The sequence below is a fragment of the Mycobacterium sp. IDUB_21 genome (assembly GCF_055419425.1).
Genome location: NZ_JBVAXQ010000005.1, coordinates 1 through 57,671, shown reverse-complemented (window position 1 = coordinate 57,671; position 57,671 = coordinate 1). Strand labels below are relative to the sequence as shown.

The following is a 57,671-nucleotide window of genomic DNA, read 5'->3' as shown; positions in this document are numbered from 1 at the left end:
GGTCCACCACCCGCAGATAACCGTCGGTGTCTTCTTCGAGGATGTCGCCGGTGTGCAGCCAGCCGTCGGCGTCGATCGCTTCGGCGGTCTTGGCCGGTTCCTTGCGGTAGCCCCGCATCACCAGCGGCCCCCGCACCAAGAACTCACCGTCGTCCGCCACGCGACTTTCCAGCCCGGGCAACAACTTTCCGACAGTACCCAGCCGGGCATCACGCGGGTGGGCGGTCGATGCGACACAGCTGAGTTCCGACATGCCCCAGACCTCGCAGATCGGAATCCCGATCCCGGCGAAGAATCCCAGCGTCTCCTTGGGAATCGGAGCCGCGCCCGACACCGCCCACCGCAGCTCGTCCAGTCCCAACTTGGCCCGCAGCTTGGACAGCACCAGGTCATCGGCCTGCGCCCATTCCGCGGCCACGTCGTCGGGAACCGGCTCAGCGCCGATCAGCGCCGCGGAGCGCTTCGCGCCGACCGTCAGCGCCCACTGCAGCGCGCCGCGACGGTCCGAGTCCGGCTCGGCGTCGACGGCGAATTCGATTGCCGCCTTGAGCTTCTCCCAGACCCGCGGCACGGCCGCCCAGATGGTGGGCCGCACGTCCGGCAGCGCCGCGGCGATGGTCTTCACGTCGGGAACGACGGTGACCTGCACGCCGAAGATCTCCTGGTTGTAGAGCGCCATCGCCCGGTCGGCGATGTGTGCCGACGGCAGGTATGAGGTGACGCGGTCGCCGTAGCGGACGCCCAGCACGTCGTCGAGAGTCTGGGCCTCGAACAGCAGGTTGGTGTGGGTCATCTCCACCCCTTTGGGAGCACCGGTGGTGCCCGAGGTGTAGATCAGGGTTGCGACGTCGTCGGGTTGCGCTGCGCGCCAAGTGGATTCGAAGTCGAAGTCGTGGAGTCCCGCGGCCAGCAGGTCGTCGATCGACAAGGTGCCGCCCGGATACCCGTCGATGCACACGATGTGTTCGACGGGGGCTCCGCTGGCCCGAATGGTCTCGACGTAGGTTTCCTCGCAGATCACCACCTTGGTGCCGGCATTGCCGAACAGGTAGCCGAGCTGCTCTGGGGGCAGTGTGTTGTACACCGAGAACGACGTGGCGCCGGCGTGTTGAGCGCCGACCTCCAGGGGGTAGAACTCGATCCGGTTGGCCATCATCAGCGACACCGTGTCGCCGCGCCGCACCCCGAGCCCGGCCAGTCCGGCCGCCACCTGTCGCACTTGCGCCGCGTAGTCGCGCCAGGTCAGCGTCTGAGTGCCGCCGACCGTGCGCAACGCCACCGCGTCGGGATCGATAGCGGCCGTGCGCTGAAACGCCTCGCACAACGTGCGCACCGGCTGGTTCCCCGCCATCTCGTCCTCCCCATCCCCGCCGCCTCAGCGACGACTGACCCGTTCTAGATAAGCCATCGCCGCAGCCTGCGACTCGGGATCGTGCAGGGCGGTGACCAGCGCGTCGGCGTCGTTCCAGCTGCGCGCAGTCACCACCATGCCCTCGGTCACCGCGTTGACCTGATGCTTGGTGCCGGCGAGGGTAAGTGCTGATTTGCTGACCAACTGGCCGACCAGCCCGTCGACCTCGGCGTCCAGGCCCGCCTCGGGCACCACCCGGTTGAGGAACCCGGCCGCCTTCGCCTCGAGGGCGCCGAACGGTCGGCAGGTCATCACCAGCTCCTTGGTGAGTGCCGGCCCGATCTCGCGGACCAGCCGCGGGATACCACCCCAGGCCAGCGGGATACCCAGGGCGACCTCCGGAATCGAAAACCGGGTGTCCTCAGCGGCCACCCGCAGGTCGCAGGCCGCAGCCAGCACCACCCCGCCGCCCACGCAATGGCCGTGCAGGCGCACCACCGTCACCGCCCGCATCGCCTCGATCGCCTCGGCCATCCGCCGTCCGGCGTCGGCGGCCTCGCGCATCGCTGCTGCGCCGTCGGCGGCTGTCGCGAACGCTGCCAGGTCCGCGCCGGCGGAGAAGGCCCGGCCGCTGCCGGCGACCACGACGACTTTCACAGCGGGCCGGGCATCGAACCAGCGGGCCGCCGACACCAGCTCCTGCAGTGTCGTAGTGCTCAGTGGGTTGAGTTTGTCCGGGCGGTTCAGCGTGATCGAGCCGCGTGCCCCGTCGGCCACCACGGTGAGGGTGGTCGCCTGCAGCGTTTCCATGCCGTCGACGGTAGCGGCGCCGGCACCACGGCGACGCGGGTTTGCCCGTGCAGGTCCGATCGGCCCTAATCGCTTACGGTTGAGCCCATGCCGATAGCCGTCACCGAGTTCAGCCTGGTCGAACAGACAGCGTTCCTCACCGCCTACGCCCGTGCCCTCGACAACCGCGCACCCACCCCGATCCTCGGCGACGAGTCCTCCGACCGGGTCGTCGGCCTGATCGACTACGACTTCGCCGGCTTCCGCATCCCAGCCAGCGTGGTGCGCCAAACCGCGCTGCGCGCCAAAATGCTCGACGACCGGGTCCGTAAGTACGTCGCCGCGAACCCAGACGCCGTCGTGGTTGACCTCGGGACCGGGCTGAACGAGCCGCTGGCACGGGTGCAGCCGCCGGCGAGCGTGGACTGGTACAGCATCGACCTGCCACGTGTGGTCGCACTGCGCGACAAGCTGCTGCCGGCTCAGCGCTGCGAGCACGTCATCGCGGCCGATCTGACGTCCCCGGACTGGACGGCCGGCATCCCGGTGGGCCGGCCCACCATGGTGCTCGCCGACGGCCTGTTCGCCTTTCTCACCGAAGCGCAGGTCGTCGCCTTGTTCACGCACGTTATCGACTACTTCGGGACCGGCGAGCTGGTGTTCAACGACTACGGCCGGGTCGGTCCGCTCAGCTCGCTGTCGATGAAGCTGGCTCCGCGGGGGATGTTCAGCGTGCTGCGCCACGTCTGGGCCAACCCCGGCTTCACCGATCCGCACACCCCGGAGCGGTGGGAGCCACGGTTGCGCCTGGTCGAACAGGCCTGCCTGGCGCATGCCGCCGAGGTGGACTCGTTCCCCGCCGCGGCGCGCAGACTCACCCGGGTTGCCGGCCGGTTCAAATCGGTGGCCGGCAAAGCCCGGGTGCTGCGCTACAAGTTCTGAGCTGTCGTGTTACGCGCCGTCGCAGACGGCGCCGAGGAAGTTACACGGGTCGAAGTCAATGCCGCTGAACGGATCATTCGGGATCAGGTAGTCCGGCACTTGGGCTTCAAGCAGTCCGGCGTGGGGCAGGCTGTTCCACAAAAAGGACGGGTCGGAGTCGCCGAACTGGATGTAGTCGGCGGAACCGCCGCCAGCAGTCACCACGATGTTCGTGTAGTCGGGGGTCGAGAAGACCCAGTAGCTCGCGTCGTGCGGTCCGACGTTGCTGATTGTCGTGCTGGTCATGTCTCCGAACACGGTCTTGTACACCGTCGCCCCGGCCAGGTCGCCGAACCAGCCCAGATCAAGCCCACTGGCCTCCGCGTTGGGCACAAAGTCGCCGTATTGGTACACGTAGCTGGCGGCCATCGGAGTCCAGGTGTCGCTGACCTTGACGTCATAGCTTCCGGCGTTGACTGATTCGCCGTTCCCTTGGTCGACCTGGATGTTGTAAGCCTGAGCGTCGTTCTTCCACTGGGTGAAGAACGGGCGGACTCCGCCATACTGCCAATCCGCCACGTTTTCCGCGGTCAGGGGGTCCATCACCATGCAGACCGCACCGTCACAGGTCTCATACGGACCGCCCCCCCAGCCGGGAAAGACCCCGCTGTCGCCGTCAGCGGCATGAGCGGCCCCCATCGGCAGTACGGCTGCGGCGAACGCTGCAGCGGCGCCCACCCCAAGCAGGGTCAGAAGACGACGCGATCCCAAGATGACTGCCTCCGTATTACTTGTTGCACATGCGTACCTGTGAACCCTCTGGTGCACACACGTTACGTCAGGGTTGCAGGATTGACATCCTAAAGTTACTGAAACCTTTGGTAAAGCTTTAGCTTTCGCGATCAACCCCATGACTCTATGTGACGCCGCCCACCGGCCCGGCACCGCGCCCGGAAGAAGTCGTCAGGGTCGACGTCCAGTGCCGCCGGCATACCAATCCGCCGAACAGGGCGGCGGTTACTCCCCCGAGCAGCGATAAGACGCGGTTTCGCACAGTCATCACTGAAGTTCCCCGTCCCCCCGAACCACACACGCTGTGTGGGAAGTTTCAGACGTTACACCAGTGATGCCATGTTGTTATCGGGAACGGATCTAACCGTTATGTGGAGGTTTAGCTGCTGGACAGCCGAAGCCCAGCAGCCTCGTCAGCCCGTGCCATCCAACGGCGGCGGGTGAATACCGCAGCTGCAGGCGTCGATGGACGGGCAGGTGCAACGCATGCCCCACTCGATCACCGCACGGGCGCGGGACAAGGATTCCAGCTGGGCGTCGATCTCGGCGAGCTTGGCCTGCGCCAGCGCGCGGCTCGCCGGACGACCGGGCAGGTCGTCGGCGAACAACAGCAGGATCTCATCCAGGGCGAAACCCGCTGATTTGCACAGGCCGATGATCTCGAGGCGGGCCAGTACCGCATCGTCGTACCGGCGCTGGCCTCCGACTCGGCCCGGGGGCGTCACCAGTCCGATCCGCTCGTAGTAGCGCAGCGTGGTGGCGGTGACACCGCTGCGGCGGGCCACTCCCCCGATCGTCAACCGGCCGGACAACGGACCCCCTGACACTTGACTTAAAGCCAACTCTAAGTTGTTCACTGGCGCTATGCACGCACAACGACTCGACCAGTTGCACGACGCCCGCTACGCGCTGCTGCGGTCCTACCGTCGGGACGGCACGCCGGTGGACACCCCGGTGTGGTTCGCGCTAGACGGCGACACGGTGCTGTTCCGGACCAAGATCGGGCCGAAGACCCGGCGACTCGCGCTGCGTCCGGATGTCGAGCTGGCTGCCTGCGACTACCGAGGACGGCGCCGTCCCGGCGCGCCGACGCTCCCCGGCCGCGCCACGATTCTGTCCGGCGCCGAGTCCGAGGCCGCGAACCGCACGCTGCACGCCCGCTACGGCTGGCAGTGGAACGTCGTGCCGATGATCAAGATTCCGGGCGTGCCCAATGTGCACCGTGATCTGAGCATCCCCGCCAAGTTGCGGCGCACCCGAACCCGCACACTGTGGCCGGACAGTGTCATCGTGCGGGTGGAGATCTAACCGCCCAGACACCCCGGTCCGAGCAACGCCTTCAAGTCCCCCATCAACGCCGAGGACGGCGTCACCCGTAGCGACGGGTCCAGCTCCAGCACCGTGATCCGCTCGCCGCTGATCAGCCGTAGCTGCACCTGCGCCGTGCCCGGATGGCGAGTCAGCACCTGCTTGAGTGCGCTGACCTTGTCATGAGTGCACTGCCGGGTGGGCAGACTGACCGCCAACGGCCGATCCGCGGCGCTGCCGGAGAAGTCGGGCACCACCAGCTCATTGGCGATCAGCGAGATCCGGTCGTCGCGGATGGCGACTTTCGCGTTGACCAGCACGACCGCGTCATCAACGACCTCGGCCCCGTAGGCGGAGTAGGTGTGCGGGAAGAACATCACCTCGATGCCTCCGGTGAGATCCTCCAATTGCGCTGATGCCCAGGGCATCCCGTTCTTGTTCACCCGGCGGTTCACCGATGCCAGGATGCCGCCGACCCGCACCTGGGTGTCGTTGGCGATGTCGCCCTCCAAGATCGCGGGAATCTGGGTGTCCACCTGGACAGCCAGCAGATGCGCGATCCCGTTGAGTGGATGCCCGGAGACGTACAGCCCGAGCATCTCCCGCTCCAGGGCCAGTTTGTGCTTGTCGACCCACTCTTCGTCGGGTACCCGGATCCCGAAAACCGCGTCGGCTCCGGAACTCTCGCCGTCCCCGCCGCCGAACAGGTCGAACTGTCCGATCGCCTGGGCCTTCTTGGTGCCCAATACCGAGTCGACGGCATCGGTGTGCACCAGGAACAGTCCCTTGCGAGGATGGCCCAACGAGTCGAAGGCACCGGCCTTGATCAGCGATTCGGTGACCTTCTTGTTGCAGGCCGCGATATCGATCTTGTTGAGGTAGTCGGAGAAATCGGTGAACCGGCCCTTGTGCGTCCGGGTGCCGATCAGCGACCCGACCACATTCGCGCCGACGTTGCGCACCGCGCCCAGCCCGTAGCGGATGTCGCGTCCCACCGAGGCGAAGTTCAGTTCGGATTCGTTGACGTCCGGTGGCAGCACGGTGATGCCCAGTCGGCGGCAGTCGGCCAGATAGATGGCGGCCTTGTCCTTGTCGTCACCGACCGAAGTCAGCAGGCCGGCCATGTATTCGGCCGGATAGTTGGCTTTCAGGTAGGCGGTCCAGTACGAAACCAGGCCGTAGCCGGCCGCGTGTGACTTGTTGAAGGCGTAGCCCGCGAACGGAAGGATGGTGTCCCACAGCGCCTTCACGGCACGCTCGGAGAACCCGTTGGCCGTCATCCCCTCGTAGAAGCCCTTGTATTCGGCTTCCAACACTTCGAGTTTCTTCTTGCCCATGGCTTTACGCAGCGCATCGGCCTTGCCCATCGTGTAGGAGGCCACCTTCTGCGCGATGAACATGATCTGCTCTTGGTAGACGATCAGACCGTGGGTCTCGGACAAGATGTCCTGCAGCGGTTCCTCGAGCTCGGGGTGGATGGGTTTGATGGGCTGACGATTGTTCTTGCGGTCGGCGTAGTCGTTGTGGGCGTTCATGCCCATCGGTCCGGGCCGGTACAGCGCCAGCACCGCGACGATGTCGTTGAACTCGGTGGGCTGCATGCGCCGCAGCAGGTCACGCATGGGGCCGCCGTCGAGCTGGAACACCCCGAGGGTGTCGCCGCGGCCCAGCAGCTCATAGGTGGCCGGATCGTCCATCGGCAGCGAATCGAGGTCCAGGTCGATACCCCGGTTGGCCTTGATGTTCTCCAGGCAGTCGCCGATGATCGTCAGGTTGCGCAGGCCCAGGAAGTCCATCTTCAGCAGGCCGATTTCTTCGCATGACGGGTAGTCCCAGCCGGTGATGATGGCGCCGTCCTGGGGGCGCTTCCACAGCGGGATCGCGTCGATCAGCGGCTCGGAGCTCATGATCACCGCGCAGGCGTGCACGCCGGCGTTGCGGACCAGACCTTCCAGTCCGCGGGCCGTCTCGTAGATGGTGCGCACGTCGGGGTCGGTGTCGATGAGCCCGCGGACCTCGGCGGCCTCTTTGTACCGCTCGTGGTTCGGGTCGGTGATGCCCGACAGTGGGATGTCCTTGGCCATGATCGGCGGCGGCAGCGCCTTGGTGATCCGGTCGGCGATCGCATACCCCGGCTGACCGTAGTGCACCCGTGCCGAATCCTTCAGCGCCGCTTTGGTTTTAATCGTTCCGAAGGTGATCACCTGGGCGACCCGGTCGCTGCCCCAGCGCTCGGCGGCATAGCGCACCATCTCACCGCGGCGGCGGTCGTCGAAGTCGATGTCGATGTCGGGTGCCGACGGCCGCTCCGGGTTGAGGAAGCGTTCGAACAGCAGGCCGTGCGGGATCGGGTCGATGTTGGTGATGCCCAGCGCGTAGGCGACCAGTGATCCGGCCGCCGAGCCACGGCCCGGGCCCACCCGGATGTTGATCGACCGGGCGTAGTTGATCAGGTCCGCGACGATCAGGAAGTAGGACGGGAATCCCTTGCCGCAGATGACATCGATCTCGAAGGCGGCACGATCGGTGTATTCCTGTGGGACCCCGCCCGGCTGGCGCCACTGCAGCCCGGCCTGCACCTCATGCCGCAGCCAGGACCCCTGGTCGTGGCCGTCCGGAACCGGGAAAACCGGCATCCGGTCGCGCGGCGCCCAGACGTCGGCGTAGGACTGCACCCGCTCGGCGATCAGCAGGGTGGAGTCACAGGCCTCAGGCAGTTGGTCGTCCCAGAGCGCGCGCATCTCGGCGGCCGACTTCAGGTAATAGCCGTCCCCGTCGAACTTGAACCGGGTGGGGTCCGACAGCGTCTTGCCGGTCTGAATGCACAGCAGTGCCTCGTGGTTCTGCGAGGCGTCGCGGGTGACGTAATGGCAGTCATTGGTGGCCAGCGCCGGGATGCTGAGCTTGCGGCCGACGTCCAGCAGCCCGTCACGCACCCGGCGCTCGATGGACAGACCGTGGTCCATCAGTTCCAGGAAGTAGTTCTGCGCACCGAAGATCTCCCGCCATTTCGCGGCCGAATCCAGCGCCTCGCGCTCCTGGCCCAACCGCAGCCGGGTCTGCACCTCCCCCGACGGGCACCCGGTGGTGGCGATGATCCCCTCGGCGTGCTCGGCGATGATCTCGGCGTCCATCCGCGACCATTTGCCGAGCTGGCCCTCGAAGGAGGCCAGCGAGGACAGCTTGAACAGGTTGCGCAGCCCGGTGGCGTTCTCGGCGACCATGGTCAGGTGGGTGTAGGACCCGCTGCCGGAGACGTCGTCGCTCTTCTGGCCGGGATCACCCCAGTGGACCCGGCGGGTGTCGAAACGAGAGCCGGGGGCGACATAGGCTTCCACACCGATGATCGGCTTGATCCCGGCTTTGGTCGCGCCGTTGTAGAACTCGCTGGCGCCGAACATGTTTCCGTGGTCGGTCATGCCGATCGCGGGCATGCCCAGCCGCTGCGCCTCGGCCAGCATGGGGGCGATCTTCGCCGCGCCATCGAGCATCGAGTACTCGGTGTGGTTATGCAGGTGTACGAACGAAGATCCCATAGGACCGCCAGTCTATGACCGGCCACCGACCGATCCGGGCGTGTCGGCGGGTGTGTCTTAACCGACGCCGTTTTCCCGGGACAGCGGCCGCCGCCGTGCACTACGTTGAGGTTCGTCTGAAGCGGAGGAGACAGATACATGAGCGTGTACCGGGTGATCGACATCATCGGAACCAGCCCGTCGTCCTGGGAGAACGCCGCGGCCGAGGCGGTGCACCGGGCCAAGCAGACCATCGACGACATCCGCGTCGCCCAGGTCGTCGAGCAGGATCTCACCCTCGATGACAAGGGCGGGATCATCTACCGCACCAAGCTGCGGATCTCCTTCAAGATCCGGCCGCCGAAGTCGTCTTCCGACGACTGACCGACGCCGGTTCCGCCATGCCGCGAAGCTTCGACGAGCTGTTTGCGGAGGCCGTCGCCGCGCCGGTCGACGGCTGGGAGTTCTCCTGGCTGGACGGCCGGGCCACCGAACAGCGCCCGTCGTGGGGCTACCAGCGTCAGCTGGCCCGCCGACTGTCCGGCGTCTCGGCGGCCGTCGACCTCAACACCGGGGGCGGAGAGGTGCTGGCGGGCCTGGAGAAGTTGGCGCGGTTCGATAGATTCCCGCCTGCCATGGCCGCCACCGAGTCGTGGCCGCCGAACGCCGCACGCGCCACCGAGCTTCTCCATCCCCGTGGCGTGGTGGTGGTGACCGTGCCGGACCGGCCGCCGCTGCCGTTCGGCGACGAAGCGTTTGATCTGGTCAGCAGCCGGCATTCGTTGGCGACGTGGTGGGACGAGATCGCCCGGGTGTTGCGGCCCGGCGGTCACTACTTCGCCCAGCAGATCGGGCCGGCGACGATGCTCGAGTTGACCGAGTTCTTTCTCGGGCCGATGCCGGGCAAGGGCGCCCAGTACGAGCCGGAAGCGGTACGCGCCGACGCAACGGCCGCCGGCATGGAGATAGTCGATCTGCGCCTCGAGCGGCTACGTGCCGAGTTCTTCGACGTCGGCGCCGTCATCTATTTCCTGCGCAAGGTGATCTGGACCGTGCCCGACTTCGTTGTCGACGAGCACCGCGACCGGCTCCGGGAGATGCACGAACTCATCGAGGCGCAAGGCCCGTTCGTCGCGCACGCCACCCGGGTGCTGGTCGAGGCCCGCAAGCCCTGAATCAGCGGTGCAGAACGTCCAGCGCGTGCTGCAGATCGGCCGGGTATTCGCTGGTGATCTCGATGTGCCGCCCGTCGCCGGGGTGGGCGAAGGCCAGTGAGCGGGCGTGCAGCCACTGGCGTTCCAGTCCGAGCTTGTCCGCCAGCGTCGGGTCGGCGCCGTAGGTGAGGTCACCGCAGCAGGGATGCCGCAGGGCGGCGAAGTGCACCCGGATCTGGTGGGTGCGGCCGGTCTCCAGGTGCACATCGAGCAGGCTGGCGGCGACGAACGCCTCCACCGTGTCGTAGTGGGTGATGCTGTGCCGACCGTCGGCGGTGACCGCGAATTTCCAGTCGCGGCCATGGTGCCGTCCGATCGGCGCGTCGATGGTGCCGCTGGACGGATCCGGATGGCCCTGCACCAGCGCGTGGTAGCGCTTGTCGACGGTGCGCGCCTTGAAGGCGCGTTTGAGCGCGGTGTAGGCGCGCTCGGAGATCGCCACCACCATCACTCCGGACGTGCCCACATCGAGACGGTGCACGATGCCCTGACGTTCCGGCACCCCGGACGTGGTGATGCGGTAACCGGCCGCGGCCAGCCCGCCGAGCACGGTGGGCCCACTCCAGCCCACCGACGCGTGGGCGGCCACCCCGGCCGGCTTGTCGACGGCGACGATGTCGTCATCGGAGTACAGGATCGTCATGCCCTCGACCTCGGCCGGGGTGTTCTCCAGCGGGGCCGGCGCCTCAGGCAGCCGCACCTGCAACCATGCGCCGGCCGCCAACCGATCGGATTTGCCGGCGGTCGCCCCGTCCAGTTCGACGTCGCCGTTTTCGGCCAGGGTCGCCGCAGCAGTCCGGGACAGACCCAGCAGGCGGGCCAGCCCGGCGTCGACGCGCATGCCGGCCAGCCCCTCCGGCACGGGCATGGACCGTTCGGTCACGACCGCATCAGGTGTGGTCACCTGGACGGCGGCGACCCACCGTGTCGAAGTCGAAGCCGAACACCGACAGCGCGACCAGCAGGATCGCACCGCCCACCACCGCGGGATCTGCGACGTTGAACACCGGCCACCAACCGATCGAGAAGAAGTCGACGACGTGGCCCTGCAGATGTCCGGGCGCCCGGAAGAACCGGTCCACCAGATTGCCCAGTGCCCCGCCGAGGATCATGCCCAGCCCGACCGCCCACCACGGCGACACCAGGCGGCGCGACATCCAGATGATGCCGAGCACCACCGAGCTGGCGATCAGCGTCAGCACCCAGGTGTAGCTGGTGGCCATCGAGAAGGCGGCACCGGAGTTGCGCACCAGGGTCCAGGTGACGGTGTCGCCGATGATCGATACGGGCTGGCCGGGGGTCAGCATCTTCACCGCGAGCACCTTGGTGACGACGTCGACCATCAGCACGACCGCGGCCACCGACAGCAGCAAACCCAGCCGCCGGCGCGGCGCGACCGGCTCCGGTTCCGGGTCCGTTACCGGCTCGGTCGAGTCGGTTGTCTCCTCAGTCACGCCTCCATCATCCCTTAGCGCACGTGCGGCATGATCGCGGCATGGTGTCCCAGCGGCTCACGGTGATCACCACCGGCGGAACAATCGCCGCCAGCACCGACGACGGCGGGGTACGCCGGCCCACCCGGGACGGTGCGGACCTGGTCGCCGGGCTCGACGCCGGCACCGCCGACGTCACGGTGGTCGACCTGATGTCGCGGGACAGCTCAGAGCTGACCCCGCAGGACTGGGACCGGATCCTGGCCGCGGTCCGCGCTGCCGTGGCCGGCGGCGCGGACGGCGTGGTCGTCACCCACGGCACCGACACCTGCGAAGAGACCGCGCTGTGGCTGGAACTGGGCTACACCGGCGACGCCCCGGTCGTGCTGACGGGAGCGCAGCGCAGCGCGGATGCTCCCGACGCCGACGGGCCGGGCAATCTGCGCGACGCCCTGAGGCTGGCCGCGGATCCGGCCGCCCGCGGGCTGGGGATGCTGGTGTGTTTCGCCGGGCAGGTGCTCGCGCCCCTGGGTCTGCACAAGACGACCACGACCGATCTGACCGGCTTCAGCGGTCCACGGTTGGGCACGGTGGCCGCCGGGCAGGTGCGACTGACCGACGGCAAGGTCCGCCCCCACCTCCATGTGACGGGGGGACCCCGGGTGGACGTCGTCGCGCTCTACGCCGGCGCGGACTCGGTGGCCCTGGACGCCTGCGTGGCCGCCGGCGCGCGCGGAGTGGTGCTGGAGGCGTTGGGTTCCGGCAACGCCGGGGCGGCGGTGATCGAGGGGGTCCGCCGGCACTGCCGGGACGGCCTGGCGGTCGCGGTGTCCAGCCGGGTGCCGGATGCGCGGGTCGGCGCATACTACGGGCCGGGTCGTGCCCTGGTCGACGCCGGTGCCGTCATGGTGCCGCGGTTACGGCCCCCGCAGGCCCGGGTGCTGCTGATGGCGACGCTGGGCGCGGGACTGCCGGTCGGTGACATCTTCGAGCGGTGGGGTTGACGGCGTGCCGTGGTGACCGGTCCTCAGGCGGGTTCGTCCGGGGTGGCGGTGTAGTCCGGCCAGTCCAGGCTCTCGACCGGATCGGCGCGAGCGATCGCGGGCTCATCGGCCGGAAAGGTCCGCACCGGGCCCGGGCCCGAACTGCGCGTCTCGAACCGCACCGTCATCACCCCGTGGCCGGCCCCCTGCACCCAGCCGTGCCCGAGCTCGCGGTGGGTGACGTCGTCGCCGACCCGCCACTGCGCCGTGGCCGGCGGTGAAATTGGTTCCGGCACAGTCGTTTCGGGTGTGCCTGATGCGGCGAATTCCGGGAAGGCCAGCTCCGGGAACAGGGACTCCTGGCGGACATCGGTCAGCCCGGAAAACCCCACCCCGAGCAGCCGGATCGGGCCGATCTCCTGCGGGTCGAGCAGCAGCCGGCCGGCCGCCGATGTCAGGGCTGCGGCATCGGTGGTCGCATAGGGCAGGGTGGCCGATCGGGTCAGCACGCTCATGTCGGCCTTCTTGAGTTTCACCGTCACCGTGCGGGCGCCGCGCCCGTCGCGCAGCAGCCTGCGGTAGGCGTGTTCGCCGATCGGGCCGACCTCGGCCCGCAGTTGCTCCAGCGTGGTGAGGTCGGTGGCGAAAGTGGATTCGGCGCTGATCTGTTTGGCCTCGGCGCGTTCGGCGACCGGACGGTCATCGATACCGCGGGCCAACCGGTGCAGTGCGGGACCGATCGTGGCGCCCAGGATATCGGCGACCTCGGCATCGGTCAGCGCGGCGAACTGCCCGATGGTGCTGATACCCAGCCGGTGCAGCTTCTCCTCGGCGACCGGGCCGATCCCCCACAGCCGGCGCACCGTCAGCCCATCGAGAAGCAGCCGTTCGTCGGCGCGGCTGACCACCCGCACCCCGTCGGGCTTGGCCAGATCGGAGGCGATCTTGGCGATCTGCTTGCCCGAGCCCGCCCCCACCGAGGCCACCAGTCCGGTCTCCTCGCGCACCCGGCGCCGCAACTGCTCACAGAACCGTTCCACGTCCGCGCCGCTCGCCCCGGCAAGCTCAGCCGGTTCGCCGAACGCCTCATCGAAGGACAACTGCTCGACCACCGGAATCACGGCGCGCACGGTCTCGAAGACCCGGCGGCTGGCCACCCCGTACACCGCGCCGCGCGGCGGTAACACCACCGCCGCGGCACCCACCAGCCGGCGCGCCTGGTGCATCGGCATCGCCGAGCGAGCCCCGAAAACTCTCGCCTCGTAGCTGGCGCCGGCCACCACGCCGCGGCCACCCAACCCGCCGACCAGCACCGGCCGTCGGCGCAGCGTCGGGCGGGTCAGCTGCTCGACGGACGCGAAGAACGCATCCATGTCCAGGTGCAGGACCCAGCGCGACTCCACAGTCGCGATGCTAGAACGCAACCCCCAAATCCGTTGCGGGGTGGCCTACCGTCATATGCATGGCAATGAATTTGGTGCATCGATTGTGCTGTAGATCACAGTACTGGGCTCGCGGCGTCGAGCGGAAACTGCTGCCGTGGGCGCTGGCCGACATCGACCTCGGGGATGACACCTTGGAGATCGGCCCGGGCTACGGCGCCAACATGCGGTGCCTGGTGGATATGACGCCCCGGTTGACCGCGGTGGAGATCGACCCGCCGATGACCGAGCGGTTGCAGGCGAAGTACGGCTCGCAAGCCCACATCATCAACGGTGACGGCACCGACACCGGTCTGGCTGCCGACGCGTTCAGCTCGGTGGTGTGTTTCACCATGCTGCATCACGTGCCGACGCCACCGCTGCAGGACCGGTTGTTCACCGAGGCGTTCCGGGTGCTGGCGCCCGGCGGGGTATTCGCCGGCAGTGACGGCGTGCACTCGACGACCTTCCGGCTGCTGCACCTGCGCGACACCTACAACCCTGTGCCGCCGGACACGCTGCCCGACCGGCTACGACAAGCCGGGTTCACCGATGTGCTGGTCGAGGTCCGCGACGGCAATCAGCGCTGGCGGGCCTCCAAACCGTAGCGATTGGGTGTCTCGGCCTCTGGAGCTATCTGGAACCGGAGGCATCATGATGCCTTCATGCGCACCACCCTGGCGTCGGAGGCCCATCCCCATGCCAGCCGCTGCGACACCATGGGATCAATAATTGATATTCATGACATGCTTTTCACAGAATTTGGCGACAGGTGGGTCGCGTGGGGCTACTGCGCTTCAAATTGACCTAATGAGACCCTCGAACTCGGTCAGCGGCAGGCCACCGCAGCAGCGAACCCCGTGCCACCGGGACACCCGCCGACGACGCCGTCGGGATGGTCGGCCGGGGATCAACCCAGTCCGGGACAAATGCGGTCTACACAGTGAATTTCACCCGCGGCGCGGCCCGGCCGATCCGTCGCAGGCACCCCGAAGGCGCACCCACCGGCGATCCGTGCGATGGTTGTGCGGGGTTTCGGAGAGGCCGGGGACTGGGCGACACAGGACCCGGTCAATCTGCTGATGAACCGATGGATCAGATATCACAATTTCACTTCTTTTTCAGCTTACGGCAGCGTAAGGTGCTCGTGGTATCAGAGTGAGACGGGTGGCAGACGGTTCTAACCGGGCTGTTGAATTTTGGGAGGGCATGATGATTGGTCGGCAAGTGACTCGAAGCTACGCCATAACGGTGATCACCGTTATGTGTGCGGGTTTGATCGCGTTGACACCGACACAGCTGCCCCGCCCGTCGCTGCCGAGGATCTCGGTATCGGCGGTGGATCTGACCAGCGCTGACGTTCCGGTCACCTTCGAATACATCTTTGATAACCAACTCCCCGAATTCATCCAGACGGTCCAGTCGACCTACCTTCAGGAGTTCGCCGATCTGTCGGATATCTGGCGTGATTGGTTCGCTTCCGGAGTCAGCTGGACCGACGGGGGCGCATCGATCGAGTCGCTGAACCAAGAGGTCTTGGACTGGGTCAACCACGTCAATGTGGTCGGGCTGAACTTCGTCGAAGATATGGACGTGACCTACACCGATACCGGCGACGCCATCTACGGCCCGAGCCTGTGCAACCTCATTTTCAACTTCGCTGAGGCCGGCAACAACTGGCTGGCTTCGCTGAACGGTAGCGCCATGGCAGGACTCGAAGGCGTCAGCCAGGGGATGGCGAACTTCTTCGACGGGCTGAGTCAGTACGCCCTGGATCTCTCCGCCGGATTCTGATCTCGGCCACAATCCAGGACACTCGCCTGGGCGTTGGGAGAATCTCCCAGCGCCCGGGGCGGAACCCCCTGCGGGATCAGTGAGCCGCCCCCGCGCCGAGGTCGACGTTCGCCGGGACAGCCACTCGAACTTCTCCACGGTAACGTCGAATTCGGCGCGCTAAGCCCTGGCGATCGTCACCTTCACACCATCGCCGATCTCGGCGGCGTCGGCGCCGGGGTCGCCGAATCCGAAACGGGTGGCCAGGATTTCACCGGCGATGAGTTGAGCATGGGTCTGCGCCCACTCAAGCCGCCCGGCGGGCACCGACATCACCACGCTGATCCGGTCGGAGACCTCCAGCCCGGAGTGCTTGCGTAATTCCTGCAGCTCGCGGATGCGGTCTTTGGCCCAACCCTCGGCTTCGAGTTCCTCGGTCACCGCGCCGTCGAGCACCACCAGTCCGGCGCCGTCGGGCAACGCCACCGTGAACTCCGGATCGGCGGCCACCAGTTTCGAGGTGTATTCGCCCTCGAGCAGCACCACCGGGCCCGCACGCAGGGTGCCGTCGGGATTGACGACGCCCTCCCCCGCCTTGACGGCTTTGATCGCGCCCTGCACGTCCTTGCCCAGCCGCGGGCCGGCGACCTTGGCGTTGACCGTCAGGTCGAACCGGCCGTAGCGGTCGATGTCCTCGGTCAGCTCGACCGCTTTGACATTGAGCTCGTCGGCGATCAGCTCGGCGAACGGCGCCAGTCGTTGCGGGTCGTCGACGGCCACCGTGAGTTTGGGCAGTGGTAACCGGACCCGCAGTTGGTGTGCTTTACGCAACGAGGATGCGGCCGAACACACTTCGCGCACCTGGTCCATCGCGGCGACCAGCGCGGCATCGGCGGGCAGCCCGCCGACCTCCGGCCAGTCGGTCAGGTGCACCGAACGGTCACCGGTGACGCCGCGCCAGATCACCTCGGTGGTCAGGGGCAGCAGCGGTGCGGCCAGCCGGCAGATCACCTCGAGCACGGTGTGCAAGGTATCGATGGCATCGGCATCTTCGTCCCAGAACCGCTGCCGGGATCGCCGCACATACCAGTTGGTCAGCGCCTCGGTGAACTGGCGCAGTTCCTCGCACGCCCCGGAGATATCGCAGCCGTCCAGTGCAGCGGTCAGAGTGTCTCGCAGCGAGGCCAGCTTCGCCAGGATGTAGCGGTCGAGCACGTGCGACGAATCGGTGCGCCACACCCCGGGTTTGGGCGCGTAGAGCGCCAGGAAGCTGTAGGCGTTGGAGAGCGGCAGCATCACCTGGCGCACCCCCTCGCGGATGCCCGGCTCGGTGACGATCAGGTTGCCGCCCCGCAGGATCGGCGAGGCCATCAGGAACCAGCGCATGGCATCGGAACCGTCGCGGTCGAAGACCTCGTTCACATCGGGATAATTGCGCAGCGACTTGCTCATCTTTTGCCCGTCGGAGCCCAGGACGATGCCGTGCGCCACACAGGTTTTGAACGCCGGACGGTCGAACAGCGCGGTAGCCAGCACATGCATCATGTAGAACCAGCCACGAGTCTGGCCGATGTACTCGACGATGAAGTCGCCCGGGTAATGGGTCTGAAACCAGTCGGCGTTCTCGAATGGGTAGTGCACCTGGGCATAGGGCATCGATCCGGAGTCGAACCACACGTCGAGCACGTCGGGAATGCGCCGCATCGTCGAACGGCCCGTCGGATCGTCGGGGTTGGGCCGGGTCAACTCGTCGATGTAGGGCCGATGCAGATTGTCCGGACGCACCCCGAAATCACGCTCCAACTCGTCGAGGCTGCCGTAGACATCGATCCGGGGGTATGCCGGGTCGTCGGAGCGCCAGACCGGAATCGGGGTACCCCAGTAGCGGTTTCGCGAGATCGACCAGTCGCGCGCGCCACGCAGCCAGTTACCGAAGATCCCGTCCTTTACATGCTCGGGGTACCAGGTGATCTCCTCGTTGAGTTCGACCATGCGGTCCCGGAACTTGGTCACCGCGACGAACCACGACGAGACCGCCTTGTAGATCAGCGGGTTGCGGCACCGCCAGCAGTGCGGGTAGGGGTGCTCGTAGGTTTCGTGACGTACCAGTACCGCACCGTTGGGTGCTGCCGGGCCCGTACCCGTCTTCAGGTCGGCGATGATCGCCTTGTTCGCGTCGAAGACGTGCTGCCCGGCGTAGTCGCCGACGCTGGAATCGAAGCGGCCCTTGGCGTCCACCGGGGTGACCGGGGTGATCCCGGCGGGGTCGGTGGTGTTCTTGTCCTCCTCGCCGTAGGCCGGTGCCAGGTGCACGATGCCGGTGCCGTCTTCGGTCGACACGAAGTCGGCGGCCAGCACCCGAAAGGCGCCCGGCGAGTCCATGAAGTACGCGAACGGCGGCAGATAGGCCAATCCGACCAGCTCTGAGCCCCGATAGCTGCCCAGAACCTGCGGTTCTTCCCCGAATTCGCGTGCATAGGCGCCCAGTCGAGCCTCGGCGAGCAGGAACCGGCGCTCCCCCACAACGACCTGCACGTAGGTCACCTCCGGGTTGACCGCGACCGCCAGGTTGGCGGGCAGCGTCCACGGCGTGGTGGTCCACACCAGCAGATGCGCGCCGTCCAATTCGCCGGCCGGCCCCGCACCCGCCGGCCCGGCGGCCAACCGGAACCCGACGGTCAGTGCCGGATCCTGGCGACTCTGGTAGACGTCGTCGTCCATCCGCAGTTCGTGGTTGGACAGCGGCGTCTCGTCGCGCCAGCAGTACGGCAGCACGCGATAGCCCTCGTAGGCCAGCCCCTTGTCCCACAACTGCTTGAACGCCCACAGCACCGACTCCATGAACGGCAGGTCCAGGGTCTTGTAGTCGTTGTCGAAATCGACCCAGCGGGCCTGCCGGGTGACGTAGGCCTGCCACTCCGCGGTGTAGCGCAGCACCGACTCCCGGCACGCTTCGTTGAACGCGGCGATACCCATCGCATCGATCTGCGACTTGTCGGAGATGCCGAGCTGGCGTTCCACCTCGAGTTCGGCGGGAAGTCCGTGGGTGTCCCAGCCGAACCGGCGCTCCACCTTGTAACCGCGCATGGTGCGATACCGCGGCACGATGTCCTTGACGTAACCGGTGAGCAGGTGCCCGTAGTGCGGCAGCCCGTTCGCGAACGGCGGGCCGTCGTAGAACACGTATTCTTCGGCGCCGTCGCGGCGGGCGATGCTGGCCCGGAAGGTGTCGTCGGCCGCCCAGTAATCGAGGACCTCGGCCTCGGCCGACGGGAAGTCGGGGGCACCGGCGGCCGGCTTCGGATAGCTGCGTTCGCTCATTGTGTGTCGTCTCCCAAGCGCCCGGCCCGGGGACGACGCCGCGCCGGTTGCGCGAGCGCCGCGGTACCACCCCGCTTGCCGCGCTGCCGGCGCGACCGCTCAACAGGGCTGTGACGGGCCGACCCGTTCGGTTCTAGTGAGGCCTGTCTTTGTGGGGCAGGACTGTTCTTCCGAAGGCTCCCCGGTGATGGCCGGATCATTGCCGTTGGCCGAAAGTCTAGAGCCTCGATGCAACGCCGTGTTGCCAGGCCCGCTGACTTCTACACTGTTCAGCGTGGCATTCAGCGCCTCATATGCCCGCGACGTGGTGCTGCCGCTGACGCAGGCGGCCTACACCGTGGTGTCAGGTGCTGCGCCGACCCTGCCGCCCGGATTCGCTCAGACCGCCCTGATCCAGGCTGATCCGGGCCACCTGTCCGCGCTGCCCGATCAGCACCCGGCAAAGGCAATGGCCAAGGACACCAGAATCTTTGGGCTGATGGGACACGACACCGCGTCGGGAACCGCATTCGTGGCCTTTCGCGGCAGCTCTGATGTGGCGGACTGGATCGCCGACTTCGACTTCGTGCCGGCGCCCTACGCGCCGGTCGCCGGATTCGGCGACGTGCACGCCGGGTTCCAGGACATCTACGGCTGCGTCCGCCACAGCGTCGTCGCGAACCTTCCCGCCGCGACCCGCGGCTGCGCGAACATCCTCATCACCGGGCACAGCCTCGGTGCGGCGTTGGCTGTTCTGGCGGCACCGGATATCGCCGGCGCCGCGCTCGCCGGGCCGCCACGGACCATCGAGCCCCGGCTGACCACGTTCGGCGGCCCTCGAGTCGGGCTACCCGACTTCGCCGCCGCGTTCGACGCTGCTATCGAATGCTGCTATCGGGTGGTCAACTTCCTCGACATCGTTCCTCTGGTGCCGCCGTCACCGTACGTTCACGTGGGCGCCGCGATCGCTGTCGACAGCGGTGGGGCCATCGACGTCGGCTGGCGGCACAGCTTGGCCGGCTATCACGCCGGGCTCTCGGCACTGATCGCGGCGCAACCATGAACAGCGGTTTGGCGCGCAGGGCGCCGGTCGGCGTCTGGCTCTAACGCGCCTCCAGACACTCCCAGCAGTCCGGCATCAGCCCGGTCTCGATGAAATCGGCCACCTCCGCTGCATGATCCGATTCCAGCCCGGTGTCGGCCGCGCGGTAGATGACCTGCTCCTCCTTGGAGTTGTGCACGGCAAGCTGATTGAGTAGCAGCCGGCAGATCGCCCTCATCCGCTCAGTGTCGCCGCCGGCCACCAGCCCGGCCAGCGCATCCATCGTGCGCCACATCTCGCCGTGCTCGGTCATCATCACCGCCACCGGCATCGCCATGCCGGTGTGCCGCATCGGCGGGAACAGGATCCGTTCCTCGAGGTAGATGTGCCGGCGTAGCCCTTCCAGAGCCGCGTTCAGTTCGTCAGGGGCGATCTGGCCGCGGGCGAGTCCGGCCAGGAACGCCTCGAGACCGGCGTCGACCTGCTGATGCTCACGCTCCAGCGCGGCCGACAAGACGACGTCGGAAGGACCGGGGTCGGAATTCTCGGCGGACACAGGCGATCTCCCCTCTCAACTCATACCGCGGCTTTCGCACAGACCCAGCCGTCGGGCATCCGGCCGGCTTCGATGAACTCAGCCAGTTCAGTGACCTGCTCCGGCGCCAGGCCAGTATCGGCAGCCGGGTAGATCACCGGCTCCTCAACCTTGTTGTGGTCGGCCAGCAGAGCCTGCAGCCGTTGGCAGGCTTGCCGCAACTTGTCGTGGCCGGCGCGATCGTCCGGGCCGGCGAGAAACTCGTCGAGGGTGTCCATCGTGCGCCAGATCTCGCCGTGGCCGCGGATCATCCCGAACACCGACATCATCTGGGCGCCCTTGCTGATCGGCGGGAACAGGAGCTGTTCCTCCAGGTAGATGTGGCGACGCAGTGCGGCCAGGGTTGCGCGGAGGGCGGCGGCGTCCACGCTGCCGGCGTCCAGCTTCTCCAGGAAGTCCCCGATTCCGGTGTCGACTTCCTGGTGCTCGCGTTCAAGTGCGGTCGAGAGGTTTTCGTCAGACATCATCTTCTGTGCTCCGCTCAGGCCAGCTGGGCGTCGACGCTGATCTCGGCGCCGGCGAACAGTCGCGACACCGGGCACAGTGCGGCGGCGGCACTGACGACCTGGGCGAAGTCGGCGGCGTCCAGGCCGGCCACCTTCGCGCGAACGGTCAGCTTCGACCCGGTGATGGTGGGCAGCCCGTCGACTTCGTCGAGGGTGACTGTCGAGGTGACGTCGAGCTGCTGGGGCGGGGTGTTGTTCTCACCGAGCTTCAGCGACAACGCCATCGCGAAACACGACGAGTGGGCGGCGGCGGCGAGTTCCTCCGGACTGGTCTTTCCGCAGGGCTGCTCGGTCCGGGCCGCCCAGGTCACCGGCAGCCCGTCGAGGGCACCGCTGCTGCCGCGACCCAAGGTGCCTGCTCCGGTTGCCAGCGGTCCTTCCCAGGCCGTTTGTACAGTCCGATCCGCAATGCTCATCCACCGCCTCCTCTACCGGTGCGGACACCGCCTGAACCTGGCCGAAACCCGCGAATATTTTCTACAACCATGACTTGTCTAAATCTAGTCCATGGTGCGGCGTGCTGACCAGGGTCGGACCGGGAGCAGCTCAGCGGTCGGCCACTTCCTCCGTGGCGGAATTGCGGCCAGCACATCGGTGGGCCGGAAATTGACGGTCGGCGCCCGAAGTCGGCGTCAAGGGCAACCGTCGGTCAGGTTAACGGCGGGATGAGCCCGCGCGCCACCACCGGGAAGACCCGCTGATAGTGGGGCCCGAGAACGCGCACCACCAGATCGAGGACCTTCATGTCCGGTCCGATCAGCACCCGAGCCCGATTCTTGCGCACACCATTGAGGACGATTTCCGCGGCCTTCTGCGGCGAGGTGGTCCAGGCCCGTTTGTCGAAATTCTTCACTAGGTCGATCTCGCCGATACCCTCGGCTGCGGTCATGTTGCTGATGAACGAGGTTTTGACACCGCCGGGGTACACCGTGGTCACTTTGACCGGGTGTCCTGCCAACGTCATCTCTTGGTGCAGCGCTTCAGTGAAGCCGCGAACGGCGAACTTCGCTGCACTGTAGGCGGCCTGATAGGGCACCGCGAACACCCCGAATGCGCTGGAAACATTGATCACGTGCCCGTCGCCGGAGGCGATCAGGTGCGGCAAGAACGCCTTGGTTCCGTTGACCACACCCCAAAAGTCGATATCCATCACCCGCTCAATCTCGGCGAACTGGCTGACATGGACGTCCCCGAAGAATGTGACACCGGCGTTGTTGTAGACCTGGTTGACCTTGCCGAAATGGTCGTTGACCCCTTCGGCGTAGGCGATGAACGCTTCCCGGTCGGCGACGTCGAGCTGGTCGGCCTTGACCGGGGCGCCGATGGCCTTGAGTTGGTGCTCGGTCTGCCCCAGTCCGTCGGTGTCGATGTCGCTGATGGCCACGCTTGCCCCCGAGCGTGCTAGCTCCACGGCAAGGGCCTGGCCTATTCCCGAACCGGCGCCGGTGACGACAGCTACTTTCCCCCCAAACCCCTTCACGCTACGGGCCACCGAGCTTCTTGTAGACCCTGCCCAAAATGGGCGCGACGATACTTCGCGGTAGGTATTGATTGCTGGCCGACATTATTTTCGCGGGAAAGCCAGGAACGACACGTACCTTGTTGCGCTCCAACCCATCCAATGACACCTTCGCCGCATACTCAGCGGTGACCCAGACGTAATCCGGCGTCAGTTTGCTGGCAGCCGCTTCGTCAACTGATTCCAGCATTCCGGTGCTCACCGGGCCCGGCGCCAGCAGTGTCACATGCACGCCGGAGCCGCGCAGCTCCCAATGCAACGACTCGCTGAACGTGTTGATGAATGCCTTGGTTGAGGCGTACGTGGCGTTGTTGGGGATCGGCGCATTGCCCGCGGCCGAGCCTGACATCAGGATGCCGCCAGCTGCACGCTCAATCATCCCGGGCAACACGGCCAGCACCAGATCGTGAACCCCGGCGGCATTGACTTGCAACAGGGCGCGTTCACCCGCGGGATCGAGTTCGGCAACTGGGCCCAGAGTGGCGACGCCGGCGTTGGCGCACAGGATCGAGATGTTCCGGCCGGCCAGTTCAGCGGCGAGTTTGCCACGGGCCACCGAGTCGGCAAGATCGATCGGTCGCACTTCGACATCCACCCGGTACCTATCGGCCAGCCCGGTGGCCAACTCGTCGAGGAGGTTTTCGCGACGCGCGGTGATGATCAGGCTATGTCCCCGTGCGGCCAACGCGGTGGCCAGGGCTTCGCCGATGCCTTGGGAGGCTCCGGTGACCACAGCACGGGCGTCGGGGCTGGGAGGAGGTATCGGCACTTGACGATTATACCCGTGCCCACCACGAATGGCCGCGGCGGGACATACGCGCATCGTGCTTGCTAGCAAACCCCAGCCGTCAGCGATACGTGCGGTGCAGATGAACCGGGTATGTCCGCAGCGGGCATAGGACGGTAGCGCCGTGTCGGCGTGCGGGTAGATGACAGGCTCGTACCCAAAGTGGCGCTGTCGGAGTTATCCCAGTAGCAACCGGGAGTCTCTACGTCGCTGCTACCGGTGCGGATACCGGCCAACACCAGTTGGGCCCGCGAGTAGTTTCTGCAATCAGGGCGTGACGGCATCTAATCGATCGTGCGGCGCGCTGACCGCAGCGGGGCCAGTGCAGCTCAGCGGTTGGTCTCTGCCTCCGGCGGCTGAATTGCGGCCGGCACCTCGGTCGGTCGATCCTCCACCGAGGCCGCGGGATTCCCGGATAACTCCGGGAACGCCGTGGCGAGCATGTCCTCGAACGTCCGGTTCTGCCCGTCGGCCGGCTCGGCGGCATGTGGCGCACGTGCCGGGTGCTCTCGCACATTCAGTGGCCACCAGAACCACCGGCCCAGTAGCGCAGCCACGGAAGGCATCATGAACGACCGCACCACCAAGGTGTCGAACAGCAGACCGAGCCCGATCGTGGTGCCCACCTGGCCTACCACCCGCAGATCACTGACCAGCATGGAAGCCATCGTGAAGGCAAACACCAGTCCGGCAGCGGTGACGACCTTGCCGGTGCCGCCCATGGCCCGGATGATGCCGGTCTTGAGCCCGGCACCCATCTCCTCTTTGAATCGGGAGACCAGCAGCAGGTTGTAGTCACAGCCCACCGCCAACAGGATGATCACCGACATCACCATCACCAGCCAGTGCAGGTTGATGCCGAAGATGTACTGCCACACCAATACCGAAAGCCCGACTGACGCCCCCAGCGAGGCCAGCACCGTCCCGACGATCACCAGCGAGGCGATGAAGCTGCGGGTAATCAGCAGCATGATAATAAAAATAATTGCCAGCGAAGTGATTCCGGCGATCAGCAGGTCGTAATCGGCAATGCCCTGCAGGTCGCTGAAGAGCGCCGCGGTGCCGGCCACATAGACCTTGGCCGTCGATAACGGCGTCCCCTTGAGAGATTCGGCGGCAGCCTTCTTGATCAGGTTCACCCGCGCCATGCCCTCCGGCGTGCCTGGATACCCGTCGTGAGTGATGAAGAAGCGCGCCGCGTGACCGTCCGGCGACAGGAACAGTTGGATCACCCGTTTGAAGTCGGGGTTGTCGAACGCCTCCCGAGGCAGATAGAACGAATCGTCGCTCTTCGCTGCGTCGAAGTCCTGGCCCATCGCGGCCGAATCCCCGCCGACTTCCTCAACCTGCGCCATCATCCCCGACATGGTGCTGTGCAACGTCAGCATCATGGTCTGCAGGCTACGCAGCGCGGCGATCTGCGCCGGCATCATCTCCAGCAGCTGTGGCGTGACCACGTCGACGCTGCTCATGACCGGCGCCAGCTCGTTGAGCTTTTCGGTGAGCTGGGTCGCGCCGTCCATCGATGCGTACGCCGACCGCAACGACAGACAGGTTGGTTCGCCGCGGCAGTCCTGCGTGTCGACGGACTCGCGCAACACCTTGGAATTCTGGTTGAAATCGGCCATGTGGCTGCGCATCTGCTGGGCCAGATCCATCGCTTCGTGCGAAACGCCAGTCGCCTCATGGGTGTTGGTGCCCAACTGCTGCATCAGGCCATACATCCGCTGCAGCGAAGCGATGGTGCCCTCGAGGTCGTCGGCCTGCTTGCGCATGTCGGCGACCCGGCTCTTCATGAAGTCCAGATTCTGCAGCTGACCGGCGCTTTGCATGCTGAGCAGGAACGGGATCGAGGTATGCCCCAGCGGGGTGCCCTCGGGCCGAGTCACCCCCTGGACCATGGCGACGCCCTCGACAGCGAAGACACTCTTGGCCACCTTGTTGAGCACCAGGAAATCCGCCGAGTTTCGCATATCGCGATCGGATTCGAGCAGCAGAACTTCCGGCAGCAGTCGCGATTCCGGGAAATGACGCGACGCGGCCGCCCAGCCGAGGTTGACCGGGGTGTCCTGCGGGATGAACGACGGATCCTTATAACTCACCTGGTAACCGGGCAGCGCCAGCAGACCGATGAGCGCGACCGCGCACGCGGCCACGAAGATCGGCCCGGGCCAGCGCACGATCGCCGTGCCGACCTTGCGCCAGCCGCGATCCGACATCTTGCGCCGGGGTTCGAGCAAGCCGTAGCGAGTGGTGACCGTCATGACCGCCGGGACAAGCGTCAGTGCGATCGCCACCGCAACCAGCATGCCGACCGCGCACGGGATACCCATGGTCTGAAACACAGGCAACCGGGTGAAACTCAGGCAGAAGGTGGCGCCGGCGATCGTCAGACCCGACGCCAGCACCACATGAGCAATCCCGTGGTAGGTGGTGAAGTAGGCCGTCTCGGGATCCTCACCGGCGTGCCGGGCCTCGTGGTAGCGGCCGATGAAGAAGATGCCGTAGTCGGTACCGGCGGCAATCGCCAATGTCACCAGGATGTTGATCGCGAAAGTGGACAGCCCGATCAGGCCCGCATGCCCGAGAAAGGCGACTATCCCGCGCGCCGCCGCCAGTTCGATCCCGACCACGGCCAACAACAACGCGACCGTGCTGAACGAGCGGTAAAGCAACAACAGCATCAGCGAGATCACCGACACGGTAGCTATCAGGATCTTGAGCACCGCGCGGTCACCGCTGGTGTTCATGTCGGTGACCATCGGCGCCGGACCTGTGACATAGGCCCGCACCCCCGGCGGCGCGAGTGTGCGGTGAACGATGTCGCGGACAGCCTCAACGGACTCGTTGGACAGCACCTCACCCTGGTTTCCGGCGAGGTTCAACTCGACCAACGCCGCCTTGCCGTCGAGACTTTGAGCTCCGCCCGCGGTGAGCGGGTCCCCCCAGAAGTCCTGGATGTGCTGGACGTGCGTCGTGTCCGCGTTGAGCTGGGCAATCAGCTCGTTGTAGTAGTGGTGGGCGGCTTCGCCGAGCGGCTGGTCACCTTCGATGACAATCATCGCCGCGCTGCCGATGCTCGATTGCTGGAAAGCATGTCCCAGCCGCGCCATGGCCTGAATCGACGGTGCGTCCTTGGCGCTCAACGACACCGGATGGTCCTTGGCGACCTGTTCCAGCGGCGGGACCGCCAGGCTCACCAGCAGTGTGATGGCCACCCAGCCGAGGATTATCGGCACCGCCAACCGGCGGACCAACGCTGGTGCGGACGGCAGCCTCCGGCTCAGCTGGCGCATCTTCGTCACTTCCCGAGGCCCCCCACCAGACGATTTACCCGAAGCGATCACTTTAACCCCCAGTTCAGGACCGCGGCGCTGGAAACTACCCGATCAGATAGTCCGACAGCGGAAAGTGATCCTGCTCTTTCACCGCGCTGCGCACCGAGGTCGGCCGGAACAGTGGGGCCTCGCCGGTATTGTGGTTGAACCAATAGGAGTTCGAGGTCGCGCAGTTGCCGAGGTGGAACACCGAACTGTCGAGCAGGTCCATCATGCGCTCGTAAAACCGAGTGTTGGCGTCTTCGGTGACTTCGAAGGTGCGCCCCTGGCGCTGCTGCAGCTCGCTGAACAACCGGTTCATATGCCGCATCTGATACTCCACGGTGTTGAACCAGGACAACCCTACCCAGGCGAATGGGCTGGCCATGGTCAAAAAGTTCGGGAACTGCGGCACCGTGATGCCCTGGTAGGCCTGGAAGCGCGTCTCCCGCCACCACTTCCCCAGGTTGCGACCACCGCGACCGACCACCTCGATTGCCGGCAGGTTGCCCTCCCACACGTCGTAGCCGGTCGCCAACACCAGGGTGTCGATGTCCCGCTTGGTGCCGTCGCAGGAAACGATGCCGTCCGGTTCGATCCGCTCGATACCGGCCGTCTCCAGGTGCACGTGCGGCTTGGTGAACGTCGGATAGTAGTCATTGGAGATCGTCGGACGCTTACAGCCGAAGTCGAAATCGGGGCTCATCTTGCGGGCCAGCTCGCGGTCCCGCACCGACATCAGCCGATGCAGGGCGGATTGGGCCGCCATCGCCTTGTTGACGAACTTGAACCGCCGGTAGCGCCACATCGTCAGGACCATCATGAAGTCCGTGACGTTGTCGGTGATCCACCGCACGATGCGCTGGGTGAAAGGGACCCGGGCGAACATCCGCTGTATCACCGGCGGGAAAACGACGTCAGATTTGGGTGTCACCAGGATCGGGGTGCGCTGATACACCGTGAGTTCGGCGACTTCTTTGGCCAGTTCGGGGATGACCTGGATTCCGGTGGAGCCGGTTCCGATGATCGCCGCACGACGCCCGTCCATCGAGTACTCGTGGTCCCAGGCGGCGGTGTGGATGATGCGACCGGCGAACGTGTCGATGCCGGGGATGTCCGGGATCTTCGGCTGACACAGAAAACCGGTCGCGACAATGAGGAACTGCGCAGTCAGCGTCTCACCGCCGGCCAGCGCCACCCGCCACCCCTTGGCCTCCTCGTCCCACTGGGCGCCGTCGACGCAGGTGTTGAACCGCATGTAGCGGCGGACGTCGTATTTGTCCGCGACATGCTCGGCATAGGCCTTGACCTCGCTGCCCGGCGCGAACAGTCGCGACCAATACGGGTTCGGCTCGAACCAATAGGAATACGTAGTCGAGGGTTGGTCGACCGACAGGCCCGGATAGTGGTTGACCCGCCACGTTCCGCCCAGCCCGTCCTCGCGGTCGACGATCAGGAGGTTGTCGTAGCCCAGCCGATTGAGTTGGATCGCGGCGCCGATCCCGCCGAAGCCAGCGCCCACGATGACGGCGTCGTAGTTCAGGTACTGCTGGGTCCCCATAAGGTGAACACGCTACCGCAACGCCGCGGCGCGCCGCAGTGCGCGCAGGTCAGCCGAACTGCGCGCAATAGCCGCACTCGCAGGTAAACTAACGGACGCTGCCCGGTCGCGAGATGGCGGCAATCACACCACAACGGTGCGACGGATCTTAGTGTTTTGCCAATTTCGAGGGTAGGCTTCAGCGCAGTCGCGTGCTGGGGGCACGCGGATCTAGAGGGAGCGCATTCGCCAATGTCGACCGCTGTGATCAACATCTGCTGGCTCCTGGTCGGCGTGCTGGCGGTCTCCTCTGCGCCCTTGGCCGGCTTGTACCTCGTCAGACGCTGGAAGCACGCGATGGAAATCGGCGATGACGCAGCCTACGGCGAGGTGCTCGCGACGCTCTCCGAAAGTTCGGTACGGCGCAATTTCAACCCGTACGTCGACATCGAATGGGACTCGCCCGAACTCGCTGTCAGGCCCGATGACCCGGGCTGGGTTCTTTCGACGGCTGACCCGCTGGGACGCCACCCGTGGTACCGGGCACAGCCCTTGGCGAAGCAGATCGCGATAGGCATGTGGCGACAGGCCAACATGGCCAAGGTCGGCGTGCAGTTCGAGGGCATTCTGGTGCGGGGCCTCATGCACTACACGTTCTGGATACCGAATGGCTCAGCTGAGTACCGGTACTGCCTGCATGAATCCATCGAGGAGTGCAACCACACCCTGATGTTCCAGGAGTTGGTGAACCGCATCGGGATCGATGTCCCCGGGATGCCGCGGTGGTTACGCCTGCTCTCGCCGATGGTGCCGCTATACGCCGGGCCGTTGCCGAACGCGTTCTTCTTCGGGGTTGTGGCCGGCGAGGTCCCGTTCGACTATCTGCAGACCAATACCTTGCGCGAAGACGTGTCGGTCCATCCGGTCATCAGGAGAATGATCGGCATCCACGTCGCCGAAGAAGCGCGTCACATCTCTTTCGCGCACAAGTATCTGGAGCGACGGGTCCCTCGATTGTGGTGGAGCAGCCGGTTCGCTCTCTCGCTGTACGTGCCGGTTGTCATGCGGATGCTCGGCCAGGCGATGGTCGTGCCGCCGCGCAGGTTTTTCCGGACGTTCGACATTCCGCGGTCAGCGCGTAAGGACTGGTTTTTCGGTACACCGGAGGCACGCCAGACGTGGCGGGACATGTTCGCCGATGTTCGGATGCTCTGCCATGAACTCGGTCTGATGAATCCCGCGGCCCGGCTGATGTGGCGCATCTGCAAGATCGACGGAGCCCCGTCGCGCTACCGCGGCGAGCCGCAGCGCGCACAGCTGCCGACGCAGGTTACCGGGGTCTAAAGCACCCGCTGAGCTGTGCCATACTTCCGGTATGGTTCGTTCTCCGTCAGAGACATTGGAAAAAGTCGGCGCCGATCTGGTCTACCGCATCTCGGCGATGCCGCTGTACAAGAAGGCCTTCAAATACTGGTACCCATTCATGACCAAGCGGATGGGACACGACGACGTCGTCTTCCTCAACTGGGGTTACGAGCAGGACCCGCCGCTGGGCCTCCAGCTGGATGACGCCGACGAGCCCAACCGGTACTCGATCCAGCTCTACCACCAGACCGCCACCCAGATCGACTTGGCCGGCAAGAACGTACTCGAGGTCAGCTCGGGCCACGGCGGTGGTGCCTCTTTCCTGGCCCGGACCCTCAAGCCGGCCTCCTACACCGGCTTGGACTTCAACCCCGAAGGCGTTGCCTTCTGCCAGAAGCGCCACCAGGTGCCGGGGCTGGACTTCGTGCAGGGTGATGCGCTGAACCTGCCGTTCCCCGACAATTCGTTCGACGCGGTGGTCAACGTCGAGGCCTCGCACATCTACCCCGACTTCGGGCAGTTCGTCCGTGAGGTGGGACGGGTGCTGCGTCCCGGCGGGCACTTCCTGCACACCGACTTCCGTGCCAAAGAGGACATCGAGTCCTGGCAGCAGACCTTGGCGACCCCGCCGCTGCGGCTGGTCAACGAGCGTGACATCAGCCGCGAGGTCGTCCGCGGCCTGGCAGCGAACTCGCCGCGCTCCAACGACCTGATCAACGAGCGGATGCCGTTCTACCTGCGCCGGTTCGCCCGGGAGTTCGCCGTGGTCGAGGGGTCGCTGTTCTACCGCGACCTGGACCGCGGTGAGATCACCTACCGAATTTTCGACCTCGTCAAGGACTGACGCCAAGCAGCGAAGCGCCGGAGTTCTGGGACTGCCGTCCCGGAGCTCCGGCGCTTCTTTGGTGACCGACGTCCCTTCAGGCGACGGCGGATACCGGGTTAGGGTGACGGCGACATAATCGCGGCCGATCGCGGCCCGATCTTGCTCCAAACCTGACGATCGAGGGGCTTGCCAGATGGACAAGAGGGAACTGACGCGCCGGCTCCGTTTTCGCGCCAGCCTGCTCAAGATCGGCACCGACGGGCTGGTCGGGGTGGCCCGCGACCGGGCGACCGCCTACCGGTACGCCCTGACCGGACGCGAAACCGCACCGCTGACCGACTTCGACCCATTCGCCCGCGAGACGATGCACGACCCCTATCCGGGATATCGCACGCTGTTGACCGGCCCGAAGGTCTGGTACAGCCGCAAGCGCGGCATCTGGATCATCCCTGGTTACGACGAGGTCCGTCAGGCGTTGCGCGACGATGAGGCGTTGTCTTCGGCGGAAAGCCAGGCTCGCTTCCGGGTCCGCCTGCAGACCATGAACGCCACCGACCCGCCGGTGCACACCCGGTTGCGCCGGTCGGTGTCGCGGGCATTCACGCCGCGCGCGATGAAGTCGTGGGAGATCAACATCAACCGCGCCGCGGACGAACTCGTCGCCGCGATGATCAAACGCGGACGGGTCGAGATCGTGGCCGACCTGGCCAAACCGCTGCCGAACCGGCTGATCACGATGATGTTGGCGATACCGCAGGAAGACCGCCACCAGTTCCTGGAATGGGCCGACACCATCAACGAGGCCGCGTTCGCCCCGCTGAACCTGCGCGGGATGACGATGAACATGCGCTCGAGTCAGGCGGTCATCGCTATGCACCGCAGCCTCGACCCGATGATCAAGGTGCGCCGCGCCACGCCCGGCGACGACTTGATCTCGATGCTGGCGGCGCCCAGCGGGGATGACACCCTCTCCGACGACGAGGTGTTCTGGACCGCGTCGATGCTCGTCGGTGCCGGCAGCGAGACCACGACGAACCTGATCTCGGGCCTGTTCCTGACGCTGGCACAGCGTCCGGACGTCTACACGCGGCTGCGCGAACATCCCGAGCTGATCCCCGCAGCGATCGAGGAGCAGCTCCGGCTGGTCTCGCCGGTTCAGGGGTTCTACCGGACCGCGACCCGCGACTACCGAGTCGGCGACCACACCATCCCGGCCGGTGCGCGGGTGTTGGTGTTGTATGCGGCCGCCAACCGCGATCCACGGCACTACCCGGATCCGGACACCTTCGACCTGGACCGCAATCCCACCGACCACCTCGCTTTCGGTGGCGGCGCGCACTACTGCCTCGGCACGCACCTGACCCGCATTGAAGTGAGCCGGGTACTGACCCAGCTGATCCCCCACGTCAAAGAGATCCGGCTGGACGGGGAGCACCGCCACCTGGTCAATGCGACGATGCGCGGCCTGGAGCACCTGCCCGTCGAGTTGGTGCCCGCCGAGACCGGCCTGGACCCCGCGCCCGCACAGTCCGGGAACACCGGCACCCGATGAACGGCCAGCCGGTAGCGCTGGTCACCGGAGCAACGAGCGGGATCGGCGAGGCGACCGCCGAGAAGCTGCAGGCCGCCGGCTACCGCGTATTCGCGGTCGGCCGCAATCCCGAAGCGCTGCAACGGCTTGCGGCGCGGGGGCTGACGGCCCGCGCCCTCGACGTCACCGACGAGGCCGCGGTGGGGCACCTCATCGCCGAGATCGGAGCCGAGCACGGCGGGGTGGACGTTCTGGTCAACTGCGCCGGGTTTCCGCTGACCAGTCCGCTCGAACAAGTGGCGCTGACGGACCTACGCACCCTTTTTGAGACCAATGTGATTGCAGCACTTCATTTGTCGCAGACTGTGTTGCCCGGCATGCGTGAGCGCGGGACTGGCATCATCATCAACATCGGCAGCACCGGGGGTCGCTTCGCCGGCCCGGGGGCCGGCGGCTATCACGTGGTCAAGTACGGCGTGGAGGCGCTGTCGCTGGCATTGCGCGCGGAGGTGGCACCGTTCGGCGTGAAGGTGGTGCTGCTTGACCCGACCGCGGTACGAACCCCGTTCGTCACCTCGCAGCAGGAGCAGGATCCCACCTACGCCGACGATGATCCCTACGGCGACTTCAAACACCGCTACGCCGAGAACACCCGCCGGTTGTCGGCGAAGCGCGGCGTGATGATCGAACCCGACGTGGTCGCCCGTGCGGTGGTGCGCGTGGCGCGGGCTCGCAACCCCAAGCCGCGCTACGTCGTCGGACTCTCCGGCAAGGCCACCGTGCTCGCGCGGGCGCTGCTGACCGATCGGACGTGGGAACGAATCTTGATGCGCGAATTGCGGTGACGCAGGCCCTGCCCGGGCCCGTGACCCGGTCGCGGGCAGCGCATCACAGCCGTGACATACTGCCCCGATGGCCACGATGAACCGCCTGATATTCAACCCGGTAACCCACCGCGTGATGACGAATCCGTTCGTCTATCACCTGGTGTTCACCTCATTCGTGACGAAGCGGTTCGCCACCCAGACCAAGATGCTCAGCGGTGACGACTGGTTGTTCCTGAATTACGGGTACGAGGAAGACCCGCCGATGGCGGTGCCGCTGGAGGCTTCCGACGAGGCCAACCGGTTCTTCATCCAGCAGTATCACCGCACCGCCGCGCAGGTGGATCTGACCGGCAAGAAGGTGCTCGAGGTCAGCTGCGGTCACGGTGGCGGCGCGTCATATGTGGCCCGCACCTTCAAACCCGCCTCCTACACCGGCCTGGATCTCAACGAGACCGCCATCGAGTTCTGCCGGGAGCGCCATCAACTGCCCGGGATGGATTTCGTGCAGGGCGATGCAGAGAACCTGCCCTTCGGCGAGGGTTCGTTCGACGTGGTGCTGCATGTCGAGGCATCGCACCTGTACCCGCATCCGGCACGGTTCTTCGACGGCGCGGCGCGGGTGCTGGCCCCGGGTGGTCACTTCCTCTACACCGACTTCCGCCGGCGCAGCGAGCTGGCCCAGTGGGACGCCGAGCTGGCGAACACCGGACTGCGGCTGGTGACCCAGGAGGACATCAGCTTGGCCGTACTACGCGGAAACGAGAAGAACCTGGCCCGCAAGCAGGACATGATCGCCCACCACGGCAGCGTGGCCCGCTTCGCCAGCGCGGCGACCGACTGGACTTTCAACGGCGCGCTGAAGAACGGCGAGTTCGTCTACCGGCTGTACTGCTTCGCCAAGGACTGACCGGCCAGATAGGGACTACAGCCCGCGGCCACCGAGCCAGCCGTGGATTCGTTCGGCCACGGCCTCCCAACCCGACTCGAGCATCATGTTGTGGCCCATGCCGGGAAAGAACTCCGCCTCGGTGCCGTAGGCGCGCGCCGTAGCCTCCACCTCTTTGCGGGTGTGCGCACCGTCCTGGTCGGCTCCCAGCACCAGCAACGGCGTCGCCACCCGCTCCGGGCGCGGCAGGTTGAGCATCAGGCAGTCGAGACTGACCCGGGCGCTGTCCTCCTGCAGCCGCGCCGCACACTCCAGCACCTGGTCCTCGGGGGTCGCCGCGGAGAAGAACTTCTCCCGGGCCAGCTCGGGCGTGTTGATGTAGGGCAGTGACCTGCCGGTGACCGCCACCTTGATCGCATGCCACGGGTGGCTGCGCAGCCAGCGCAGACTCGACCCGTAGTTGCCCTGCGGGGGAATCGACGCCATCAGGACCCCGGCCGGCGAGGGGCGGCTCTCGAGATACTTCTGCACGATCAGCCCGCCCATCGAGTGACCGATCACCACCGGAGCTACCGGCAGGCCGTCAGCGACCGATCTGACGTCCTCGACGTAGTCCTCGACGCTGCAGCTTCGCAGCGGTTTGTCGGTGGAGCTGCCGCCGTGACCACGAAAGCTGACCGCCAACGCGTGGTAACCCTGGTCGGCGAAGTATCCGAGGAAATTCTCGTCCCAACACCAAGCGCCGTGCCAGGCGCCGTGGACGAACAGCAGCGGAACAGGATGGGCCTCACTCACACAGCCCTTGTCGATCACCTCAAGCACCACACTGCTCCCCCTATCCGGCGCGTGCCTGCCCTCCGACCTCGAAGATATCCGGGTAAACCCCCTACCCGAGCTGCGAGTCGACAATGGAGTACGCCGCGCCAGCAACGGTAGCAGCGGGCCGTGCGGCACGAACCGGTAGGCGACCACCAGCAACTTGTTCGCCCACCCGGGCGTCACCCGGCCCTTTCCCGAAGCCAAGCCGTCGACCGCTGCCCGAGCCACCTTGTCCACCGACTTCCACATGACGGCGGGCAGCACCTGCTTGCGTTCTCCCTCTCGGAAACCGGCCGTGACGTCCAATTGGGTGTCCACCGGCCCCGGGCACAGTGCGGTGACGGTGACGCCGGTGCCGCTCAGTTCACTGCGCAGGCTCTCGGTGTAGGAGGCGACGAACGCCTTGGCGGCACCGTAAGTCGCCTGTCCGGGCAGCGGGCCGAAGCCGGCCACCGACGACACATTCAGCACGGCACCACGCCCCCGTGCCACCATGCCCGGCAGAAACCTGCTGCACAGGTCGACCACAGCGGCGACATCGACCTCGACCAGGTCCAGTTGACGCGCCGGCTCCGTCTTGGCTGCCAGTGCCACCACCGACACGCCGGCGTTGTTGACCAGGATGTCCGGGATCAATCCCAGCTCAGCGATCCGGCTCTCCAAGGCCGCGCGTTCAGTTCGGCAGGACAGGTCGGTCACCAGTACGTGCACCGGGTGGGGACTCAGCTCGGCCGCGAGCGCGTGCAGCGGATCAGCGCTGCGCGCCACCAGAATCAGCTGGTGGCCGCGGCGGGCGAGCTCACGCGCCACCGCGGTACCGATCCCCGACGATGCGCCGGTGACTATCGCCGCGCGGTCGACACCCGGTGCTGGTAAAGCCACCTGGCCACCCTATCGTCCGGTGTGCCGCCGAGTGCCCGGCGGCAATATCTGACCCTCGCGCAACTATTCGCCACCTCGGCAGGCGCTGGGACAAGTTCCTGTGTACGCTGGCACGGTCATGTGTGCGAGATAATTGGGGGATTTGATGACGCACTCTAGCTATCGGTGGATGACGGCCGGCTTGTTGGCGGGGGGTTGCGCCGGCCTGATGGGGCTGACCTCGGTGTTCAATCCGGCGTTCGCTTTCGGGGAGGACACCGGCACCGCATTGATCATGGGTTACGTCATGACACCCGATCCCGGCGCGATCTACGACCAACGGGTCATGGACCTGTTCATCAATCCTGAGAACCCGTTCCCGGGTCAATCGGTCTACCCGGGCTACACCCCGGTCGTCGAACCGCTGAATCCCGCCAACTACCAACAGAGCCTCCTCGACGCGGCTCAGACACTGAACCAGGACATCGTGAAACACCTGGCGGACGGGCCGGTCACCGTCTTCGGCGTCTCATCGACCACGGCGATCGCCACCCAAGCGTTGATCGACCTCGGCCAGGCGGGCAGCAGCGCACCCGCTGCGGCTGACTTGCATTTCGTGCTGGTCGAAGACCTCAACAGTCCCAACGGCGGAATCTTTACCCGCTTTCCCGACCCCTGGGGGCTGACCCCTCCCCCGACTCCTGTCGACTCGCCGTACACAGTCGACATCTACAACTTCGAGTACAGCGGCGCCACCGATTACCCGAATCATCCGATGAACTTGCTGGCATTGGCGAACTCGATGGCGGGCTACGTCTACCTCCATCCCTACTTGATCACCGGCTACCCCAGTTCTTGGGATCCGACCGCGATGGCGGACGCGGTGAAACTACCGATGTCGGAGGGTTACGACGGCGACACCTCCTTCTATCTGATCCCCACCATGAACCTGCCGCTGCTGGAGCCGCTGCGGCAGTTCCCGTTGTTCGGGCCGGCGATGGCCGACCTGGTACAGCCCGCCCTGCGGGTGCTGATCGACTTGGGCTACGACCGCTCCGATCCCGCCGACATCGCCACACCGGTGTCGTGGAGCATGCCCGCGATCGACTGGGATGTGGTGTCACAGAACCTCCAACTCGGATTCGAGCAGGGCTGGACCGCATACCAGGTCGATCTGGGAATGCTGCCGGAGACGGCACTGCCGGATCTGTACCCGTACCTGCCGGACCTGTCCGGCTTGATCGCAGGGTAGGACGAGCCGGCACTATGCCGCAGTGACGTCGAACAGGGCGTCCCAGAGTCCTTGCACGTCAAAGGGACCCAGTACCCCGATGTTGTCGGCGATGTTGTACAGGTAGCTGCCGAGGAAGTCGTGGATCTGGTCGATGGTGGGCAGGTAGGGCGTGGTATCGATCACCGGATCGTCAGGCAGCGGGTTCTTCAGGTCGAGCAGAACCGTGCCCAGTCGCCACAGCCAGGCCTCGTAGTCGATGATCTCCGGCGTGGAGACGTTAGCGGTGCCGTCGGCGTAGGCGCTCAGCCATTCGTCGATAACCGGGTTGCCCGGCCACAGGTCGCCGACCGCCTTCGCCAGGACATAGTAGCTGGGCAGCGACCAGTCGCTGGGATCCATGATGTTGCCCGACGGGTCAGGCAGCAGGCACGGCCCCGGGCAGAACAGGCTGCCCGGGACAAACGGGTTGAACGCGACCAGCATGGACGCCAGCACGGCCTGCAGGGCCCTGCCGAGCTCCACCAGGTCGGGCATCTCGAACTTGTCGGGGTCGAACGGCGCCATGAGGCTGTTGAAGAAATTGGTGAACGGCTCCTCGAAGTTCATCTCGTAGGACGAGCCGGCCCACGGCATCAACGGGGCATCCGGATGGATGTCGGGGTAGTCGGCGGGATTCAGCCCCAGTTGTTCCAGGGTGCGACTGCCCTCCCAGTAGAAGCCGTCGTGGGCCAGCCCACTGTTGAGCATGCCCGGCGAATTCGGGTCGAAGTAGTAGGAGTTCCCGTTCGTCATGTCCGAAAACGGGACCTGAAACCAGTTTTGGATCAGCGGGAACCTCTGTAGGCCGCTGATGACCAGCAGGCTCCAGATGGGCTGGTCGATCCAGGTGAAGCCGGTGATCGGGCTGGTCGGCATGATCGGCAGGCAGTCCAGGCTGGCACAGCTGGGATCGACCGGGATCTCCACCGCGGCCAGCATGGCCAGCTGCTGACCGAGACCGGGGTAGAACAACTCGCCTTCGTGTCCGGCGCCGGACAACTCGGGGAACGGCACCAACAACTGGATGACCGACTCGAAGTGCCCCGGGTCACCGGGATCCTCACCCCAGATATTCGTCGGGCTGCCGACGAACCAGGGGCCGCTGTAGAACAGTGACTGAGACAACGTGTCCAGCGCGTGGATCTCATTCGCCGGAATGTTGGCGAGGGCCTGCAAAAGATTCAGTGGAACATTCAGCAACGATTCACCGGCGGTCAGGCGTTCCGCCAGGTGAACCACGGTGGGTTGCGGCACGGGCGGCATTGCCGGAGCGGTGGCTATGAGACCCGCGGTAGTGATCGCCAACCCGGCACAGCAGTACGCGCGCAGGGCAGCAACCATCCCGATGGTCCTCCAAAAGGTGAACTGACGTAGTCCGTAACGGACGTAGGTAATCTACCAAAGCATCAATGAAGTGCAGTGCGTCGCCCCGCTGTCAGTGCGCTCGACGAAGCGGCCGAACAGAAACGCATGGCAGCCCACCCCGCCTGAGCGAAATGGGCTGCCATGGAGCCGTTTAGGGCGTGTCTGACAGATAGCGCCTTAGAGAGCCCAACCGCCAAACAGCGAGGCCAACCACTCTTCGATGGTGTTCGGCGGAATGGCATCAACCAACCAGTTCGGGTCGCTGTAGTCGATCGGCGTGTAGTGGAAGGCGTCCGCGATGAGGCCGGCGAAGTCCTGCACGCTGCTGCCGTCCTGTCCCGCGAAGTCCACGCCCGGGAAGATGTCCTTCTGCATCAAGTCGATGAGCTCCTGCGCCACCGGGCTGACCGGGAACGCGATCGGGGTATTGACACCGTCCGGAGCCTGGTCGGGGAGCGGGTTGCCGAGGCTGAACATCGTGCGCAGACCCACCATGAACAGGTTGGTCATGTTGACCGTCGTCTGCACCGGATTGTTGGTCATGCCGAACGGGTTGTCCAGGTCACCGGGACCGGTTCCGGGCGTGTTGAGCAGCTCAAGCCAGTGGTCAATGGAGGTGTTTCCCGGCCACAGGTCGCCGATGGATTTGACCATCCCCGGCATGCTGAACATGTCCGGTATGGAACCGCACACTTGCAGGCAGAACGGGCTGCCCTCGACCCACGGGTCGAACGCGACCACCGAGCTTGCCAGCATGGTCTGCAGGGCTCGGCCGAAATCGGTCAGGTCGGGCAACTGGAAGCCCTGCATGTAGGTGTCGGGATCGATCGGAGCCTGCAGGCTCTCCCAGAAGTGCTGGAAGGGGTAGGCCAAATCCAGCTTGAATTCCTCACCAGACCACGGCATGAGTTGGATGACATTGTCGTTGGCGTTGAGGACATACCCTGTGTCCGGGTCGACGGTAGCCCCGTCCGGGAGGCCGTTGGGGAAGTCGGCCGCCGTCGCCGGATGCGTGCCGGGGATCTGGTAGACGTCGTCGGTGGGCACCTGCCCGTTCGGGCCGACACCGGCGGAAGGGTCGACGGCCGGACCGAAGGTGTACCCGTCCTGCAAATCCGAGAGCGGAACCTTGAACCAGTCGTTGATCATCGGGTATTGCTGCTGCCCGGTCCAGATCAGTGCGTTCCATATTGTCTGGTCGATCGAGGCAAAACCCGTGATGGGCGCCGTCGGAATCAGCGGCCCACTCCAGTCGGCATCACTGGACGCGCTGACAGGAATCATAGCGTTGAGCATCAGGATGACCTGCTGGCCCAAGCCCAGATGGCCGGCCGCCGCATCATCCCAACTGAAGCCATCGTATCCGGGGAGCGGGTCATCCTGGCCGGTAAGTCCAGGGAACGGCAGCGCCATATTGATGACCGACATGAAGTGCCCCGGGTCGCCGGGATCCTCACCCCAGATGTTGGTGCCACTCGCGGCGAACCACGTCCCACTGAAAAACAGTGAGTTGCCCAAGCCCTGGAGCGCGTCGATCTCATTGTGAGGAATGTTGACGATGGCCTGGAACAGGTTGAGCGGGACATTGAGGAGGGAGCCCTCGGCTGTCAGCTGCACCGCCCGCTGGGCGGCGGTCAGGCCGGGGCCCCACGGGGTGACCGGTGCTACCGGGGCAATCGCCACCATACTGGCGGCGGCAGCCGCGGCACCGGCAGTCGCATACCGCCGCTGCGGCAGAGCACGATGCGCACCAGCAGCCGCAAGTCGCCGCTGAGCACGATTCTCGCCGGCAAGTGCGTATCGCCGCTGAGGCACCGCACGATGTGCACCACCGCGCTGTCGCGTCACACCACTAATCACATTTCCCCCTTGTGTCCCGATCGAACCGTGACAGCATATCGGTGTCACGGTCTGGTGTCTAAGCGAGTACGGGATAATTTACATTGGCTGCGGACTAACGTCTGCTAAGTCGCACATCATGGTTGTCTTCGGCTCATCTTCTGGTCGGTAAGACCAGTTCAGCCCTCTTGGGTTGCCGCAGCCGTCCAGCTGGGCACCGCTCGGGCCGGCCCCGGGCTGCCGGCCCCAGATGTTGGTGGCGCGCGGCGACCACCAGTTCCCGCTGTAGATCAGCGAGTTGCCGAGTACGGTCGTCGCCCCGAGTTCGGTGCTGGGGACGTTGGCAAGCACCTGGAACAGGTTCAGCGGAACGTTCATCAGCGGGTCCGCGCCACTGAGCAACAGCAGCTCCCGCTCGACCGCGGACATCGCCGGCGATGTCGCCACCGGTGCGACCAGCGCGGCGGTGACCACACCGACCGGTACCAGCGCGGAGACCTTCGCCTCAGATGTGTTTTTACCGACGTCCATGAGTCCCCCCGACCAATGCACTGAACACGACCGGGCCGAACCTACATCAGTTAAGCGGTACGTACCTAGTGGCTAGGACACGATTTTATAATCTTTGACGGCGTCGTAAAGGTATCTCCGACCACTAAACCGTGTTATTTCATCCGAAACGGATCATTTGGTCAGCCACGGCCTGTTGCCGAAGCCGTCCAGATGGACGACCTCCCCCACCGGCCGGCGGGTGGTCGGGCCGTAGCGTCCGCGCGGCCAGCCCAACGGCACGATGCAACAGGGCGTGACCGCGTGCGGCAGGCCCAGGATGCGCCGCGCCGCACGCTGGCTCCACAGCGGCAGCGTGATCAGCGAAGCGCCCAGCCCCATGGCGCGAGCCGCCAGCAGCAGATTCTGCACGCTGGGGTAGATCGACCCCCAGTAGGCCGACTCGGCGATATGCGGCATCCGCACCACCGGCAGCCGTCCCTCCCGGGCCCCCAGGCGCAGGCAGGCCACCACCAGTACCGGGATCTCGGCGAAGTGATCGATCTGCCACTCCATCGCGCGCGCGATGCCCGCGATCGATTCGTCGGTCTTGAGCTTGCGCCGCAGCACCACGCCACGCTGAATCTTCCATGCCTGCCGGTAACGCTTGGCCAGTTCTTCCTTGACGCGGCGGTCCCGGACCACGATGAACTCCCAGTTCTGCCCGTCATTGCCGGTGGGGGCCCGCAGTGCCAGCTCGATGCACTTGAGCACCACCGCGTCGTCGACCGGATCGGAGTAGACCCGCCGCACCGCGCGCTGGGTCATCATGGCCTCGTCCAGTGGCATGTCGAGCCGGGCCAGCGCCTCGGCCGCCCCCGGCACGTGACTGGGGATGAACCGCGGGGTCTCAGGCCCTGTCATTGTCCGGTCCGCTCGCTCAGCCACTGGGCGGTGAACCGCTGAATCTCGGGAATCCCCTGGGCGAACTCTTTCGCTAAGAAGCTCTCGATAGGTCCGCCGACCAGCGGGATCTTGAACTCGATGGTCCCGGTCAGGTCCATCCGCGACCCGCTGCCGGCGGGTTGCAGCATTGCGGTGCCGCCCCCGCCGCCCGGCGCCCCCACCACGGCGACGTCGATATCGCCGCTGACCCGGCCGTCCCCGGCGGGGCTCCAGACCTCGGTGGTGACGATGTTGAGGTCGCCGCGGTAGATCTTGGTGAGCATTCCCGGCAATGCGCCGTGGCGCAGATCCTCGGTGACCACGACCCGCACCGTGCCGTCGGCGTCGACGGCCAGCGAGTCCAGGGTTTTCTCCCCCTCGAAGGCCTCGATTCGGGCCAGCCAGTAGTCGCGCGAGCCGAACGCGGAGTGGACCTGCTCAACGCTCGCGGGCGACTCGAACACGATGTCGAAGGATCGGGGCATCGGTGCCTTCCTAATTCTTCCGAGTACTTCTGAATTCTTCCGAGTACTTCTGAGTTTTCGGCCTACTTGCCGAACAACCGGCTCACCAGGCCCGCCGCGAACTTGCGGACCCGGTCCAGTTGCTCGGGTTGGACGTTGGTGGGCGGAAGCCGCAGACCCAGGTAGCGCGTGCGGTAGCGCCCGCTACCCAGGTAGCTGGTCAGCGACAGCATCGAGCGCAGTGGGTCCCCGGGATAGGTGAAGTGGATCTCGTCGGTGTAGCGGCCACCGCAGTCCTCGCCGAGCCGGCAGACCTCGGCGTAGTTCTCCTGCCAGTACTCGCGGCACACCGTGAACACCGCGAACGGCTTGCCGTCCAGCAACTTTCGCGCCTCGTCAGTTTGCAGGAACGACCGGATCGGCATGGCCGGCGCCTTCCACCAGGTCGGCGAGCCGATGCAGATCAGGTCGTAGTCGCCGTCGCGCACGGCGTCGGGGGTGCGGATCTCCCCCGTCTCGCCCCGCTGCTGGGGTTTGAGCACACTGAGCATGTCCGGCCAGACCCGGCGCATCGGGAACCGCGAGAACCGCTGCGCATAGCGCGGATCGGTGAACTCGATACCGGCCTTGACCACCTCGCAGCCCCGCTCGGCGAACACCTCGCCTGCCGCATCGAGCACTTTGAGCGCCTGCCCAGTGTAGCTGTAGTAGAGCAACAGGATCCGCGGCGCCTGCGCGCTGTCCTTGGTCTCATCCACCATGTGTGCCTCCTGGTTCATGCGGCGGTCCCAGCTTCGGCTCTCCTGCGTAGAGCCTCGCTGAACCGCCGGGTTCGACCGTGCGGTGCATCGAGTGCCCGTCCAGGGTATTAGGCTCCCCGACGTGGCAGACAAGATCCCCGTCGACCTGCGCGGCGCCGCTGCAACCATGTTGACGACGCTGTACCTCAAGGCACTCGACGCCGATTTCGCCCAGCCCGTCCTGGGCGATCGGTACGCCAAGGAGGCGGTCGAGCGCATCGACTTCGACTGGGACGCACTCAAAGCCGACGGCCGGTGGGCACCCCTGGTGACGGTGCGCACCGCTCAGTACGACATCTGGGCACGCCAGTTCCTGGCGGCTCACCCGGAGTCCACCGTCATCCACCTGGGCTGCGGCCTGGACGCCCGCGTCTTCCGGATAGATCCGGGACCGGAGGTGGCCTGGTACGACGTCGACCAGCCGCCGGTGATCGCGTTGCGCGAGCAGATCTATCCCGACCGCCCGGGCTATCACCTGGTTGCGACGTCGGCGACCGACCCGTCCTGGCTGGACGAGATTCCCTCCGACCGTCCGGTGCTGTTGCTGGCCGAGGGCATCAGCATGTATCTGACCGAATCCGACGGGGTGGCACTGCTGCAGAGCATCGTCGAGAAGTTCCCCGCCGGTGAGCTGCAGATCGACTTCTACAACTGGCTCGGGATCAAATCGCAGAAGACGCACCGACTGCAGCGACAGTCCGGCGCCACGCTGCACTGGGCGGTCAACGGCCCGGCCGACATTCTCGACTCGGTCACCGGTATCCGGCTGCTGGCCGCGGCCAATCTCTTCGACGCGCAGACCTTCAGCCGGGTGCCGGCGGGATTCCGGCGGTCCAGCCGGGTGGCTCGCGCGTTGCCGCCGCTGCGCGGAATGCTGCAGTACCACCGCTACGCCTTCGGCCCGGTCAGCTGACGCCGGCGGCCGCGTGCTGCTCGGCGATGCCGCAGAGCAGCGTGCGGATCGCCTCCACCGAGCGTTCCGGCTCGGGACCGTGCGAGTGGTACTCGATGTTGAGCTGCCCGGAGAAGATCTGGGTGAAGTAGATGTCGATCCCGGCGCTGACCGCGAAATACAGCTCGCCGTGGGTGGTGGTCACCTCCACACCGGGTGGTGTCCGCACCGGCGGAACCAGCCCGTTGTTGCTCAACACCACGACGTCCGGCATGCCGGGCGGGTTTCCGACGTACTGCGGGCTGAAGTGCAGCCGGGACTGCTGGATGACACCCTCATCCAGGTCTTTCTGGAAGTTCTCGGCGATGCCGCGAGCCATCTCGACCAGATCGGTCTTGGCATCGATCTCGGCGAGGTAGGTGGCCAGCCCGATCGGGTTGGTGCATCCGGTGGCCGAAACCGGCGGTGACAGAAAATATCTCAGATCGACGGTGTAGACGTAGGGCACCGGGATGCTCAGTTTGCCGCGCAGCTGCCATTCGGCCATCAGCACGGCCGCTGAGAGCACCGCGTGCAGGCTCAGATCGTGGGCCCGGCCGAACGCGACCACATCGTTGGTCTGGTCTTCGGTCAGCCGGCACGACGCCATCGGAACCCGCACCGGCGAGGACGGTGTCTCGTCGGTGACGGCCCGGCGGGTGGGGGGAAGGTCGTAGGCGAACAGTGCGGGCATGAATCGCTCGATCCCGGAGCGCTTCTGCTTCTCGATCCCCCGGTCGGCCAGCACCGCCTCGACCGACAGCGGCGCGGGCTCGACGTTGATCGCACCGATCTTTCCGGTCGTGACCAGATCGGTGTAGAAGGAGAGCATCTCCTCGATCAGGGCGTACATGTGGTGGCCGTCGGCGACGGCGTGGTGCACATACAAGGTCGGCTGCGCCTGCCCGCCCCGGATGATCACCCGCATCGCCACCAGCGACTCTGTCTGGTCGAAATGCGGAGCGGGCGGCTCGGCGTCGGGGCCGTCGAGTTCGATCACCTCGATGCCGTCGGGCATCAGGTCGTCGGTGACGAACTGGTGCCGGCCGTCGGGAAGCCGTTCCAGTCGCCCGGTGAGAATCGGGTGTGCCTCCAGCAGCGCCTCGTAGGCCTCCGAGAGCAGATCGATGTCGACCGGACCGGTGACGTGCGCGGCGAGACCCACGAAATTGTGGGTCTCGGCGAGCATTTCCTCACTGATCGCAAGCTTCCGAATGACCGACGTGGCAAACACTTTCCGGTTCTCCCCTAACCTAAGACAGCTCGACGAGGGCCATCTCGTCATCGACGGATTCGAGATCGTCTTCGGCGATGGCCTCCCTGACCAGATCCATCACCGCCTTCGAGAACCCGTCGGCGATCGATGCCACCACGGGCTCCTCGATCCGCCGGCTGTCATACCACCAGTCCAGGTGCAGCACACCGGCGGTGCGGTAGGCCCGCAGCTCCAGCGCGTGTCCCAAGCCTGGAATCGCCTCGCGCACCGGCATCGCGGTATCGGGGTCGAACTGCACCGGTGCGTCGCCGACCGACGGCAGCTCGGGGATCGCCCCGACGTAGGCGAAGTGGATGTCGGCGGGTGCGACCGAGCCGAACAGCCGCGCGGTCGGCGCGTAGAGGTAGCGCAGCAGGCCATAGCCGATCCCGTAGTGCGGTACGGCGCCCAGGGTTTCGTGGACTTCGTCCAGCAGCCGGCGCGCGCCGGCCCGCCCCTCGGTGGAGCAGCTCAGCGCGACCGGGTAGATCGTGGTGAACCACCCCACGGTGCGCCGCAGGTCGACGTCGGGCTTGAGTACCGAGCGGCCCGCTCCCCCCACGTCGACGGCCACGCTGCCCTCGCCGATGGCCGATGCCAACGCACGGCTCAATCCGGCCAGCAGGATCTCGTCGATCGGCAGCCGCAGCCGGCGGCGAGCGTCGTCGATCTCGCTGGTGTCGGCTGCCGCCAGCGCCGAGGTGAGTTTGGACATGTCGGCTGTCGCCGGCGGCTCGGCGACGTCGGTGCCCAGCCGCAGGGTCGCGGATTTCGTTGCCTGCAACCAGAATTCGCGACTCCCCAGCACTGCCGGGTGGGTGGCGAGCGCAGCGCAGCGTTGCGACCATTCAGCCCATCCGACGCCGACCGGCGCCAGCTCGATGTCGTTGCCCGCCAGCTTCTGACCGAACGCGGTGAAGATGTCGGTCAGCAGGATGTCGCGGGACGCCTCATCGCCGACTGCGGCGTGCAGACTCAGCGCCAGGTAGCACACGTCCCCCGACGCGCCCCGGATGTACAGGGCGGTCAGCGGCGGGCTGGACAGGTCCTGTTCACGGATGTGTTCGGCCAGCATCGTGCGCACCGCATCGTGTTCGGCGGTGAGGCCCTCGGGAAGGGAATGCGTGGGGATCTCACCGAACTCGCCGGGCTCGGTGACGTTCTGCTCCCAGGTGCCGGCCCGCTCGGTGATGCGGAGCCGCAGGGCGTCGTGGTGATTGACCACCGCGGTGAGCACCGAACGAACGTCGTCGAGACCGACGTCGGGGCGCAGCCGAAGGATCAGCGGGATGCGCCACCGACCGTGCTCGCGAACACCGTTCTCCAGGAAGTAGGTGATGTTCGGCGGGACGGGCGGGTGCTCGACGTCACCGGGCGACTGGCGGGCCAGCCCGCCGGCGGCGTAGCGGGCCGTCAGAGCCTTGGCCAGCGCCGAAATCGTCGGGTTCTCGTAGAGATCCTGCGGAGTAAGGTCCACTCCCTCGTGGGAGGCGGCCATCGCGACGCTGATCGCCACCAGCGAGTCCCCGCCGACATCGAAGAAGTTGGCGTTGCGGTCAACCGAGCCGACGCCCAGGCAGACAGACCAGATACGTTGCAGCGTCGCCTCCATAGAAGCTCCAGCCGAGCCACTGGCACCACCGGCGCCGGCCGAGCTGCTCGCAGCGGCACCGTTGGTCGCGGCGGCGCCCGACACCCAGGTCGCGCCGGCGTTGTGCTCCAGCCAGTGCCGTTGGCGCTCAAACGGATAACCCGGCACTGTGACGCGCTTCGGCTGGTAGTCGCCGTGCAGGCCAGACCAGTCCACGTCGACACCGGCGGCCCAGAGCTGGCCGAGCGCCAGCAGGAAGGCATCCCGGTCGTCGCGGTTCTGGGCGTGGTGGCGCATCAGCCGAACGGTCCGATGCCCAGCGGTGAACTTCGGATGGCGGGCCGCCGACGCGGTCAGGGTGGCTCCGGGGCCGACCTCCACCAGGACGCGGTGCGGCTCGTTCAGCAGTGTGTCCACCTCGTCGGCGAAGCGCACCGTCGCCCGAACGCTGCGTGCCCACGTCGCCGGGTTGGTGGCCTCACTGGCCGCCATCTGAGTGCCGGTCAGGTTCGACAGCAGCGGGATCTGCGGCTCGCGCAACGTCTGGCGGGACAGGAAACCGGTGAACTCCGGAATCATCGACTCCATCAGGCGCGAGTGGAACGCATGCGAGGTGCGCACCCGGCGTGCGTTGATCCCGGCCTTCTTGAGCCGGTCGGAGAACTCGCGGATGGCGTCTTCGGCGCCGGCCACCACGCAACCGTCGGGATCGTTGACCGCGGCGAGGTCGACGTCACCGGTCAGGTATTGGCCGACCGCGTCGGGACCCAGCGGCACAGCCACCATGACGCCGCGTGGCGCGGCGTGCATCAACCGGGCCCGCATCGCCACCACTTTGATCGCCGTGTCGAGGTCGAAGACGCCGGCGATGGTGGCCGCGGCGTATTCACCGATGCTGTGGCCCACCAGCGCGGCGGGACGGACGCCGTAGCTTTCGATCAGCTTCGCCAGGGCGTATTCCACGGTGAACAGCGCCGGCTGAGTGCGGTCGGTGCGCTCGAGGTCACGGGAGGTGCCCTCGAAGATCACCGCCCGCAGGTCGAAACCCAATTCCGCGTCGAACCCGGCGATGCAGCGGTCGAAGTACTCGGCGAACACCGGTTCGGTGTCATACAGTCCGCGCGCCATCCCGATGTGCTGCGCACCCTGGCCCGGGAACAGGAACACCACCCGGTCGGTGTCGGAGGGGCTGTCCCCAAGGTCCAAGCCCTCGCCGACGAAGACGTTCTCGCTGTCTTCGGCACCGAGAACGGTGGCCGCGTCGGCCCGGTCGGCGACGACCGCGGCCAGCCGGAGGTTGTGCGGGTGCCGGCGCGCCAGCGTGTAGGCGATGTCGGGCAGGCTGGACGCCTCGGCATCGTCACCGGAGAGTTCGGCCGCGAGCTCTGCGCGGCCCTGCTGCAGCGCCTCTGCGGTGCGCGCCGACAACAGCAGCACCTCGGGACCGGGCCGCGGTGCGGCGCTCACCGGCGTCTCTGGCCACTCTTCCAAGATGACGTGCGCGTTGGTGCCGCCCACTCCGAAAGAGCTGACACCGGCGCGCCGGATGCCCTCGGCTTCCCAAGGCCCGTACTCGCCACGGATCCGGAACGGCCCGGACTCCAGGTGCAATTCCGGGTTGGGGCTGGTGTAGTGCAGCGTGCCGGGAATCGCCCGATGCTTGAGGCACAGGATGGTCTTGATCAGGCTGGCGATACCGGCCGCCGACTCCAGGTGCCCGATGTTGGATTTGACCGATCCCACAAAACAGGGTCCCGAACGCTGCTCCTCGGACACGGCGAAAGCCTGTCGCAGGCCCTCGATTTCGATCGGATCACCCAGTGGGGTGCCGGTGCCGTGCGATTCGATGTAGCTGATCGTGGAGGCGTCGACCTCGGCGACCGCGTGCGCTTCGGCGATCACGTCGGCCTGCCCGGCTGCGGTGGGGGCCGCATACGTCATCTTGGTGGCGCCGTCGTTGTTCAGCGCCGAACCTCGGATCACCGCGTGGATGCGGTCACCGTCGTCGACCGCGTCGGCGAGCGACTTGAGCACCACCACCCCGACACCGCTGGCGAAGATGGTGCCGTCGGCCCGCACGTCGAACGGCCGGCAGTGCCCGGTAGCCGACACCATCGAACCAGGCTCGTGCCAGTACCCGACGTGGTGCGGAATCCGCAGCGACGAGCCACCGGCCAGTGCCATGTCGCATTCGCCGTTGAGGATGCTCTGGCAGGCCAGGTGCAGCGCGACCAGCGCCGACGAACAGGCCGTCTGCACCGACAGCGCCGGACCGCGCAGGTTGAGCTGGTGGGCCACCCGGGTGGCCAGGTAGTCCTTGTCGTTCTGCAACGACAGGTTGACCATCTCGAAGCTGACGCCCTGGCCGATGATGAGATTCGGGTCGTAATGCGACATCAGGTTGTGCAGCAGGTAACCGCTGGTGGTGCTGGTGCCGTAGACGCCGACCGAACCCTCGAGCTCCCCCGGCTGGTAGCCGGCGTCTTCCAGGGCATGCCACGCGGTCTGCAGGAACAGCCGGTGTTGCGGGTCCATGGTGCGCGCGGCCAGCGGGGTGAAGCCGAAGAAGCCCGCGTCGAACTCGTCGATGCCCTCCAGCAGGGCGGCCCGCCGCACGTAGTTGTGGTTCGCCAGCGCCTTGTCGCTCACGCCGTTGGTGCGCAACTCGTCTTCGGACAGGGTGACGATGGATTCGGTGCCGTTTCGCAGGTTGTCCCAGAACCCGGTCAGGGTGCGGGCGCCGGGAAACCGCCCGGCCATGCCGACGACCGCGATCGCGTTGGGCGGCACTTCGTTGTTGGTGCTCACGTTCGGTCTCCTACTTTTCGCCGCGACGCCGCCCGTTGCCGCGCCGCGGCACGCTGCTGGGCCCGGCTCCGAACACCGCCGGCATCGCCGGCGCCGTCCGCGCCCTCCTGTGCGGCAAGGCCCAGCTGACGGATCAGGTCTGCTGCCAGGTCGGTCAATGAGGCGCCTTGGAGCAGCAGCGCCACCGGCGGCTCCGCCCCGAAGTCGCCGCGGACGGTGTTGCGGATGCGTACCGCCATCAGCGAATCCATGCCGAGCTCGGTCAGCGGCCGGGCGGGGTCGATCACACTGCCCTTGGGGTAGCCCATGATGGCCGTGATTCGCGAACCCAACCGTGCGATGACCGCCTTGACGGCTTCGGCGGCGTCGAGCTGCTTCAGTCCCTCCGGACCGGGCCAGTCGTCGTCCTCGCTGTCGAGGTCGAGTTCTTCGGCCAGGGTGGCGAAGTACCCGAGTTGTTGCAGTTCCGGGAACGCCGCGGCCACCCGATCCAGGCGCAGCCGCGCCACCCCGATGCGGGCGAGGTCGCCGCCGAGGATCGCCTCCAGCGCCTCCATACCTTCGGCCGGGTTGATCGGGTCGAGCGCACTGAACTTGAGTTCCTGGGCGACTCCGACACCGGACCACTGGCCCCAGTTGATCGTGATCGCCGGCAGGCCCGCGGCCCGCCGCCACGCCACCAGGCCGTCCAGCCAGGCACTGGCCGCGGCGTAGGAGGCCTGGCCGGGCGCCCCGAGCAGCGACGACGTCGAGGAGAACCCGACCCACCAGTCCAGGGCCGCACCCGAGGTCGCCGCGTGCAGACGCAACGCTCCCGTCGCCTTGGGTGTCCACACCCGGTCCAGGGTGTCGCGATCGATGCCGACCACGATCTGGTCGTCGATGACCGCGGCGCCGTGGATGACGCCGCGCAGCGTGCACCCGGTCTCCTCGGCGGACGCGACCAGGCTCTCGGCCACGCCCGGGGAAGCGAGGTCGCCGGAGACCACCGCGATCTGGACCCGCTCGCTGAGCTCATCCAGTACCGCGCGCTGTTCCTCGGAAGGCTGCGAGCGACTGTTGAGCACGATCCGCGCGGCGCCCTGGTCGATGAGCCAGCGAGTCACCACCAGACCGATGCCGCCGAGGCCGCCGGTCAGGACGTAGGCACCGTCTGCCCGCACGGTCAGGGCGCCGGTGGCGGTCAGGGTGGCCCGCTTGAGCCGTTCGGCGTAACGCTTCTCGCCGCGCCAGGCCACCACGTCGTCGGTGCCCGCCAGTCCCAGCTCGGTGATCAGCGCGGCCACCGGGTCGGTTGCTGCGTCCCCGGCATCCAGGTCGACTATCCCGGTGTGCAGGTCCGGGTGCTCGTAGGCCAGCACCCGCACCAGTCCCTTGAGGGCACAGATGGACGGATCGCCGGACTCAGCGCCCACGGTCAGACCGTTGCGGCCGACCAGCCACAACCGCGGCGCGGTGCCGTGCCAGCCGGCGACGATGGTGCGCACCGTCGACGCGACCGCCCAGGACAGCTCGCGGCCCCGGACCGATGCTTCGTCGGCTTCGGTCCCGTCAAAGGCGCTGCGGGCGGCCAACACCAGGACTCCGACCGGTGGTCGCTCGGGGTCGTCGGCGGTCCGGGAGAACGCCTCCCGCACCGCGGCTTCGCTGGTCAGGTCCGCGGTGATCACCCGACGGCTGTCGGAGCCGAAGCGGGCGGCGAAATCGGCTGCCAGCGCTTCGGTTTCGGCGCCGTCGGTGAGCACCAGCCAGCTGCCGTCGGCAGCCGCCGGGGGCTGCGCGGGCACCGGAACGTCGACCCACTCGGTGTCGAAGATCTTCTGGCTCAGCGGCAGCGGCACCGTGCGGCGTTGCACACGCTGCAGATAGATCCCGGACAGTTCAGCGGTGGTCGTCCCGGTCTCGTCGGTCAGGGTGACCCGCCCAAGGATGCCGCCCTCGTCATGGCTCACCAGTTCGGCGTAGCCGCGAGCCCGCCGGCCCACGTCGCCGAAGACCCGAATGGTTTCGACCGCCACCGGAAGATAGGTGGCTTCCTCGGCACCGGAGGCTGATCCACTCAACGATTCATCGGGCAAGGCCGCGGCCAGGCATTGCAGTGCCGCGTCGAGCATCACCGGGTGAATCCGGTAGCCGCGGTGCGCGGTCGCCTCGTCGGGCAGCACGATCTCGGCCTCCGAGGCACCGCCGGGCTTGCGGACGATCCGGGTCAGCGCGGCGAAGGCCGGCCCGTGCTGCAGGCCGGTGCCGCGCAGCGCCGTGTACAGGTCCGCCGGTGACAGCGTTGTGCCACCGGTGGTGGACGCCGGACGCTCGGCAGGCTTACCGGGCTGTGTCGCCCCGACCCGCGCGACGGCGTGACGAGACCATGCGCCGCCGGGCGCACGGGAATGGATCTCGACTCGTAGTTCGTCGGAGCCATCACTGTCGTGCAGCAGCCTGGTCGTCACCTCGGTCCGCTCGTCGACCCGCAGCATCTGCTCCACCTCGACCCGGTCCACCGCGACGGCCGACGGGGGCAGGCCCAGTGCTTCGCCGGCCGCAGCCAGCGCCATCTCGGCGAAGCCGGTGGCCGGCATCACCACCTGGCCGTGCACCCGGTGGTGCGCCATCCACGCGACGATGTCGGTGCCCACGTCGGCCTGCCAGACGTGGCCGTGACCGGACGGCAACTCGACGTGGATTCCCAGCAGTGGATGAGCATCGGCCGAGTGCCGGTTCGCGGCGGTTGCGCCCGCCCAGTACCGCACGTGCTGCCAGGGCCGCGGCGGCAGGTCGGCGCGCCCGATCCCGCCGTCCGGTTGCGGTGCGTCGACGGACGGCGGTGCCACGGTTGCCAAGTTGGTGTGAAAACTCAGCGCCTCGGGCTGGTCGCGCAGCAGGGTGCCGGTCACAACGCTGTCACCGGACGGCCGCGCCGATTCCAGGTTCCCGTTGATGGCGTGGGACAGCAGCGGGTGCGGGCTGACCTCGATGAAGTTGGCGTGACCGGCCGCGGCAGCGGCGACGGCAGAGGCGAACCGCACCGGGTTGCGCAGGTTGTGCACCCAGTAGTCGGCATCGAGTGGGCCCGGTGTGTCGGTACCGGTTTGACCGACGGTGCTGATCAGCGGGATCTTCGGCGCCGAGGGCGCCAAGCCGGCGAGCGCGGTCCGCAACTCGTCCAGGATCGGGTCGACGGTGGGGTGATGCGATGCCACGTCCACCTCGACGCGGCGGGCCAGTTTGCCCTGGGCGTCGACCACCGCGACCACCGCGTCGACCTGGTCGGGCGGGCCGGCGATCACTGTCTGCTGGGGGGCCGCGTACACCGCCACGGTGATGTCCGGGTGTTCGGCGACCAGCTTCTCGGCCGCCGCGGCATCGAGTTCCAGCAGTGCCATCGCGCCCTGGCCGCTCAATCGGGCCATCAGTTTGGAGCGGGTGGCGATCACCTTCAGTCCGTCGGCCGGGCTCAGGGCGCCGGCCACTATCGCAGCGGCCACCTCTCCCATCGAATGCCCGATAACTGCGTCCGGCTCGACGCCGTGGGAGCGCCACAGCGCCGTCAAAGCCAGCTGCATGCCCACCAATACCGGCTGGATGCGGTCGATCCCGACCACCTGCTCACCGGACTCCAGTACGCCGCGCAGCGAGAACCCGACCTGCGCGACGAAGTCGGGCTCCAGCTCATCGACGGCGGCGGCGAACGCCGGCTCGTCGACCAGCAGTTGACGCCCCATGCCGGCCCACTGCGATCCCTGGCCGGAATACAAGAAGACCGTGCCCTTGCCGCCCTTGCTGCCCTTGCCACCCTGCACCGCATGGGTGCCGACCACGCCGGGCGCCGGGTAGCCGCCCGCGACGGCCCGCAGTCCGGCCAGCGCCTGCTCGGCGTCGCGCGCGCAGACGGTGGCGAACTTGGCGTACCGGCTGCGGTGGTGGTTGAGGGTGTTGGCGATGTCGGCCAGCGCCACACCGGCGCCGGGGCCGGCCATCCAGTCGGCCAGCGTCGCGGCCCAGGCCGCCACGCGCTGCTCGGTTTTGCCGGAGATCACCAGCGTGATCATCGGGTCGGCCGGTGCCGGCGCGGGAGCCTGATCCGGTCCCTGCTCGAGCACCACGTGCGCGTTCGTCCCGCCCAGCCCGAACGACGACACCGCGGCACGCCGCGGGCCCTCGGCCGCCGGCCAGGGTGTCATCTCGGTGGGGACGAACAGTCGCGTCGGGGTGGGGTCGATCGCCGGGTTCCACTTGGAGAAGTGCAGGTTCGGCGGGATCTGCCCTCGCTGCACCGACAGCGCGGCCTTGATGAATCCGGCGATCCCGGCAGCGGCCTCCAGGTGGCCGATGTTGGTCTTGGCCGCACCCAGCGCGCACTTCTCGGCGCCGCGTCCGTAGACGTCGGCGAGCGCCTCGAATTCGATCGGGTCGCCCAAACCCGTTCCGGTGCCGTGGGTTTCGATGAGGTTGACCGAGTTCGCCGCGACGTCGGCGCTGCGCAGCGCGCGGGTGATCGCGTCACTTTGAGCGATGGTGTTCGGCGCGGTCAGCCCGTTGGACCTGCCGTCTTGGTTTATTGCCGAGCCCCGCACCACCGCCACCACCCGGTCGCCGTCGCGGATGGCGTCGGTGAGGCGCTTGAGCACCACGATCCCGGCGCCCTCGCCGCGGACGAACCCGTCCGCTCCGGCGTCGAAGGTGTGACACCTGCCGCGGGGCGACAGCATCCCCCACTTGGCCATCGCGATCTGGGTTTCCGGACGCAGGATGAGGCTGACCCCGCCGGCCAGTGCCAGGTCGCTCTCGCGCAGCCGCAGGCTCTGGCAGGCCAGGTGGATCGTGACCAGCGATGACGAGCACGCCGAGTCCATCGCGATCGCGGGCCCGCGCAGACCCAACAGGTAGGCGATCCGGCCGACGGCGACGGCGTGGGCATTGCCGGTAGCCGAGTAGCCGTCGATCGCATCCGGGTTGGACGCCGAAATCCCTTGGTATTCGGTGTAATACACACCCATCATCACCGCGGAGCGAATGCCGGACAGTTTCTCCGGCGACATCCCGGCGTGCTCGAGCGCCTCCCAGGCCACCTCCAGCATCACCCGCTGCTGTGGGTCCATCGCCTCGGCTTCGCGCGGCGAGATCCCGAAGAAGTCGGCGTCGAAACCGGCGACATCCGAGATGAAACCGCCCCACTTCGACGACATGCGCCCCGGCGCCAGCGGGTCCGGGTCGTAGTATTCGTCGGCATCCCAACGGTCCGAGGGAATCTCGGTGATAGCGTCGCGGCCTTCGGCCAGCAGGTCCCAGTAGGCGTCCGGGCCCGAGGCGTCACCGGGAAACCGGCAGCCGATCCCGACGACCGCGATCGGCTCGGCGGCGGCGATCCGCGAAGCCTTCTCGAACTGTTCGGTCAACGCTCCCCGCTTGTCGGCGCCCATGGCCGACATCCTGTTGAAGATCGTCGTCGTGGAAATTCCCGTCATCAAAAAGTACCGCTCTCGCTCCCGGTCGAAGCCGACTCAACCTGATCGAACAACTCGTCCAGCACACCGCCGGAGGAGTCGAAGGTCAGATGATCGTCGTCTTGTGCTGCGTCGTCCTGCGGGGCATACCGGGATGCCAACAATCCCACCAGATGCGTCGCCAAAGCCGAAATGCTGGGGTGATTCCATAGCATCGACGCCGACAAATCCACCCCCACCAGTTGCTGTGTCTCTTTCAGAACAGTCATCGCGATCATCGAGTCGAGGCCCATCTCGGGGAACGGCTGATCCACGTCGACGGCTGCCGCCGATGTCCGAAGCTCGCGGGCAAGGATAGCCTGCAGCCTGACCACCAATTCGTCGAGCCGCTTGTCGGGCGGGATTTGCGTCCAGTCCGGGGGGCCTGCCGTCGACGGGTCCGCGGTGCTGCCACTCTCCTGCTCACCCGTCTCAACAGCACCGTGCCTCACATCGGCCTCGCCGACCAGGTCCTCGAAGAAGGTCAGGTCACGGAACTCCGGCGAGGTGGCCACCGCACGGTCGATGCGCAGCCTTCCCACCCCGACCCGTGCCCCGATCCGGCCGGAACCGGCGCCGAGCACCGCGTCCAGCGCCTCGACACCTTCCTCCGGGCTGATCGGGTCGAGAACACTCAGTGTCATCGAACGGCCGAGACCCACGTCGGACCACTGGCCCCAGTTGATGGCGGTGGCGGGCAAGCCGGACGCGTGCCGCCACGCCATCAGAGCGTCCAGCCACGCGTTGGAGGTGGCGTAACCGAGCTGGCCGGGCAGGCCCAGCAGGGCGGCCATCGAGGAGAACCCCACCCACCAGTCGAGCCGGCGGTCCTCGGTGGCTTCCTGCAGAGCACTGTGCAGCCGCGCCGCGCCGACGGCCTTGGCCGACCAGATGCTCTCCAGGCTCTCGCGGGTCACGGCTGTGACGAGCCCGTCGCCGAGCACCCCGGCCGCATGTACGACGCCGCGCAGCGGCCGGCCGGTCTCCTCGGCGGCGGCGACCAGGGCCTGCGCCACCCCCGGCGCACTGATGTCACCGGCGACGAAGGCGACCTCGGCGCCGGCGGCCAGCTCATCGAGCACGGCGCGCTGCTGTTCGGAGGGCTCGCTGCGGCCGTTGAGGATGATCCGTCCGGCGCCGCGGGCCACCAGCCAGCGCGCGACGACGGTGCCCAGCCCGCCGAGACCGCCGGTGAGCAGGTAGGAGCCATCGGCGCGGACCTTGGTGGACTTGGGGGCTTGGCGAACCGGCGGGGCTTCTGAGCCGTCGGGGGCCGCTTCGAGCGTGGCCCGGGTGAGGCGTTCGGTGTGGCGCCGCTCCCGGCGCCAGGCGACCACGTCCTCGCGGATCGGGGCCTGTAGTTCGGCCAGCATGGTGCCGACCAGGGTTTCGGTGTCGTCGGTGGCATCCAGGTCGACCAGGGTGGCACCCAGGTCCGGTTCGTCGGCCAGCACCCGGGCGAGTTCGCCGGGGAACCGCCAGGTGCGGACCGCGCCCTTGAGCGCGCCGACGGCCGGGTCGCCCGGTTCCCTGTCTTCCCCGTCGCCGAACGCCAGCCCGCCGCGGCTGACCAGCCAGAGCCGCGGGCGGATGGCCCCGGAAGCCCCCGCCCAGCTGTCGACCGCCGTCCTGGCCGCCGTCGATGCCGTCCAGACGAGCTCGCGGGCGCGGGCCAATGCACCCTCGGGGTCGGTTCCGTCGAATCCCGGCCGCCCGAGGAACACCACGATGCCGGCCGGTGGATGCGCGGGATCGGCGGCGGCTTGCGCAACCGCCTCGGCCAGGGCCGGCTGATCGGCGAACGGGCCGCTGACGACCCTGCGGGTCGGCGCCGCCAGCCGTGCGGCGAATGCTGCCGCCAGCGCCGCTGCGCCGGGGTCTGCACCCGGCTCGGAGAGCACCAGCCAGCTGCCCTCGGCCGCGCCGGTGGCGGCCGGCACCTCGGATTCGGTCCACTCGGTGGCGAAGATCTTCTGCTCCAGCGGCACCCGCAGCGAGCGCGGGTCGATCGGCCGCAGTTCGACGCCGTCCAGCTCGGCGACCACGACGCCTGTGTCGTCGGTCAGGACGACCCGGCCGACGGCCACGGTGTCATCGAGGCTGGTCACCTCGGTGTGGCAACGAACCTGGCGTCCGGCCGGACCGAACACCCGCACCGCGGCCACCGCAGTCGGCGCGTAACCGGCGTCTCCGGACTCCTCCGCCGGGATCGCCGCCGCCAGCTGACGCAGCGCGGCATCGAGCAGTACCGGGTGCAGGCGGTAGGCGGGATGGGTGGCTCCGCTGTCGGGCAGCGTGAGCACGCTCTGACCCGACGGCGCATCGGCCGCCTGCTGTGCCGGTGCCGATGAGATGTCGGCCACCGCATACCGGGACCAGGCGTCGGAACCCGCCCGGGCATGGATCTCGATTCGGGTCTGCCCATCGGCCGCGCTGAGTTGCGTGGTGACCTGCATCCCGCCGTCGAGCACCAGCGGCTGCTCGATCTCCAGTCCGGACACAGCGATCGACTCGGCGGAACCGCCGAGCGCTTGACTGCCGGCCGCCAGCGCCATCTCGATGAGAGCCGCAGCGGGCAGCACAGTCTGGCCCTGCACCGGGTGCTCGGCCAGCCACGGCATCGCCGCGGCGTCGAGGTCGGTCTGCCAGATGTGGTCACGGCCGGTGAGCATCTCCACGTGCGCGCCGAGCAGCGGATGGACATCTGCGGCCTGGGCGGCCCGCGCGGGAGCGGTGATCCAGTGCCGGGTGTGCTGCCAGACCGAGTTGGGCAGTTCGGTGAATCCGCCGGGCCCGGAAGGGTTGGCTGCGTTGCCGAGACCGCCGAGCTCGGCGAGTTGCAGGTGGAAGCTCAGTGTTTCGTCGTCGCCGCGTCGCAGGGTGGAGGCCACCACCACCGGTTCGCCTGCGGCGGCTTCAGCTGTCTCGATGATCGAGTGCGTCAACAGCGGGTGTGGGCTGATCTCGATGAACGTGGTGTGGTCCCCCGCCGCGGCGGTGATCGCCTGACTGACCAGCGCGGGACGGCGCACGTTGTCGGCCCAGTAGTCGGCGTCGAGCACCGGTGTGGGCCCGGTCGGGTCGAGTGCCGTGGAGTAGAACGCAATCTGCGGCACCGCCGGCACCAGATCGGCCAGCTCCGCCCGCAACTCATCCAGGATCGGATCCATGAACGCGGTATGCGAGGCCACCTCCATGTTGACCCGC

At 66.9% G+C, this 57,671-nt stretch carries 42 protein-coding genes and 1 pseudogene (1 of these 43 running past the window's edge); 15 read left to right on the top strand and 28 right to left on the bottom strand.

All coding sequences use genetic code 11. From position 1 onward, the window contains the following. Positions 1-1,351, bottom strand: partial view of a fatty acid--CoA ligase FadD11 gene (fadD11, locus tag ACZYY4_RS09330; protein WP_463809711.1) — the 5' portion only. The gene continues 458 nt to the left of window position 1, outside the view; 1,351 of the gene's 1,809 nt are visible here — the first part of the coding sequence; its start codon is at positions 1,349-1,351; the stop codon falls past the left edge of the window. Positions 1,352-1,375: 24 nt separating this feature from the next. Continuing rightward, positions 1,376-2,161, bottom strand: a complete 786-nt coding sequence (locus ACZYY4_RS09325) for an enoyl-CoA hydratase/isomerase family protein (protein ID WP_463809710.1) — start codon at positions 2,159-2,161, stop codon at positions 1,376-1,378. Positions 2,162-2,248: 87 nt separating this feature from the next. Between ACZYY4_RS09325 and ACZYY4_RS09320 the strand changes: the two genes are divergently transcribed. Further along, positions 2,249-3,082 carry a class I SAM-dependent methyltransferase gene (locus ACZYY4_RS09320; RefSeq protein ID WP_463809709.1) on the top strand — a complete coding sequence of 278 codons (834 nt, stop codon included), beginning with the start codon at positions 2,249-2,251 and terminating at the stop codon, positions 3,080-3,082. A gap of 9 nt (positions 3,083-3,091) precedes the next feature. Here ACZYY4_RS09320 and ACZYY4_RS09315 read toward each other — a convergent pair whose 3' ends face one another. Continuing rightward, positions 3,092-3,799 carry a hypothetical protein gene (locus ACZYY4_RS09315; protein WP_463809708.1) on the bottom strand — a complete coding sequence of 236 codons (708 nt, stop codon included), beginning with the start codon at positions 3,797-3,799 and terminating at the stop codon, positions 3,092-3,094. Between the two features lie 467 nt (positions 3,800-4,266). Further along, positions 4,267-4,665: a MerR family transcriptional regulator gene (locus ACZYY4_RS09310; protein WP_463809972.1), complete on the bottom strand. Its 399-nt coding sequence runs from the start codon at positions 4,663-4,665 to the stop codon at positions 4,267-4,269. Positions 4,666-4,717: 52 nt separating this feature from the next. Here ACZYY4_RS09310 and ACZYY4_RS09305 point away from each other — a divergent pair, with 52 nt between their 5' ends. Beyond that, a complete protein-coding gene (locus ACZYY4_RS09305; protein WP_463809707.1) occupies positions 4,718-5,161 on the top strand; it encodes a PPOX class F420-dependent oxidoreductase in 444 nt (147 codons plus the stop codon). Here ACZYY4_RS09305 and dnaE read toward each other — a convergent pair. Next, positions 5,158-8,697 (bottom strand): DNA polymerase III subunit alpha, encoded by a 3,540-nt coding sequence (dnaE, locus tag ACZYY4_RS09300; RefSeq protein ID WP_463809706.1) that lies wholly within the window; start codon positions 8,695-8,697, stop codon positions 5,158-5,160. The genes ACZYY4_RS09305 and dnaE overlap by 4 nt on opposite strands. 138 nt (positions 8,698-8,835) lie before the next feature. On the opposite strand from dnaE, the gene ACZYY4_RS09295 reads away from it, so the two are divergent. Both ACZYY4_RS09295 and ACZYY4_RS09290 read left to right on the top strand, forming a co-directional pair. Beyond that, positions 8,836-9,060 carry a dodecin family protein gene (locus ACZYY4_RS09295; RefSeq protein ID WP_463809705.1) on the top strand — a complete coding sequence of 75 codons (225 nt, stop codon included), beginning with the start codon at positions 8,836-8,838 and terminating at the stop codon, positions 9,058-9,060. Positions 9,061-9,077: 17 nt separating this feature from the next. Next, positions 9,078-9,851 carry a methyltransferase domain-containing protein gene (locus tag ACZYY4_RS09290; protein ID WP_463809704.1) on the top strand — a complete coding sequence of 258 codons (774 nt, stop codon included), beginning with the start codon at positions 9,078-9,080 and terminating at the stop codon, positions 9,849-9,851. A 1-nt stretch (position 9,852) separates the two neighbouring features. Here the strand turns inward: ACZYY4_RS09290 and ACZYY4_RS09285 are convergent, their stop codons facing one another. Next, positions 9,853-10,773 carry an RluA family pseudouridine synthase gene (locus ACZYY4_RS09285; RefSeq protein ID WP_463809703.1) on the bottom strand — a complete coding sequence of 307 codons (921 nt, stop codon included), beginning with the start codon at positions 10,771-10,773 and terminating at the stop codon, positions 9,853-9,855. A gap of 7 nt (positions 10,774-10,780) precedes the next feature. Further along, positions 10,781-11,344 (bottom strand): signal peptidase II, encoded by a 564-nt coding sequence (gene lspA / locus ACZYY4_RS09280; protein ID WP_463809702.1) that lies wholly within the window; start codon positions 11,342-11,344, stop codon positions 10,781-10,783. A gap of 41 nt (positions 11,345-11,385) precedes the next feature. Between lspA and ACZYY4_RS09275 the strand changes: the two genes are divergently transcribed. Then, positions 11,386-12,327, top strand: coding sequence for an asparaginase (locus ACZYY4_RS09275; RefSeq protein WP_463809701.1), 942 nt, complete (start codon positions 11,386-11,388; stop codon positions 12,325-12,327). Between the two features lie 23 nt (positions 12,328-12,350). On the opposite strand, the gene ACZYY4_RS09270 is transcribed toward ACZYY4_RS09275, so the two are convergent. Further along, positions 12,351-13,709 (bottom strand): DNA polymerase IV, encoded by a 1,359-nt coding sequence (locus ACZYY4_RS09270; protein ID WP_463809700.1) that lies wholly within the window; start codon positions 13,707-13,709, stop codon positions 12,351-12,353. A 59-nt stretch (positions 13,710-13,768) separates the two neighbouring features. Between ACZYY4_RS09270 and ACZYY4_RS09265 the strand changes: the two genes are divergently transcribed. Continuing rightward, complete coding sequence (locus ACZYY4_RS09265) at positions 13,769-14,335, top strand: class I SAM-dependent methyltransferase (RefSeq protein WP_463809699.1); 567 nt, start codon at positions 13,769-13,771, stop codon at positions 14,333-14,335. Positions 14,336-14,885: 550 nt separating this feature from the next. Next, positions 14,886-15,521: a hypothetical protein gene (locus tag ACZYY4_RS09260; protein WP_463809698.1), complete on the top strand. Its 636-nt coding sequence runs from the start codon at positions 14,886-14,888 to the stop codon at positions 15,519-15,521. Between the two features lie 159 nt (positions 15,522-15,680). Here the strand turns inward: ACZYY4_RS09260 and ileS are convergent, their stop codons facing one another. Then, positions 15,681-18,821, bottom strand: coding sequence for an isoleucine--tRNA ligase (gene ileS / locus ACZYY4_RS09255; protein ID WP_463809697.1), 3,141 nt, complete (start codon positions 18,819-18,821; stop codon positions 15,681-15,683). Between the two features lie 274 nt (positions 18,822-19,095). Between ileS and ACZYY4_RS09250 the strand changes: the two genes are divergently transcribed. Further along, the gene (locus ACZYY4_RS09250; protein WP_463809696.1) at positions 19,096-19,863 is read left to right on the top strand and encodes a lipase family protein; all 768 of its coding nucleotides are present in this window, start codon (positions 19,096-19,098) and stop codon (positions 19,861-19,863) included. A 40-nt stretch (positions 19,864-19,903) separates the two neighbouring features. Here ACZYY4_RS09250 and ACZYY4_RS09245 read toward each other — a convergent pair whose 3' ends face one another. The 7 genes from ACZYY4_RS09245 to ACZYY4_RS09215 form a co-directional block, all read right to left on the bottom strand. After that, positions 19,904-20,398: a hemerythrin domain-containing protein gene (locus tag ACZYY4_RS09245; protein ID WP_463809695.1), complete on the bottom strand. Its 495-nt coding sequence runs from the start codon at positions 20,396-20,398 to the stop codon at positions 19,904-19,906. Between the two features lie 20 nt (positions 20,399-20,418). After that, the gene (locus ACZYY4_RS09240; RefSeq protein WP_463809971.1) at positions 20,419-20,901 is read right to left on the bottom strand and encodes a hemerythrin domain-containing protein; all 483 of its coding nucleotides are present in this window, start codon (positions 20,899-20,901) and stop codon (positions 20,419-20,421) included. Positions 20,902-20,918: 17 nt separating this feature from the next. Next, complete coding sequence (locus tag ACZYY4_RS09235) at positions 20,919-21,359, bottom strand: OsmC family peroxiredoxin (protein ID WP_463809694.1); 441 nt, start codon at positions 21,357-21,359, stop codon at positions 20,919-20,921. 233 nt (positions 21,360-21,592) lie between these two features. After that, positions 21,593-22,423: an SDR family NAD(P)-dependent oxidoreductase gene (locus tag ACZYY4_RS09230; RefSeq protein WP_463809693.1), complete on the bottom strand. Its 831-nt coding sequence runs from the start codon at positions 22,421-22,423 to the stop codon at positions 21,593-21,595. 1 nt (position 22,424) lies between these two features. Next, positions 22,425-23,231 (bottom strand): SDR family NAD(P)-dependent oxidoreductase, encoded by an 807-nt coding sequence (locus ACZYY4_RS09225; RefSeq protein ID WP_463809692.1) that lies wholly within the window; start codon positions 23,229-23,231, stop codon positions 22,425-22,427. Between the two features lie 347 nt (positions 23,232-23,578). Then, positions 23,579-26,545 carry an MMPL/RND family transporter gene (locus ACZYY4_RS09220; RefSeq protein WP_463809691.1) on the bottom strand — a complete coding sequence of 989 codons (2,967 nt, stop codon included), beginning with the start codon at positions 26,543-26,545 and terminating at the stop codon, positions 23,579-23,581. An 85-nt stretch (positions 26,546-26,630) separates the two neighbouring features. Next, positions 26,631-28,127 carry a flavin-containing monooxygenase gene (locus ACZYY4_RS09215; RefSeq protein ID WP_463809690.1) on the bottom strand — a complete coding sequence of 499 codons (1,497 nt, stop codon included), beginning with the start codon at positions 28,125-28,127 and terminating at the stop codon, positions 26,631-26,633. A gap of 297 nt (positions 28,128-28,424) precedes the next feature. Between ACZYY4_RS09215 and ACZYY4_RS09210 the strand changes: the two genes are divergently transcribed. The 5 genes from ACZYY4_RS09210 to ACZYY4_RS09190 all read left to right on the top strand — a co-directional run bounded on the left by ACZYY4_RS09210 (position 28,425) and on the right by ACZYY4_RS09190 (position 33,562). Beyond that, positions 28,425-29,450, top strand: a complete 1,026-nt coding sequence (locus ACZYY4_RS09210; RefSeq protein ID WP_463809970.1) for an AurF N-oxygenase family protein — start codon at positions 28,425-28,427, stop codon at positions 29,448-29,450. 97 nt (positions 29,451-29,547) lie between these two features. Beyond that, on the top strand, positions 29,548-30,315 hold the full coding sequence (locus ACZYY4_RS09205) for a phthiotriol/phenolphthiotriol dimycocerosates methyltransferase (protein ID WP_463809969.1): 768 nt from the start codon (positions 29,548-29,550) through the stop codon (positions 30,313-30,315). 175 nt (positions 30,316-30,490) lie between these two features. After that, a complete protein-coding gene (locus ACZYY4_RS09200) occupies positions 30,491-31,849 on the top strand; it encodes a cytochrome P450 (RefSeq protein WP_463809689.1) in 1,359 nt (452 codons plus the stop codon). Next, positions 31,846-32,673 carry an SDR family NAD(P)-dependent oxidoreductase gene (locus ACZYY4_RS09195; protein ID WP_463809688.1) on the top strand — a complete coding sequence of 276 codons (828 nt, stop codon included), beginning with the start codon at positions 31,846-31,848 and terminating at the stop codon, positions 32,671-32,673. Before ACZYY4_RS09200 ends, ACZYY4_RS09195 begins: the two co-directional genes overlap by 4 nt. Before the next feature lie 76 nt (positions 32,674-32,749). Then, complete coding sequence (locus ACZYY4_RS09190; protein ID WP_463809968.1) at positions 32,750-33,562, top strand: phthiotriol/phenolphthiotriol dimycocerosates methyltransferase; 813 nt, start codon at positions 32,750-32,752, stop codon at positions 33,560-33,562. A gap of 15 nt (positions 33,563-33,577) precedes the next feature. Here the strand turns inward: ACZYY4_RS09190 and ACZYY4_RS09185 are convergent, their stop codons facing one another. After that, complete coding sequence (locus ACZYY4_RS09185) at positions 33,578-34,363, bottom strand: alpha/beta hydrolase (RefSeq protein WP_463809967.1); 786 nt, start codon at positions 34,361-34,363, stop codon at positions 33,578-33,580. 75 nt (positions 34,364-34,438) lie between these two features. Next, positions 34,439-35,242, bottom strand: a pseudogene (locus tag ACZYY4_RS09180) (SDR family NAD(P)-dependent oxidoreductase); the annotation flags it as partial. 145 nt (positions 35,243-35,387) lie between these two features. Between ACZYY4_RS09180 and ACZYY4_RS09175 the strand changes: the two are divergent. Beyond that, positions 35,388-36,473 (top strand): PE-PPE domain-containing protein, encoded by a 1,086-nt coding sequence (locus tag ACZYY4_RS09175; RefSeq protein WP_463809687.1) that lies wholly within the window; start codon positions 35,388-35,390, stop codon positions 36,471-36,473. 12 nt (positions 36,474-36,485) lie between these two features. On the opposite strand, the gene ACZYY4_RS09170 is transcribed toward ACZYY4_RS09175, so the two are convergent. The 6 genes from ACZYY4_RS09170 to ACZYY4_RS09145 all read right to left on the bottom strand — a co-directional run bounded on the left by ACZYY4_RS09170 (position 36,486) and on the right by ACZYY4_RS09145 (position 42,375). Continuing rightward, positions 36,486-37,835 (bottom strand): hypothetical protein, encoded by a 1,350-nt coding sequence (locus ACZYY4_RS09170; protein ID WP_463809686.1) that lies wholly within the window; start codon positions 37,833-37,835, stop codon positions 36,486-36,488. A gap of 201 nt (positions 37,836-38,036) precedes the next feature. Next, on the bottom strand, positions 38,037-39,545 hold the full coding sequence (locus ACZYY4_RS09165; protein ID WP_463809685.1) for a hypothetical protein: 1,509 nt from the start codon (positions 39,543-39,545) through the stop codon (positions 38,037-38,039). Positions 39,546-39,797: 252 nt separating this feature from the next. After that, on the bottom strand, positions 39,798-40,229 hold the full coding sequence (locus ACZYY4_RS09160; protein WP_463809684.1) for a hypothetical protein: 432 nt from the start codon (positions 40,227-40,229) through the stop codon (positions 39,798-39,800). Positions 40,230-40,382: 153 nt separating this feature from the next. Continuing rightward, positions 40,383-41,111 (bottom strand): nitroreductase family protein, encoded by a 729-nt coding sequence (locus tag ACZYY4_RS09155; protein WP_463809683.1) that lies wholly within the window; start codon positions 41,109-41,111, stop codon positions 40,383-40,385. Then, positions 41,108-41,617 (bottom strand): DUF2505 domain-containing protein, encoded by a 510-nt coding sequence (locus ACZYY4_RS09150; RefSeq protein WP_463809682.1) that lies wholly within the window; start codon positions 41,615-41,617, stop codon positions 41,108-41,110. The genes ACZYY4_RS09155 and ACZYY4_RS09150 overlap by 4 nt, the downstream gene beginning before the upstream one ends. Positions 41,618-41,679: 62 nt before the next feature. Then, positions 41,680-42,375: a flavodoxin family protein gene (locus ACZYY4_RS09145; protein WP_463809681.1), complete on the bottom strand. Its 696-nt coding sequence runs from the start codon at positions 42,373-42,375 to the stop codon at positions 41,680-41,682. 103 nt (positions 42,376-42,478) lie between these two features. Here ACZYY4_RS09145 and ACZYY4_RS09140 point away from each other — a divergent pair, with 103 nt between their 5' ends. Then, entirely contained in the window at positions 42,479-43,309 is an 831-nt protein-coding gene (locus ACZYY4_RS09140) for a class I SAM-dependent methyltransferase (RefSeq protein WP_463809680.1), read from the top strand. Here the strand turns inward: ACZYY4_RS09140 and ACZYY4_RS09135 are convergent. The 4 genes from ACZYY4_RS09135 to ACZYY4_RS09120 all read right to left on the bottom strand — a co-directional run. Next, entirely contained in the window at positions 43,302-44,561 is a 1,260-nt protein-coding gene (locus ACZYY4_RS09135; RefSeq protein ID WP_463809679.1) for a phthiocerol/phthiodiolone dimycocerosyl transferase family protein, read from the bottom strand. The genes ACZYY4_RS09140 and ACZYY4_RS09135 overlap by 8 nt on opposite strands. Positions 44,562-44,580: 19 nt before the next feature. After that, positions 44,581-48,981, bottom strand: a complete 4,401-nt coding sequence (locus tag ACZYY4_RS09130) for a type I polyketide synthase (protein ID WP_463809678.1) — start codon at positions 48,979-48,981, stop codon at positions 44,581-44,583. Continuing rightward, on the bottom strand, positions 48,978-54,446 hold the full coding sequence (locus ACZYY4_RS09125) for a type I polyketide synthase (RefSeq protein ID WP_463809677.1): 5,469 nt from the start codon (positions 54,444-54,446) through the stop codon (positions 48,978-48,980). The genes ACZYY4_RS09130 and ACZYY4_RS09125 overlap by 4 nt, the downstream gene beginning before the upstream one ends. Beyond that, on the bottom strand, positions 54,446-57,671 hold a 3,226-nt coding region (locus ACZYY4_RS09120; protein ID WP_463809676.1), incomplete at its 5' end, for an SDR family NAD(P)-dependent oxidoreductase. The genes ACZYY4_RS09125 and ACZYY4_RS09120, both read right to left, overlap by 1 nt.

Coding starts and splice junctions, on each gene's coding strand:
- ACZYY4_RS09190 (WP_463809968.1), top strand. CDS start 32,750: ATGAACCGCCTGATATTCAACCCGGTAACCCACCGCGTGATGACGAAT.
- ACZYY4_RS09195 (WP_463809688.1), top strand. CDS start 31,846: ATGAACGGCCAGCCGGTAGCGCTGGTCACCGGAGCAACGAGCGGGATC.
- ACZYY4_RS09290 (WP_463809704.1), top strand. CDS start 9,078: ATGCCGCGAAGCTTCGACGAGCTGTTTGCGGAGGCCGTCGCCGCGCCG.
- ACZYY4_RS09215 (WP_463809690.1), bottom strand. CDS start 28,127: ATGGGGACCCAGCAGTACCTGAACTACGACGCCGTCATCGTGGGCGCT.
- ACZYY4_RS09200 (WP_463809689.1), top strand. CDS start 30,491: ATGGACAAGAGGGAACTGACGCGCCGGCTCCGTTTTCGCGCCAGCCTG.
- ACZYY4_RS09170 (WP_463809686.1), bottom strand. CDS start 37,835: ATGGTTGCTGCCCTGCGCGCGTACTGCTGTGCCGGGTTGGCGATCACT.
- ACZYY4_RS09150 (WP_463809682.1), bottom strand. CDS start 41,617: ATGCCCCGATCCTTCGACATCGTGTTCGAGTCGCCCGCGAGCGTTGAG.
- ACZYY4_RS09295 (WP_463809705.1), top strand. CDS start 8,836: ATGAGCGTGTACCGGGTGATCGACATCATCGGAACCAGCCCGTCGTCC.
- ACZYY4_RS09275 (WP_463809701.1), top strand. CDS start 11,386: ATGGTGTCCCAGCGGCTCACGGTGATCACCACCGGCGGAACAATCGCC.
- ACZYY4_RS09305 (WP_463809707.1), top strand. CDS start 4,718: ATGCACGCACAACGACTCGACCAGTTGCACGACGCCCGCTACGCGCTG.
- ACZYY4_RS09240 (WP_463809971.1), bottom strand. CDS start 20,901: ATGTCTGACGAAAACCTCTCGACCGCACTTGAACGCGAGCACCAGGAA.
- ACZYY4_RS09320 (WP_463809709.1), top strand. CDS start 2,249: ATGCCGATAGCCGTCACCGAGTTCAGCCTGGTCGAACAGACAGCGTTC.
- ACZYY4_RS09145 (WP_463809681.1), bottom strand. CDS start 42,375: ATGAACCAGGAGGCACACATGGTGGATGAGACCAAGGACAGCGCGCAG.
- ACZYY4_RS09175 (WP_463809687.1), top strand. CDS start 35,388: ATGACGCACTCTAGCTATCGGTGGATGACGGCCGGCTTGTTGGCGGGG.
- ACZYY4_RS09160 (WP_463809684.1), bottom strand. CDS start 40,229: ATGGACGTCGGTAAAAACACATCTGAGGCGAAGGTCTCCGCGCTGGTA.
- ACZYY4_RS09125 (WP_463809677.1), bottom strand. CDS start 54,446: ATGACGGGAATTTCCACGACGACGATCTTCAACAGGATGTCGGCCATG.
- ACZYY4_RS09265 (WP_463809699.1), top strand. CDS start 13,769: ATGGCAATGAATTTGGTGCATCGATTGTGCTGTAGATCACAGTACTGG.
- ACZYY4_RS09235 (WP_463809694.1), bottom strand. CDS start 21,359: ATGAGCATTGCGGATCGGACTGTACAAACGGCCTGGGAAGGACCGCTG.
- ACZYY4_RS09165 (WP_463809685.1), bottom strand. CDS start 39,545: ATGGTGGCGATTGCCCCGGTAGCACCGGTCACCCCGTGGGGCCCCGGC.
- ACZYY4_RS09325 (WP_463809710.1), bottom strand. CDS start 2,161: ATGGAAACGCTGCAGGCGACCACCCTCACCGTGGTGGCCGACGGGGCA.
- ACZYY4_RS09155 (WP_463809683.1), bottom strand. CDS start 41,111: ATGACAGGGCCTGAGACCCCGCGGTTCATCCCCAGTCACGTGCCGGGG.
- ACZYY4_RS09220 (WP_463809691.1), bottom strand. CDS start 26,545: ATGCGCCAGCTGAGCCGGAGGCTGCCGTCCGCACCAGCGTTGGTCCGC.
- ACZYY4_RS09205 (WP_463809969.1), top strand. CDS start 29,548: ATGCCGCTGTACAAGAAGGCCTTCAAATACTGGTACCCATTCATGACC.
- dnaE (WP_463809706.1), bottom strand. CDS start 8,697: ATGGGATCTTCGTTCGTACACCTGCATAACCACACCGAGTACTCGATG.
- ileS (WP_463809697.1), bottom strand. CDS start 18,821: ATGAGCGAACGCAGCTATCCGAAGCCGGCCGCCGGTGCCCCCGACTTC.